Genomic DNA, 57,671 nt, shown 5'->3' with positions numbered 1-57,671 from the left:
CGCGGGTTCAGCCCGCTCGCGCCCGACGCCGCCGTCGCGGCGCTCGGCCGCTGGGTGAACGCCCCCGAGGCGGCACCGGTGATCGTGGACGTCGACTGGTCCCGGTTCGTCACGGCGTTCACCGCCGCACGGCCGAGCCACCTCTTCGACCGGGTCGCCCCCGCCGTCGCCGAGGAGCCGGAGCGGCCGGAGAGCGCCGCCGCCACCGACGGGCTGCGGGCCAGGCTCGCCACGCTGCCGGCGACCGGCCAGGAGGCGCTGCTGGTCGACCTCGTCCGCGCGGAGGCGGCGGCCGTCCTCGGCCACCCCACCACCGACCAGGTGCCGGCCGGCCGGGCGTTCCGGGAGCTGGGCTTCGACTCCCTCGCCGCCGTGCAGCTGCGCGACCGGCTGGGCCGGGTCACCGGCCTGACCCTGCCGTCGACGGTGGTCTTCGACCACCCGTCGGCGGCGGAACTGGCCCGCTTCCTGCGTACCGAAATCGTCATCGGCGCGGACGGCGGACCGGTCACCGGCGGCGTGGCCTCGGCCCGGCCGCCGGCGGACGAGCCGATCGCGATCGTCTCCATGGCCTGCCGCTTCCCCGGCGGGGTGTCCTCGCCGCAGGAGCTGTGGCGGCTGCTGGCCGACGGCGTGGACGCCGTGACGCCGATGCCCACCGACCGGGGCTGGGACCTCGACGCCCTGTTCGACAGCGACCCGGAGCGGGTCGGCACCAGCTACACGCGCAGCGGCGGCTTCCTGCGGGACGTGGCCGGCTTCGACGCCGCGTTCTTCGGGATCAACCCGCGCGAGGCCCTCGCCATGGACCCGCAGCAGCGGCTGCTGCTGCACACCACCTGGGAGGTCTTCGAACGCGCCGGCATCGACCCGCACCGGGTCCGTGGCTCCGCCACCGGCGTCTTCATGGGCACCAACGGGCAGGACTACGCCACGCTGCTGCTGGGCGCCCGCTCCCAGGTGGAGGGCTACCAGGCGACCGGCAACGGCGCGTCGGTGGTCTCCGGCCGCCTGGCGTACTCGTTCGGGCTGCACGGCCCGGCGGTCACCGTCGACACGGCCTGCTCGTCGTCGCTGGTGGCGCTGCACCTGGCCGCGCAGGCCCTGCGCAGCGGCGAGTGCGACCTCGCCCTCGCCGGCGGCGTGACGGTGATGTCGACCCCGGGCGCGTTCCTGGAGTTCTCCCGGCAGCGCGGCCTCGCCGCCGACGGGCGGGTCAAGGCGTTCGCCGAGGCCGCCGACGGCACCGGCTGGGGCGAGGGCGTCGGCGTCCTGCTGCTCCAGCGGCTCTCCGACGCCCAGCGCGACGGCAACCGGATCCTCGCCGTCGTACGGGGCAGCGCCGTCAACCAGGACGGCGCGAGCAACGGCCTCACCGCGCCGAACGGGCCCGCGCAGCAGCGGGTCATCCGGCACGCGCTGGACAACGCCGGCCTCACCCCGGGCGACGTGGACGTCGTCGAGGCGCACGGCACCGGCACCACGCTCGGCGACCCGATCGAGGCGCAGGCGCTGCTGGCGACGTACGGCAGGGAACGCTCCGCCGACCGGCCGCTGTGGCTCGGGTCGGTGAAGTCGAACATCGGCCACACCCAGGCCGCGGCGGGCGCCGCCAGCCTGATCAAGATGGTGCTGGCCCTGCAACACGAGGTGCTGCCGGCGACCCTGCACGTCGACGCGCCGACCCCGCACGTCGACTGGTCCTCCGGCACGCTGGCGCTGCTCACCGAGGCACGACCGTGGACCACCACGGACGGGCCGCGCCGGGCCGGCGTCTCCTCGTTCGGGATCAGCGGCACCAACGCGCACGTGATCATCGAAGAGGCCCCGCAGCGGCCGGCACCGGTCGCCGCCGACGGGGAAGGGCCCGAGGCGACCGTCGGGCACGACGACGCGCGACGCGACCACCGCGCCGTGGCCCTGCCGTGGCCGGTCTCCGCCGCCGACCTGCCCGCGCTGCGCGAACAGGCCGGCCGGCTGGCCGACCGGGTCGCGACGGACGAGGACCCCGCCGACCTGGTCGCCTGGGCGCTCGCCGACGGTCGGGCCCACCTCGGCCGGCGGGCCACCGTGGTCGCCGCCGACCGGGAGACCCGGCTGGCCGCGCTACGGGCGCTGGCCGGCGGCGAGGACCACCCCGCGCTGGTCACCGCCCGGCGGCACGGCGGCGGCCTCGCCGTCCAGTTCTCCGGCCAGGGCGCCCAGCGCCCCGGCGCCGGCCGGCAGCTGTACGACACGTTCGGAGTCTTCGCGGCGGCCCTCGACGAGGTCTGCGCGGCGCTGGACCACCAGCTGCCGCAGCCGCTGAAGCCGGTGCTGTTCGCGGCCGAGGGCAGCGCCGAGGCCGCGCTGCTCGACGAGACGGTGTTCACCCAGGCGGGGCTGTTCGCGCTGGAGGTGGCCCTGTTCCGGCTGGTCGAGTCGTTCGGGGTGGTGCCCGGGCACGTCGCCGGGCACTCCATCGGCGAGATCACCGCCGCGCACGTCGCCGGGGTGCTGTCCCTCGCGGACGCCGCCACGCTGGTGGCCGCCCGGGGCCGGCTCATGCAGGCCCTGCCCGCCGGGGGCGGGATGCTCGCCGTCGCCGCCGACGAGGCGGCCGTGGTCGAGTCCCTCGCGGGGCTGACCGACCGGGTCGGCGTCGCCGCCGTCAACGGTCCCACCGCCGTGGTGCTCGCCGGGGCCCTCGACACCCTCGACGGGCTGGAGCGGACCTGGCGGGAGCGCGGGGTGCGCACCCGCCGGCTGCGGGTCAGCCACGCGTTCCACAGCCCGCTGATGGAGCCGATGCTGGCCGAGTTCCGCGCCGTCCTCGACGGGCTGACGTTCGGCGCGCCGCTGCTGCCCATCGTGTCGAACCTGACCGGGCGGCTCGCCGGGCCCGACGAGATCCGTACGCCCGACTACTGGGTGCGTCACGTCCGGGAGGCCGTCCGGTACGCCGACGGGATCGCCGCGCTGCGCGACGCGGGCGTCGACACCTTCCTGGAGCTCGGCCCGCAGGCGGTGCTGACCGCGATGACCGCCGGCCTGCTGCCCGGCGACGACGACGGGACGGCCGTGGCGGCGCTGCGCGCCGGCGTCGACGAGCCGGCCGCCCTGCTCGCCGCGCTGGCCGTCGTGGACGGCACCGGGCGGGACGTCGACTGGGCGGCGGTCCTCGCCGTGCTGGCCGGCCCCCGTCCGGATGCCCGCCGGCTGCCCGAGCTGCCCACGTACGCGTTCCGGCCGCAGCGCTACTGGCCGACCCTCGACGCGGTGCCGACGCCGACCGCCGACCCGGTCGACGACGCGTTCTGGCGGGCCGTCACCGACGGCGACCTGGGCCGCCTCGGCCTCGACCCGGACCAGCCGATGCGCGAGCTGCTGCCGGAACTGGAGTCGTGGCGGCGCCGCCAGCACCTCGACGGCGCCCTGGCCGGCTGGCGGTACCGGGTCACCTGGGAGCGCCGGGCGCTGACCGTCACCGACCCCGGCACGTGGCTGGTGGTGGCCCCGCCGCACCAGGTCACCGACCGGGTGCTCGCCGCCCTCACGGCCAACGCCGCCACGGTGCACCTGCTGACCGTCGACCCGGCCACGGCCACCCGGGACGGCCTGGCCGCCGACCTCGACCGGCTCGCCGCCGCGCACCAGCCGACGGCGCTGCTCTCCCTGCTGGCGCTGGACGAGGCGCCGCACCCGGAGCAGACCGCGCTGCCGACCGGTCTGGCGGCGAACCTGCTGCTCGTGCAGGCGCACACCCGCCGTTCCGGCCCGCCCGTGCCGCTGTGGCTGGCCACCACCGGCGCCGTCGCCGTCGACGACGAACCGGTCGTGCACCCGACGCAGGCCACCACGTGGGGCCTCGGCCTCGTCGCCGCGCTGGAGCACCCCCGGCACGTCGGCGGAGTCGTCGACCTGCCGGCGGGCCCGGCCGAGGCGGCGTACGCGGCCCTGGCCGCAGCCCTGGTCAACGTCGACGGGGAGGACCAGCTCGCCGTCCGGGAGGCCGGCGTGCACGCCCGACGCCTGGTCCGCGACACCGGGCGGCCGGCGACGGGCAGCGGGTACCGGCCGAACGGCACCGTCCTGCTCACCGGCGGGACCGGCGCCCTCGCCCGGCACACCACGGACTGGCTGGGCCGCCAGGGCGCGGAGGTGCTCCCGCTGGCGGAGCCGGCGACGGGCAAGCTCGGTGACCTGATGGAGCAGCTCGCCGCCGAGAGCCGGCCGGTGACGGCGCTCGTGCACGTGCCGGCGGAGACCGGGTCGGTGCCGCTGGCCGAGCTGACCCTCGGCGGCCTCGCCGCCGACCTGGCCGCGACCGTCGGCGACGTCCCGAGGTACGCCGACGAGCTGGCCCACCGGCCGCTCGACGCGTTCGTGCTGTGCACCTCCACCACGGGGGTGTGGGGCGCGGGCGGCCGGGCCGGCCAGTCCGCCGGCGACGCGCTGCTGCACGCGCTCGCGGCGAACCGGCGGCACGGCGGACTGGCGGCGACCGCCGTGGCGTGGGGCCCGTGGAGCGACGACCCCGAGTCGCCCGAGCTGGCGCAGCTGCGCCGGCGGGGCCTGCCGGGCCTGCCCCCGGAGCTGGCCGTCGAGGCGTTCGGGCAGGCGTTGCGCGCGGAGGCGGAACTCGTGGTCGCCGACGTGCGCTGGGACCGGTTCGTGCCGACGTTCGCGTCGATGCGGCCGTGCCCGCTGCTGACCGGGGTCCCCGAGGCGGGCGCGGCGATGCCCGCCGAAGACGACCGCCAGCCGGCGGACGACGAGGCGGCGACCGCGCTGCGGGAGCGGCTGCGCCCGCTGAGCCCCGGCGAACGGGAGGGCGTCCTCGTCGAACTCGTGGGCAACCTGGCGGCGGCCGTGCTCGGCCACCCCGGGGGCGGAGGGCTGGAGCCCGACCGGGCGTTCCGCGAGGTCGGCTTCGACTCGATGACGGCCGTGGAGCTGCGCAACCGGCTCCGCGCCGCCACCGGCGTCCAGCTGCCAGCCGGCGTGGTGTTCGACTACCCGACGCCCGCGGCGCTCGCCCGGCACCTGCGCGACCAGCTCGTCGAGGACGGCGCCGCCGCGGCCGCGCCGCTGCTCGCCGAGCTGGAGCGGCTCGACGGCGTCTTCGCGGCCGACGCGCCGGACCGGCTGACCCGGCAGAAGCTGCTGGTGCAGTTGCAGGCGTTCGTCGCCCGGTGGGGCGACGAGCGTGGTCCCGTCGAGGAGAAGCCGGCCGCGCACACCCTCGATGACGCCACCGACGCCGAGATCTTCGATTTCATCCACCGCGAGCTGGGTGGCCCCGGCGGCAATTTGCCGGGCATCTAGAAATGGTGTCGTACGGCCGTTGTCGACGGTTGTGACACCTGCGGCCGGGCGGGCCTGGACACCCGCCCGGCCGCACCCCGCGAGGGTGCCGCGCCGGACCGCTCGCAGGGCGGGTCGGCCCAGCCTGCGCCCCCGCCGCCTAGGGGCACCCGTAGGGGCACGCTAGGGGTTGTGACCGCCGTCCGGCGACAATTACCTTTCGTCCGGCGCGTAAGACCTGGTGGGGACTGAAACGCTTATTGTCTGGCAATTCGTGGTCGGCTGAATGGGCTTAGATCTTCGCGGCTTGTGGCGTCTGTGGACGGTATTGGGTCGCCTGTTTCTTTCCGGCCCGAAGAGGTGGCGTCAATGGCGACTGAAGATACGCTCCGGGAGTACCTGAAATGGGTGACGGCGGACCTTCACCAGACCAGGAGGAAGCTCGGCGAGCTTGAGGCGGCCAACCGGGAGCCGATCGCCATCGTCGGCATGGCCTGCCGGTTCCCGGGCGGGGTGGGCTCGCCCGAGGAGCTGTGGGAGCTCGTCGACTCCCGCCGCGACGCCTTCTCCGCGTTCCCCGCCGACCGCGGCTGGGACCTGGCGCGGCTGTTCCACCCGGACCCCGACCACCCCGGCACGTCGTACGTCGCCGAGGGCGGCTTCATCGACTCCGCCACCGAGTTCGACGCCGCGTTCTTCGGCATCTCGCCGCGCGAGGCGCTCGCCATGGACCCGCAGCAGCGGCTGCTGCTGGAGGCCGCCTGGGAGGCGTTCGAGCACGCCGGGCTCGACCCCTCGGCGCTGCGCGGCCACCAGGTGGGGGTGTTCGCCAGCACCACCGGCCAGGACTACGTGGGCCTGCTCCAGCAGCCGCCGCCCGGCACCGAGGGCTACATCCTCACCGGCACCGCGGCCAGCGTCGTGTCCGGCCGGATCTCGTACGCCCTCGGCATCGAGGGCCCCGCCGTCACCGTCGACACCGCCTGCTCGTCGTCGCTTGTCGCCCTGCACCTGGCCTGCCAGGCGCTGCGGCAGGGGGAGTGCACCCTGGCGCTCGCCGGCGGGGCCACCGTCATGTCCACCCCGTCCGCCTTCATCGGCTTCAGCCGCCAGCGGGGCCTGGCCATGGACGGCCGGGTCAAGTCGTTCGCCGCCGCCGCCGACGGCACCGCCTGGGGCGAGGGCGTCGGCCTGCTGCTCGTCGAGCGGCTCTCCGACGCGCGGCGCAACGGCCACCCCGTCCTCGCGGTCGTACGCGGCAGCGCGGTCAACCAGGACGGCGCGAGCAACGGGCTGACCGCCCCCAACGGCCCCTCCCAGCAGCGGGTCGTGCTCCAGGCGCTGGCCAGCGCCCGGCTCGCCCCGGAGCAGGTCGACGTCGTGGAGGCGCACGGCACCGGCACCACCCTCGGCGACCCCATCGAGGCCCAGGCGCTGCTGTCGACGTACGGGCAGGGCCGGCAGCCGGACCGGCCGCTCTGGCTCGGCTCGGTCAAGTCGAACATCGGGCACACCCAGGCCGCCGCCGGCGTCGCCGGGGTGATCAAGATGGTGATGGCGCTGCGGCACGAGACCGTGCCGGCGACGCTGCACGTCGACGAGCCCACCCCCAACGTGGACTGGACGGCCGGCGCGGTGTCGCTGGCGACCGAGCCGCAGCCGTGGCCCGCCGGGGAGCAGCCCCGCCGCGCGGGCATCTCCTCCTTCGGCATGAGCGGCACCAACGCCCACGTGATCATCGAGGAGGCGCCCGCCGCCGACCCGGCCGCGGCGGACGCCCCGGACGGCGCCGCCGCCGCGACCGACGCGGTCGCCGTGCCGGCCGCCGCCGACACCGCCTGCGTCGACGGGGCCGGCCTCGTGCCGGTGCTGCTCTCCGCCCGTGACGCCGAGTCCCTGGCCGCGCAGGCGACCCGCTGGGCCGACTGGCTCGACGGGCGCCCCGAGCTGCGGCTGACCGACGTCGGCTGGTCGTCGGCGCGTACCCGGGCCAGCCTCGAGCACCGGGCCGTGCTGCTCGCCGCCGACCGCGCCGGCCTGGCCGACGGCCTGCGCGCGCTCGCCACCGGCGGCGACGCCCCGGGCCTGGTCACCGGCGCCGGCCCGCGCGGCGGCAAGCTCGCGTTCCTCTTCTCCGGGCAGGGCGCGCAGCGCAGCGGCATGGGCCGCGAGCTGGCCGCCGCGTTCCCCGTCTTCGGCCGGGCGCTCGCCGAGGTCTGCGCCGAGCTGGACCGGCACCTGCCCCGCCCGCTCGCCCCGGTGCTCTTCGCGCCCGAGGGCGACGAGGCCGCCGGGCTGCTCAACCAGACCCTCTACACCCAGGCCGGCCTGTTCGCCGTCGAGGTCGCGCTGTTCCGGCTCCTGGAGAGCTGGGGGATCGTCCCGGACGTCCTGCTCGGCCACTCGATCGGCGAGCTCTCCGCCGCGCACGCGGCCGGCGTGCTGTCGCTGCCCGACGCCGCCACCCTCGTCGCCGCCCGGGGCCGGCTGATGCAGGCCCTGCCGGCCGGCGGCGCGATGCTGGCCGTCCAGCTCCCCGCCGACGCCGTCCGGGCCGCCCTGACCGGCGTCGAGGACCGGGTCGCCGTGGCCGCCGTCAACGGGCCCACCGCCGTGGTCGTCTCCGGCGCGGCCGACGCCGTCGAGGAACTCGAACGCCGCTGGGCCGACCAGGGCGTACGCACCAGGCCGCTGCGCGTCAGCCACGCCTTCCACAGCCCGCTGATGGAACCCATGCTCGCCGAATTCGCCGCCGTGGTGCGTGGGCTGGAACTGCACCCGCCGACGCTGCCGATCGTGTCGAACCTGACCGGCACGGTCGCCGACCCCGACGAGATCCGCACCGCCGAGTACTGGGTGCGGCACGTGCGGGAGGCCGTCCGGTTCGCCGACGGCGTCGACCAGCTGCGCGCCCTCGGTGTGCGTACGTTCCTGGAGGTCGGCCCCAGCGGCGTGCTCACCGCGCTGGCCCGCGACGTCCTGACCGCCGCCGGCGCCGACGACGACACCGCCGCCGTGGCGCTGCTGCGCCGCGACCGCCCCGAGCCCGCCTCCGCCCTCACCGCCCTCGCCGAGCTGCACGTCGGCGGGGTCGAGGTCGGCTGGGCGGAGCTGTTCGCCGGCGCCGACACCGCGCGGGTGCCCCTGCCCGCGTACGCCTTCCGCCGGCAGCGCTTCTGGCCCGAGCCGCCGCCCGCCGCCCCCGACACCGTGGCGGCGGACGGCGACGACGAGTTCTGGACCGCCCTGGAGCAGGCGGACGCCGACACCCTGCGCGGCGAGCTGGGCGACGACGAGGAGCAGGTGCAGGCGCTGCTGCCGGCCCTGCCCGTGCTCACCTCCTGGCGCCGCTCCCGGCGGGAACGCTCCCTCGTGGACGGCTGGTCGTACCAGGTGACCTGGCAGCCCGTGCCGGTCGAGGACGGCGACGGCCCGGCGGGCCGCTGGCTGGTCGTGCTGCCGGCCGACGACGCGCCGGCGTGGGCCGACGGCCTGGCCGGGCTCTTCGGCGACGACGAGCCGCTGGTGCTGCGCGTCGGCGCGGCGGACCTCGACCGCGCGGCGCTCGCCGCCCGGCTGCGGGACCTCCTCGACGGCCGGCCGGTCGACGGCGTGCTCGCCGTGGTCGCCGGCCAGGACCGGCTGCTGGCCGAGCACCCCGGCGTGACCCTCGCCGCGGCCAGCACCCTCGCCCTGGTCCAGGCGATGACCGACCTGGACCTGGTGGCGCCGCTGTGGTGCGTCACCAGCGGCGCGGTCGCGGCGGCCCCGGGCGACCGGGTCGCGCACCCGCTGCAGACCGAGGTCTGGGGCCTCGGCCGCGCGGCGGCCGTCGAGCAGCCGCACCGCTGGGGCGGCCTGGTCGACCTGCCGGCCACCGTCGACGACGCCACCACCCGTCGGCTCGCCGCCGTGCTGGCCGGTCACGTCGGCGAGGACCAGGTGGCCGTCCGGCCCGGCGGGACCTGGGCCCGCCGGCTCACCCCGGCCCCGCCCGCGGCGGACGAGCCCTCCGCCGGCGACTGGTGCTCCGGCACCGTCCTGGTCACCGGCGGCACCGGCGCCCTCGGCGGCCACGTCACCCGCTGGCTGCTCGGCCGCGGCGCCGGGCGGGTGGTCCTGGCCAGCCGCCGGGGCACCGCCGCCCCGGGCGTGGCGGACCTGCTCGACCGGTACGGCGCCGACGGGCGGGTCACCGTCGCCACCTGCGACGTCACCGACCGGAGCTCCGTGGCGGAGCTGGTGGACGCGCTGCCCGACCTGACGGCGGTCGTGCACGCCGCCGGCACCGACCAGCTCACCCCGCTGACCGACACCACCCTCGACGAGTTCTCCCACGTCGTCGCGGGCAAGGTGCTCGGCGCCCTGCACCTCGACGCCTGCCTCGCCGAGCGCGACCTCGGCGCGTTCGTCATGTTCTCCTCCATCTCCGGCGTGTGGGGCAGCGCCGGGCAGTGCGCCTACGGTGCCGGCAACTCCCTGCTGGACGCCCTGGCCGTCAACCGGCGCGACCGGGGCCTGCCGGCCACCGCCGTCTCCTGGACGGCCTGGGGCGGCGAACACGGCATGGCCGCCGAGAACGTGGCCACCGAGCAGCTCAACCGGATGGGCCTGCCGCCGATCGACCCGGAGAAGGCGCTCGTCGCCCTCGACCGGGCGCTGCGCCGCCCGACGCCCTGCGTGACCGTCGCCGACGTCGACTGGAGCCGGTTCCACCCCGCGTTCACCGTGGCCCGGCCCAGCCCGTTCCTGGGCGGCGTGCCGCAGGTGCGGGCGCTCGTCGCGCAGGAGGAGGAGGCCGCCGCGCCCACGGGCGGGGTCGCCGCGCCGCTGCGCCACCTCGCGGCGCTGCCGGCGGCGGAGCAGGAGCGGGAGCTGCTGCGGCTGGTCAACGAGCAGACCGCAGCGGTGCTGGGCCACGCCACCCCCGACGAGCTGCGTGGCCGCCCGTTCAAGGACCTCGGCTTCGACTCGCTGACCGCCGTGGACTTCCGGGGACGACTGAACACGGCCACCGGCCTGCGGCTGCCCACCACGCTGGTCTTCGACTACCCCACCCCCGCCGAGCTGGCCGCGCACCTGCGCGAGCTGGTCTCCGGCGCCGCCCCGGCCGACGCCCCGCAGACCGTCGTCGTCGACGCCGACGAGCCCGTCGCGATCGTCGGGATGGCCTGCCGCTACCCCGGCGGCGTCGACGGGCCGGAGACGTTCTGGCGGCTGGTCGCCGACGGGGTGGACGCCATCTCGCCGTTCCCCACCGACCGGGGCTGGGAGATCCCCGAGCCGGCGGAGGGAACGCATCCCCCGGCGGGCGGCTTCCTCTACGACGTGGCGGACTTCGACCCCGCCTTCTTCGAGATCTCGCCCCGCGAGGCCCTCGCCATGGACCCGCAGCAGCGGCTCGCCCTCGAGACGTCCTGGGAGGCGCTGGAGCGGGCCGGGGTGGACCCGGCGACGCTGCGCGGCACCCGCACGGGCGTCTTCGTGGGCGCCTCCACCTCCGGCTACGGCACCGGGCTGACCGAGGTCCCCGAGGGCGTCGAGGGCTACCTGATGACCGGCGCCGCGCACAGCGTGATCTCCGGCCGGGTCGCGTACGCCCTCGGGCTGGAGGGACCCGCCGTCACCGTCGACACGGCCTGCTCGTCGTCGCTGGTGGCGCTGCACCTCGCCGGGGCGGCGCTGCGGCGCGGCGAGTGCGACCTGGCGCTGGCCGGCGGCGTGGCCGTGATGGCCACCCCCACGGCGTTCCAGGAGTTCTCCCGCCAGGGCGGCCTCGCCTCCGACGGGCGGTGCAAGTCCTTCGCCGCCACGGCGGACGGCACCGGTTGGTCCGAGGGCGTCGGCATGCTGCTCGTGCAGCGGCTCTCCGACGCCCGGCGGCAGGGCCGGCGCATCCTCGCCGTCGTACGCGGCTCCGCCGTGAACTCCGACGGCGCGTCGAACGGCCTGACCGCCCCCAACGGTCCCTCCCAGCAGCGGGTGATCCGGCAGGCGCTCGCCAGCGCCCGGCTGGCGGTCACCGACGTGGACGTCGTCGAGGCCCACGGCACCGGCACCGTCCTCGGCGACCCGATCGAGGCCCAGGCGCTGCTGGCGACGTACGGGCAGGACCGGGGCGACGCCGGCCCGCTGCTGCTGGGCTCGGTCAAGTCGAACATGGGCCACGCGCAGGCCGCCGCCGGCGTGGCCGGCGTGATCAAGATGGTGCTGGCGATGCGGGAGGGCACCGTACCGGCGACGCTGCACGTGGACGAGCCGTCGCCGCACATCGACTGGTCGGCCGGCGACGTGGAGCTGGTGACCCGGTCCCGGCCGTGGCCGGCGGTCGACCGGCCCCGCCGCGCGGCGGTCTCCTCGTTCGGCATCTCCGGCACCAACGCCCACGTGGTCGTCGAGCTGCCCACCGACTCGCCCGCCGACGCCGAGGCGGCCGACGCCCCGACGCCGCCGGCCGCCGGCGCGGAGGCGCGGGAACGCGCCGCCGGGCTGGTCGCCGCCGACGTGGTGGTGTGGCCGGTCTCGGCCCGCTCGACCTCGGCGCTGGCCGCGCAGGCGTCCCGGCTGGCCCGGCACCTGCGGGCCCACCCCGGCCTCGCCCCGGCGGCGGTCGGCTGGTCCCTCGCCGCGACCCGCTCGGCGTTCGACAGGCGTGCCGCGGTGCTCGGCGCGACCCCCGGCGAGCTGCTGGCCGGCCTGGACGCGCTCGCCGCCGGCACCCCCGCCGGCAACGTGCTGACCGGCACCGTCGCCAACCACGGCGCCGGCCCGGTGTTCGTCTTCCCGGGCGCCACCCCGGCGGGCGCGGCGGCCGGACTCGTGGGCCGCTGCCCGGTCTTCGACGACGCCCTCGCCGAGTGCCGGCAGGCCCTCGCCCCCTGGGTCGACGTCGACCCGGCCGCCCTGCTGACCGGCGCGGACGCCTCCTGGGGCGAGCGGCCGGAGCTGGCCCGGCCCGTGCTGTTCGCCGTCGGGGTGGCGCTCGCCGCCGTCTGGCGGCACGCCGGGCTCACCCCGGCCGCGGTCGTCGGCGACGGCGACGGCGAGGTCGTGGCCGCCCACGTGGCGGGCCTGCTGTCCCTGTCCGACGCCGCCCGGACGGTGGCGCTGCGGGCCCGGGCCGCCGCCGGCGAGCTGGACCCCGACGGCCTCCGCGTCGCCCTGGCGGGGCTCGCCCCGCAGCCCGGGACCGCCCGGCTGGCCTCCACCGTCACCGGGGACTGGGCCGACGCGGCCACCCTCGGCGCCGACCACTGGGCCGACCCGGCCACCCTCGGCACCGGCCAGCGGGCCGGTGGGGCTGGGGGACCGGAGCGGCTCGACGCCGCCCTGCGCGCCGCCGTCGCGGGCGGACACGTGACCTTCGTGGAGATCTCGCCGGAGCCGGCGCTGACCGACCGGGTCGCCGCCGTCCTCGACGCGACCGGCGTCACCGGCCACGTCCTGGAGACCCTCGCCGGGTCGGACGACGCCGCCACCCGGCTGCTGACCGGCCTCGCCACCGCGCACACCCTCGGCCTGACGGTGGACCACCGCCGGCTGCTGCCCGAGGCCGAGCCCGTCGACCTGCCCACGTACGCCTTCGACCGGAACCGCTACTGGCTGGAGCGCACCGGCGCGCACCGCTCGGTCCTGCCCGCCGTGGGCCTCGACGTGGTCGACCACCCGCTGCTCAGCGCGGTGGCCGACCTGCCCGGCGACGAGGGGCTGCTGTTCACCGGCCGGATCACCCTCGCCACCCACCCCTGGCTGGCCGACCACGCCGTGCTCGGCACGGTGCTGCTGCCGGGGACGGCCCTGGTGGAGCTGGCGTCCTGGACCGGCCGGCAGGCCGGCGCGGCGACCGTCGCCGAGCTGAACCTGGAGGCGCCGCTGGCGATCCCCACCGAGGGCGGAATCGACCTGCGGGTCCGCGTCGGCGCGCCGGACGAGACCGGACACCGGCCCGTCGCCATCCACACCCGGCGCGACGACGACACCGGACCCGACGGTTCCCGCACCTGGCAGCGGCACGCCTCCGGCCAGCTCGCCGACACCGTCGACCCGGAGCCCGCTCCGGCCGCCGTGTGGCCGCCCGCCGACGCCGAGCCGATCGCCCTCGACGGGCTCTACGCCCGGCTCGCCGCCCAGGGCTACCACTACGGCCCGGCCTTCCGGGCGCTGCGCGCCGCCTGGCGGTCGGGCCCGGACATCCTCGCCGAGGTCGCCCTGGACGCCGACGCGTCCACCGACACCACGGCCTTCTCGGTGCACCCGGCCCTGATGGACGCGGCGCTGCACGCCATCGGCGCCAGCGCCACGGCAGGCGCCACCGACGCCACGGCCGGCGACCCCGCCGGTGGCGCGTCGGGCACCGAAGGCGGCCCCGACATCCGCCCGGGCCTGCCGTTCACCTGGTCGGGCGTGACCATCCGGCCCACCCGCGCCCGCGAGCTGCGGATCCGGCTGCGCGCCACCGACGCCTCATCCGTGGCCCTGACCATCACCGACACCGGCGCCACCCCGGTCGCCTCCGTCGACGGTCTGGTCCTGCGGCCCATCTCCGGCGAGCAGCTCAGCGCCGCCCGCCGGTCGGCCAGCCGGTCCCTGCACCGCCTCGACTGGGTCGCCCCCGCCACCGGCCGCGCCGACGGCACCTCCCGGCTCGTCGCCCTCGGCGACGACTGGCCCGGCGCCGACCGGCACCCGGACCTCTCCGCGCTGGTCGCCGAGGTGCGCGCCGGCGGTCCGGTGCCCGACGCGGTGCTGGTGACCTGCGCCGGACCGGCCGCCGACGAGCCGCACCCGGCCGCCCAGGCGCACCGCGTCGCCCACCGCATGCTCGCGCTGGCCCAGCAGTGGCTCGCCGAGGAGTCCCTCACCGCCGCCCGGCTGGTGGTGGCCACCCGCGGCGCGGTCCGGGTCGACCCGGACGAGCGGATCGCCGACGTGCCGGCCGCCACCGCCTGGGGCCTGCTGCGTTCCGCCCAGTCGGAGAACCCCGACCGGATCGTGCTCCTCGACGTCGACGACGACGCCTCGGCCGCCGCGCTGCTGCCGGCGGCCCTGGCCACCGGCGAACCCCAGCTCGCGGTACGCGCCGGCCAGCTCCGGGTGCCCCGGCTGACCCGGCTCGGACCGCCCCCGGCCGAGGCGCCCGGCCCCGACCTGGCCGCCGGCACCGTCCTGGTGACCGGGGCGACCGGCCTGCTCGGGCGGCTCGTGGCGCGACGGCTCGTGACCCGGCACGACGTACGGCACCTGCTGCTGGTCAGCCGCAGCGGGGCGGATGCCCCGGGCGTCGCCGCGCTGGTCGACGAGCTGGCCGGACTGGGCGCCACCGCCCGGGTGGTCGGCTGCGACGTCACCGACCGCGACGCGCTCGCCCTGCTGGTCGACCAACTCCCCGCCGACCTGCCGCTGACCGGCGTGGTGCACGCGGCCGGGGTGCTCGACGACGGCGTCCTGCCCGCGCTCACCCCGGACCGCTTCGACACCGTGCTGCGCCCCAAGGTCGACGCGGCCTGGCACCTGCACGAGCTGACCGAGAAGCTGGACCTGGCCGCGTTCGTGCTCTTTTCCTCGGCGGCTGGCCTCTTCGGCGGCCCCGGGCAGGCCAACCACGCGGCCGCGAACTGCTTCCTCGACGCCCTCGCCCAGCACCGGCGCGACCGGGGACTCCCGGCGCTCTCGCTGGCCTGGGGCCCGTGGGTCAACGACACCGGCGACGGCCAGACCGGGCACGTCGACGAGGCCCGGATGAACCGGGGCGGCTTCGTCCCGCTCGGCGCCGACGAGGGCATGGACCTGTTCAGCGAGGCGCTGCGCTTCGCCGAGCCGGTGGTCGTACCGGTCAACCTGGACCTCGCCCTGATCGGCCGGCACGGGCCGGCGGCGGTGCCGCCGGTGCTGCGGTCGCTGGTCCGGCCGGCGACGAGCGGCGCGGTACGGGCCGCCGAACGCGATCCGGCCGAGGCGCTGCGGGAGACCCTCGCCGCCACGGCGGAGGCCGACCGCGACCAGGTGCTCTCCGACCTGGTCCGCACCCACGCCGCCGCGGTCCTCGGCTACGCGTCGATCCGCTCGATCGACGTCGAGCGCGGCTTCGTCGAGCTGGGCTTCGACTCGCTGACCGCCGTCGAGTTCCGCAACCGGCTCAACGCGGCCACCGGGCTGCGGCTGCCGTCCACGCTGATCTACGACCGGCCGACCACAGCCGCGCTCGTCGAGTACCTGCGGGGTGCGTTGCTGGCGGAGCGGAGCACGTCCGCGCTGACGGTGCTCGGCGAGCTGAACAAGCTGGAGCACGCCATGCGGGCGGTGGCCTCGGCCGACACCGACCGGGCCGCCGTCGGCGCCCGGCTGCGTGAACTGCTCTCCCTGTGGACCTACACCGAGTCCGGTGCGGACTCCGCCGCCGACGAGGGCGCCAGCCTCGAGTCGGCCTCCGCCGAGGAGATCTTCAGCCTGCTGGACGAAGAGTTCGGCTCGGCCTGATCCGGCATGTCGCACACCTCGAACCCCGATACGGAGTGGCCCGATGCCCACTGAGGCAGAGTTCCTCGACTACCTCCGGCGTGCGACTGCCGACCTGCGCGACGCGCGTCGGCGGGTGCGCGAGGTGGAGGCCAAGGACCGCGAGCCGATGGCCGTCATCGGCATGGCGTGCCGGTTCCCGGGCGGCGTGTCCAGCCCGGCGGAGCTGTGGGACCTCGTCGACCGGGGCGGCGACGGGGTGGGCGACTTCCCGGCCGACCGGGGCTGGGACCTGGAGCGGCTCTTCAACGTCGACCCGGACAACCCGGGCACGTCGACAAGCAGCCAGGGTGGCTTCCTCTACGACGCGCCGCAGTTCGACCCGGGCTTCTTCGGCATCAGCCCCCGCGAGGCCCTGGCGATGGACCCCCACCAGCGGCTGCTGCTGGAGATCTCCTGGGAGGCGTTCGAGCACGCCGGCATCGACCCGCAGCGGCTGCGCGGCAGCCGGACCGGCGTCTTCGCGGGGGTGATGTACCACGACTACGCGTCGCGGGTGCTGGACCTGCCCGACGGCGTCGAGGGCTACATCGGCACCGGCAACTCCGGCAGCGTGGTGTCCGGACGGGTGGCGTACACCTTCGGGCTCGAGGGCCCGGCGGTCACGGTGGACACGGCGTGCTCGTCGTCGCTGGTCGCCGTGCACCTCGCGACGCAGGCGCTGCGCCAGCGCGACTGCGACTTCGCGCTCGCCGGCGGCGTGACGGTGATGTCCACCCCGGGCACCTTCGCCGACTTCTCCCGCCAGCGGGGCCTGGCCTCGGACGGCCGGTGCAAGTCGTTCGCCGCCGCCGCCGACGGCACCGGCTGGTCCGAGGGCGTCGGCGTGCTGCTGTTGCAGCGGCTCTCCGACGCCCGCCGTGACGGCCGGCGCATCCTCGCCGTGGTCCGGGGCAGCGCCGTCAACCAGGACGGCGCCAGCAGCGGGCTCACCGCCCCCAACGGCCCGTCGCAGGAGCGGGTGATCCGGCAGGCCCTCGCGAACGCCCGGCTGTCCCCGGCCGACGTCGACGTGGTCGAGGCGCACGGCACCGGCACCACCCTCGGCGACCCGATCGAGGCGCAGGCGCTGCTGGCCACGTACGGGCAGGACCGGGGCGAGGGTGGACCGCTCTGGCTGGGTTCGGTCAAGTCGAACCTGGGCCACACCCAGGCCGCCGCGGGCGCCGCCGGACTGATCAAGATGATCGAGGCGATCCGGCACCGGACCATGCCCGCCACCCTGCACGTCGACGAGCCGTCCCCGCACATCGACTGGTCCGCCGGGCAGGTGTCGCTGCTGACCGAGGCACGCCCGTGGTCGGCCACCGACCGGCCGCGCCGGGCCGCCGTGTCGTCGTTCGGCATCAGCGGTACGAACGCGCACGTCATCCTGGAGGAGGCGCCCGTCGACGACGCCCCGTCCACGGACGAGGCCCCGTCCGCCGCCGACGCGCCGGTGGCGCTCCCGCTCGCCCCGGTGTTCCTCTCCGCCCGTACGCCCGAGGCGCTCGCCGGGCAGGCCGGCCGCTGGGCCGACCACCTCGCCCGCGTCGACTCCCCGCGCCCGGTCGACGTCGCGGCCTCCTCGGTCAACCGCGCGGGGCTCGAACACCGCGCGGTCGTCCTGGCCGGCGACGCGGACGACCTGCTCGCCGGGCTGCGGGCCCTCGCCGCCGGCGAGCCGACCGGCACCGTCACCACCGGCGCGTCGGCCCCGCGCGGCCGGGTGGCCTTCCTCTTCTCCGGCCAGGGCGCGCAGCGCGCCGGCATGGGTCGCGAGCTGTACGCGGCCTTCCCGGTCTTCGCCGCCGCCCTCGACGAGGCGTGCGGGCACCTCGACCCGCTGCTGCCGCGCCCGCTGCGCGAGGTGCTGTTCGCCGGGGCGGGCACGCCCGACGCGGAACTGCTGGACCAGACGGTCTTCACCCAGGCGGGGCTGTTCGCCGTCGAGGTGGCGCTGTTCCGGCTCGTCGAGTCGTTCGGTGTCGCGCCGGACCTGGTGGCCGGGCACTCCATCGGCGAGATCGCGGCGGCGCACGTCGCGGGCGTGCTCTCCCTGGCCGACGCGTGCGCGCTGGTCGCCGCGCGGGGCAGGCTCATGCAGGCCCTGCCGGCGGGCGGCGGCATGCTCGCCGTGGCGGCCGACGAGGCCGCGGTTGCCGCCTCCCTCGCCGGGCTGACCGGCCGGCTGGACGTGGCCGCCGTGAACGGCCCCGCCGCCGTGGTGGTGGCGGGCGACGTCGAGGCCCTCGACGAGGTGCAGCGGGTGTGGTCCGAGCGGGGCGTGCAGACCCGCCGGCTGCGGGTCAGCCACGCCTTCCACAGCGCCCGGATGGACCCGATGCTGGCCGAGTTCGCGGCCGTCGCCGAGGGGCTGACGTTCCGGCCGCCGACGATCCCGGTGGTGTCGAACCTGACCGGCCGCGTCGCCGACGCCGACCAGCTCTGCGACCCGGGCTACTGGGTGCGCCACGTACGCGGCACCGTGCGCTTCGCCGACGCCGTCGACTGCCTGCGCGCCGAGGAGGTCGACACCTACCTGGAGGTGGGGCCGAACGGCGTCCTGACCGCCATGGCGCAGAACTGCCTCGCCGAGCGCGCGGAGGACGACACCGCGCCCCTGCTGGCCCCGGTGTCGCGCCACGACCGGCCCGAGCCGCAGGCCCTCCTGGAGGCCCTCGCGCTGCTGCACGTGCACGGCGTGACCGTCGGCTGGGCCGACCTGCTCGACCGGGCCGGCGGCCGGCACCTGGACCTGCCGACGTACGCCTTCCAGCACCAGCGCTACTGGCTGGAGCCGGCGGGCCGGTGGACGGACGTCTCCGGGGCCGGCCTCGGGGCGGCCGGGCACCCGCTGCTCGGCGCGGCCGTCTCCGTGGCCGGCGAGGACATGGTGGTGCTGACCGGCCGCCTGTCCACGTCGACGCACGCCTGGCTCGCCGACCACTCCGTCTCCGGCGTGGTGATCGTGCCGGGCGCCGCCCTGGTGGAGTTGGCCGTGCGGGCGGGCGACGAGGTGGGCGCGTCGCGGGTGCGGGAGCTGACCGTGGCCGCGCCGCTGGTGCTGCCGTCGGCGGGTGCGGTGCGGGTGCAGGTGCGCGTCGGCGCGGCCGACGAGGCGGGCACCCGGTCGGTGACCGTGCACTCCCAGCCGGAGGAGGCCGTCGACCCGGAGTGGGTCCGGCACGCGGAGGGTGTGCTGGAGCCGGCGACGGCCGACGAGCCGGGCGTGGGGGAGTGGCCGCCGGCCGGCGCGTCCGAGGTGGACGTGGCGGGCTGGTATCCGGCGCTGGCCGAGCGCGGCCTGGCGTACGGGCCGGTGTTCCGGGGGCTGCGCCGGGTGTGGACGACCGGCGGCGACGAGGTGTTCGCCGAGGTGGCGTTGCCGGACGAGGTGGCGGGCGACGCCGCCGGCTTCGGCGTGCACCCGGCGCTGCTGGACGCCGCCCTGCACCCGATCGGGCTGCTGCCCGGTGCGGAGGGCTCGGGCGGGCCGCGGGTGCCGTTCGCGTTCGAGGGTGTGCAGGTGCACGCCTCGGGCGCGCGGGTGCTGCGGGTGCGGCTGACGCGCGCGGGCTCGGCGGTGCGCCTGGTCGCGTGCGACGAGTCGGGCGCGGCCGTGGTGTCGGTGGACTCCCTGGCACTGCGGGAACTGACCGGGGTGTCGTCGTCCCCGGACGCGTCGTCCCGGTCGCTGTTCGAGGTCGCCTGGCAGGCCCAGGAGGTCACCCCGGCCGGCGAGGTCTCCGGGTGGGCGCTGGTGGGCTCGCCCGCCGCCGCCGACCTGCCGTCGTACGCCGACGTCGATGCGGTGACCGCGACGGCCGCCGGGCCGTCGGGCGTGACGCCGCGCCTGCTGCTGGTGCCGGCGGGCAGCCTGCGCCGATCCGACCACGCCGGGACGGAGACCCGCCCGGTCCACGGCGAGGACGCCGACCTGTTGGCGGACGCCGCCGACAACGTCCCCGACGCGGTACGCGCGGCGACCACGGCCGTGCTGGCGACCGTCCGGTCCTGGCTGGCGGCCGACGCGCTGTCGGAGTCGCGGCTGGTGGTGGTGACCCGGGGCGCGGTGTCGGTGGGTGCCGACGACCGGGTGTCGGACCTGGGCGGTGCGGCGGTGTGGGGTCTGCTGCGTTCGGCGCAGTCGGAGCACCCGGGTCGCATCGTCCTCGCCGACGTCGACGGTGACGTGGATGCCGGGCTGTTGGGTGTGCTGGCCACGGTGGCTGACGAGCCGGTGGCGTTCGGTGGTCAGGTCGCGGTGCGTGCGGGTGGGGTGTTCGTGCCGCGTCTGGTGCGCGCGGTCGCCTCGTCGGCGCAGGCGCCGGTGGTGGGTGACGGTGCGGTGCTGGTGACCGGTGGTACGGGTGCGCTGGGTGCGCTGGTGGCGGAGCACCTGGTGTCGGTGCACGGCGTGCGGTCGCTGGTGCTGGTGTCGCGGCGCGGTCCGGAGGCCGCGGGTGCGGGCGAGCTGTCGGAGCGGCTGTCCGCGCTGGGCGCGTCGGTGCGGATTGCCGCCTGCGACGTGACCGACCGGGACCAGGTCGGCGCTTTGGTTGCCGAGGTCGCCGCCGAGGGTCGGCTGGCGGGTGTCGTGCACACCGCCGGTGTCCTGGACGACGGGATCGTGGAGGGACTGACCGCCGAGCGGCTGGCCGGGGTCCTGGCGCCGAAGGTGTCGGCGGGTTGGTTCCTGCACGAGGCGACGGCGTCGCTGGATCTGGACCTGTTCGTGGTGTTCTCGTCGGTGGCGGGGGTGCTCGGCTCGCCGGGTCAGTCGGCGTACGCGGCGGGTAACGCGTTCCTCGACGGGCTTGCGGTGTACCGGCGGCAGTTGGGTCTGCCGGCGGTCAGTCTCGCGTGGGGCATGTGGGACACCCCCGGCATGGGCGCGTCCCTCGACGAGGCGGACCGGGCGCGATCGACCCGGGGCGGCGTCACCGCGATGAGCGCCGAGACCGGGCTGCGGCTGTTCGACGCCGCCCTGACCGCCGAGCGGCCGGCCCTGGTACCGGCCGTGATCGACCTGGCCGCCCTCCGGGCCGCGGCCGGCGCCGGCCTGGTGCCGCCGATGCTCCGTAACCTGGTCGGTACGACCACGACCCGCCGCCAGGCGGGACAGGGCACCACCTGGGCGACCCGCGTCAGCGGCCTCGCCGCCGACGAGGCGCGGGCCCAGATCGACGTGCTGGTACGCGGCCTCGTCGCGCAGGTGCTCGGGCACGGTGGCGCGGAGGCCGTGCCGGCCGACCGGGCGTTCCGGGAGCTCGGCTTCGACTCGCTGACCGCCGTCGACCTGCGTAACCGCGTCAACGCGGCCACCGGCCTCCGGCTGCCCTCGACGCTGGTGTTCGACTACCCGACGCCCCAGGCGCTCGCCGCCCACGTGCACGCCGAGCTGGCCGGCGCCGCCGGCGGCACCGCCGCTCCAGGCGCGCGGACCACCACCCGGGTCGACGAGCCGCTCGCCATCGTCGGGATGGCCTGCCGCTACCCCGGCGGCGTCGAGACGCCCGACCAGTTTTGGGCGCTGCTGGCCGCCGGCGGCGAGGGCATCGGGGAGTTCCCCACCGACCGGGGCTGGGACCTGGAAAGCCTGTTCGACCCCGACCCCGACCACCCCGGCACGTCGTACACGCGCCACGGCGGTTTCCTCTACGGCGCCGGCGAGTTCGACCCGGGCTTCTTCGGCATCTCGCCGCGCGAAGCCCTGGCGATGGACCCGCAGCAGCGGCTGCTGCTGGAGGCGTCGTGGGAGTCGTTCGAGTCGGCCGGTCTCGATCCGCAGCGGTTGCGGGGCAGCCGGACGGGTGTCTTCGCCGGCGTCATGTACCACGACTACGCGTCGCAGCTCATGGAGCTGGCCGACGAGGTCGAGGGCTACGTCGGCACCGGCAACTCGGGCAGCGTCCTGTCCGGTCGGGTGGCGTACACGTTCGGCCTGGAGGGCCCGGCCGTCACCGTCGACACCGCCTGTTCGTCCAGCCTCGTCGCGCTGCATCTCGCCGCGCAGGCGTTGCGTTCAGGTGAGTGCGATCTGGCGCTGGCCGGCGGCGTGACCGTCATGGCCACGCCCGGCACGTTCATCGAGTTCTCCCGGCAGCGTGGGCTGTCGCAGGACGGCCGCTGCAAGTCGTTCGCCGCCTCGGCCGACGGCACCGGCTGGTCCGAGGGCGTGGGTGTCCTGCTCGTGCAGCGGCTCTCCGACGCCCAGCGGGAAGGCCGGCGCATCCACGCCGTGCTGCGGGGCACGGCCGTGAACCAGGACGGCGCGTCCAACGGGCTGACGGCCCCGAACGGCCCGTCGCAGCAGCGCGTGATCCGGCAGGCCCTGGCGAATGCTCGCCTGACCCCGGCCGACGTGGACGCCGTCGAGGCGCACGGCACGGGCACGACGCTGGGTGACCCGATCGAGGCGCAGGCTCTGCTGGCGACGTACGGGCAGGAGCGTCCGGGGGACCGGCCGTTGTTGTTGGGGTCGGTGAAGTCGAACATCGGGCACACGCAGGCGGCTGCCGGTGTGGCCGGTGTGATCAAGATGGTCATGGCGATGCGGCACGGTCTGGTGCCGGCGACGCTGCACGTGGACGAAGCGTCGCCGCACGTGGACTGGACGGCCGGGGCGGTGGCTCTCGCGACCGAGCCCACGCCGTGGCCGCAGGTGGATCGGCCGCGTCGGGCGGCGGTGTCGTCGTTCGGGATCTCCGGCACGAACGCGCACGTGATCATCGAGCAGCCGCCCGCCGAGCCGGTCGACGCACGCGCCGCCGACCGTCCGCGCGCCGGCGTCGTACCCCTGGTGCTCTCCGCCGTGGACGCCCCGGCGCTGCGCGACCAGGCGGCCCGGCTGGGCGCGCACCTCGCGGCGCACCCGGAGCTGGAACCGGCCGACGTCGCGCACGCCCTGGCGACCACCCGGGCGGCGTTCGGGCACCGCGCCGTCGTCCTCGGCCGCGACACCGTCGGCCTGACGCGGGCCCTGGAGTCGCTCCGCCTCGGCGAGGCCACCCCCGCCACGGTCACCGGCACCGCGCTGCGCGGCGGCGACCCGGTCCTCGTCTTCCCCGGCCACGGCGACCCGTGGCCCGCCACGGCCGTCGAACTGCTGGACCGGTCGCCGGAGTTCGCCGCCGCGATCGCCGCCTGCGAGGCGGCCCTCGCACCCCACGTGGACTGGTCGCTCACCGCCGTGCTGCGCGGCGCCGACGGCGCCCCACCCGCGACGGACCCCCGGGTGACGCACCCCGTCCGGTGGGCCGTGGCGGTCTCGCTGGCCCGCTGGTGGCGCTCGCTGGGCGTCCGGCCCGCCGCCGTGCTCGGGCACGCCCACGGCGAGGTCGCGGCCGCCTGCGTGGCCGGCGCGCTGTCGCTGGAGGACGCGGCGAGGACGATCGCCCTCGGCAGCCGGGCCGACGCCGACCGGGACGCGCTGGCCGGGACCACCCTCGGGCCGGCCGAGGTGCCGCTGTACTCGGCGGCGACCGGCGGACGGGTCGACACCGACGGCCTCGACGCCGCCCGCTGGTACGGGGGGCTGGCCGACGGCGTCGACGTCGACCCGGTCGTGCGCGCCCTGCTCGACGAGGGCCACCAGGTCCTCGTCGAGGCCGCCACCGGGCCCGTGCTCGCCGCCCGGATGGGAGAGACCGCGCAGGCCGCCGACGCCGTCGTGGTGGCCGCCGCCGACACCGACGCCGGCGGTTGGCCCCGGATGCTGACCGTCCTCGCCGGGCTGCACGTGCACGGCGTGCCCGTGGACTGGACGGCCGTCCTGGGCGCCCGCACCGGCCCGCCGGTGGAGCTGCCGACGTACGCCTTCCAGCGCCAGCGGTACTGGCCGCAGGCGCAGGTCACGACCGGCCCCGCCCCCGCCGGCCAGGACGAGGCGGACCGGCACTTCTGGGAGGCCGTGGAACGCGCCGACCCACAGGCGTTGGCCGCCGCCATGCGGATCGACGAGACGGCGGCCCGGTCCCTCGACCCCGCGCTGCCGCTGCTCTCCTCGTGGCGCCGACGCCGCCGCGACGAGTCCACCGTGGACTCGTGGCGCTACCGGGTGAGCTGGAAGCCGGTGACCGTCGCGCCGGAGGCCACCCTGTCCGGCGCCTGGCTGCTGCTGGTGCCGGCGGACGGCGCCGCGCACCCCCTGGTCGACGGCGTCGCCCGGGCCCTCACCGAGGGCGGGGCCGAGGTGGTCCGGATCGACGTGCCGGAGACGGACCGGCAGGCGCTGGCCGAGCGGCTGGCGCGTACCGGCGCCGTCGCCGGCGTGCTCTCCCTGCTCGGCCTGGACGACGTCGCGCACCCGACCCACCCGGTGGTGCCGGCGGGCCTCGCCGGCACGTACGCCCTGGTCCAGGCCCTCGGCGACGCCGGTGTCACCGCCCCCCTGTGGTGCGCCACCACCGGCGCGGTCTCCACCGGCCGGGCCGACCCGCTCGACCGCCCCCGCCAGGCGATGCTCTGGGGCCTCGGCCGGGTGGTCGCCCTCGAACACCCGGACCGCTGGGGCGGCCTCGTCGACCTGCCCACCGAGCTGGACGCCCGGGACCGGGGCCGCCTCGTGGCGGTGCTGGCCGGCGTCGACGCCGAGGACCAGCTGGCGCTGCGCCCCTCCGGGGTGTTCGCCCGGCGACTGGTCCGGGCCCGCGCCGAGCGCACCGCGACAGGGGACTGGCGTCCCGCGAGCGGCGCCGTCCTGGTCACCGGCGGCCTCGGGTCGATCGGGGCCCAGGTGGCGCGCTGGCTGGCCCGCGAGGGCGTCGGCGAGCTGGTGCTGACCGGCCGCCAGGGCCCCGCCACGCCCGGCGCCGACGAACTGGCGGACGAACTGCGGGCCGCCGGCGCCACCGTCACCGTGGCCGCCTGCGACGTCGCCGACCCCGCCGCCGTGCGGGCCCTCGTCGAGCGGCTCGCCGGGCAGGGCACCCGCATCGGGGCCGTGTTCCACACCGCCGGCGTCGCCCACGCCGCACCGGTCGCGGCCACCGACGTGGCCGACCTCGCCGACGCCCTGCGGGCCAAGGTGGCCGGCGCGGTCAACCTCGACGAGGTGTGCGGCGACGAACTGTCGGCGTTCGTGCTCTTCTCCTCCGGCGCGGGCGTCTGGGGCGGCGGGCACCAGGGCGGCTACGCCGCGGCCAACGCCTTCCTCGACGCGCTCGCCGAGGACCGGCGCCGGCGCGGCCGGGCCGCCACCGCCATCGCCTGGGGCGCCTGGGACGGCGGCGGCATGGTCGACGCCGAGGGCGCCGCCGACCAGATGTTCCGCTCGGGCGTCCGGGCCATGCGCCCCGACCTCGCGGTCTCCGTCCTGGCCGAGGCGCTCGACCACGGCGACACCACGCTCACCGTGGCGGACATCGCCTGGGACCGGTTCCTCCAGACCTACACGCTGGCCCGCCCCCGGCCGCTGATCGCCGACGTCCCCGAGGTGGCCCGGCTGCTCGCCGCCGGGCAGCGCGACGGCGACACGCCCGACGCGGCCTCGCCGCTGCGCGGCCGGCTGGCCGGACTCGCCGCACCGGAACGGCGCCGCGTCCTGCTCGACCTCGTACGGGTCCACGCGGCGGCGGTGCTGCGCCTGTCCTCGCCGCAGGCGTTGGCGGCGGACCGGTCGTTCCGGGAGATCGGCTTCGACTCGCTCAGCGCCGTCGAGATGCGCAACCGGCTCGCCGAGGCGGTGGGGCTGAACCTGCCGGCGACCCTGGTCTTCGACCGCCCGACGCCCGACGCCCTCGCCGAGCACCTGGCGACCCGGCTCACCGGCGACGACACCCCGGCGGCCGAGCCCGTGCGGGCCGCCACCGCGCTGGACGAGCCGATCGCCATCGTCTCGATGAGCTGCCGCTACCCCGGCGGCGTCGCCGGCCCCGAGGACCTGTGGCGACTCGTCGCCGAGGGGCGCGACGGCATCGCGGAGTTCCCGGCCGACCGGGGCTGGGACCTGGCGGCGATCTACGACCCCGATCCCGACCGTCCCGGCACCTCGTACGTGCGGGAGGGCGGCTTCCTCACCGACGCCGCCGGCTTCGACGCCGCCCTGTTCGGCATCTCCCCGCGCGAGGCGATGGTGATGGACCCGCAGCAGCGGGTGCTGCTGGAGAGCGCCTGGGAGCTGTTCGAGCGGTCCGGCACCGCGCCGGCCGACATGCGGGAGACCAACACCGGCGTCTTCGTCGGCACCAACGGCCAGGACTACGCGACGCTGCTGATGGCCGCCCGGGTCGAGACCGAGGGCTACCAGGCCACCGGCAACGTCGCCGCCGTCATCAGCGGTCGGCTGGCGTACCACTTCGGGTTGCAGGGCCCGGCTGTCAGCGTCGACACCGCCTGCTCGTCGTCGCTGGTGGCGCTGCACCTGGCCTGCCAGTCCCTGCGGCAGGGCGAGTGCGATGTCGCCGTCGCCGGCGGCGTGACGGTGATGGCCACCCCCGGGCCGTTCCTGGAGTTCGCCCGGCAGCGGGGGCTGGCCCTCGACGGCCGGTGCAAGTCGTTCGCCGGGGCCGCCGACGGCACCGGCTGGGGCGAGGGCGTCGGCCTGGTGATGTTGCAGCGGCTCTCCGACGCCCAGCGCGACGGTAGGCGGATCCTCGCCGTCGTGCGCGGCTCGGCGATGAACCAGGACGGCGCCAGCAACGGGCTGACCGCCCCCAACGGGCCGGCCCAGGAGCGGGTGATCAGCCAGGCGCTGGCCAACGCGCGGCTGACCGCCGCCGACGTGGACGCCGTCGACGGGCACGGCACCGGCACCCGCCTCGGCGACCCCATCGAGGCGCAGGCGCTGCTGGCCACGTACGGGCGGGACCGGCCCGCCGACCGGCCGCTGCTGCTCGGCTCGGTCAAGTCGAACATCGGCCACACCCAGGCCGCCGCCGGCGTCTCCGGCGTGATCAAGATGGTGATGGCGCTCCAGCACGACCTGCTGCCGCCCACCCTGCACGTGGACGAGCCCTCGCCGCACGTGGACTGGTCGGCGGGCGCGGTCGCGCTGCTGACCGAGGCGCGGCCGTGGCCGGAGGCGGACCGGCCGCGCCGGGCCGGCGTGTCGTCGTTCGGGGTCAGCGGCACCAACGTGCACGTCATCCTCGAACAGGCGCCCGCCGCCGCGCCGGCCGACACCGGGACGCCCCGGCCGGCCGACGGACCGCCGGTGCTGCCCTGGGTCGTCTCGGCCGACACCGCCGGCAGCCTGCGGGCCCAGGCGGCCCGACTGGCCGACTGGCTGCCGGGCACCGCGACGCCCGCCGCCGACGTGGCCCGGGGACTGGCCACCGGACGCTCCCCGCTGCGGCACCGCGCGGTGCTGCTCGCCGCGGACGCCGACGCGGCCCTCGCCGGCCTGCGGGCACTCGCCGCCGGCGAGGAGCACCCGGGACTCACCCGGGGCGTCGCCGAGCCCGGCGGCGCGCTGGCGGCGCTCTTCTCCGGCCAGGGCGCCCAGCACGCCGGGATGGGCCGTCGCCTGTACGAGACGTTCCCGGTCTTCGCCGCGACGGTCGACGAGGCGTGCCAGCACCTGGACGCGTACCTGCCGCGGCCGCTGCGCACCGTGCTCTTCGCCGAGCCCGGCACCGCCGAGGCCGACCTGCTCGACCAGACGGCCTTCACCCAGGCCGGGCTCTTCGCCGTCGAGGTGGCGCTGTTCCGGCTGCTCGAACACTGGGGGATCCGGCCCGACTTCGTGGCCGGGCACTCCGTCGGGGAGATCAGCGCGGCCCACGTGGCCGGGGTGCTCGACCTGCCCGACGCCTGCGCGCTCGTCGGCAACCGGGGCCGGCTGATGCAGGCCCTGCCCGCCGGCGGCGGGATGCTCGCCGTCGCCGCGCCCGAGGTCGACGTGCTGCGGGCGCTGGACGGCACGTCGGGCCAGGTCGCCGTCGCCGCCGTGAACGGGCCGGCCGCCGTCGTCGTCGCCGGGGCGCAGGACGCGCTGACCGCTCTGGCCGACCACTTCGCCGGCCTCGGCGTGCGTACGAAGCGGCTGCGGGTCAGCCACGCCTTCCACAGCCCGCTGATGGAGCCGATGCTCGCCGACTTCGCGGCCGTGGCGGCGAGTCTGTCGTACGCCCCGCCGACGGTGCCGCTGGTGTCGAACCTGACCGGCGCGGTCATCGACGCCGAGCAGCTCTGCACCCCCGACTACTGGGTCCGGCACGTCCGCGAGGCGGTCCGCTTCGCCGACACCGTCACCCACCTGCACGCCCACGGGGTGACCCGGTTCCTGGAGATCGGGCCGGACACCGTGCTGACCGCCCTGACCGCCGACGCGCTGCCGGCGGACGCCCCGGTCGTGGTGACCGGCGTGCAGCGGCCCGGCCAGGACGAGGTGGCCACCCTGCTCGGCGCGGTGGCCCGACTGCACTGCCACGGCGTGGCCGTCCGCTGGTCGCGGCTGCTGCCCGGCGCCGGTCCCGTGGACCTGCCCACGTACGCGTTCGACCACCAGCGGTTCTGGCCGACCCTCGACACGGCACCGGCGCACGCCTCCGCCGCCGCGCACGACGACGTCGACTCGGCGTTCTGGCGGGCCGTGGCGTCGGGCGACGGCGACGCGCTCGCCGGGCGGCTCGGCCTCGACGCGGACCGGCCGCTGCGCGAACTGCTGCCGGACCTGGACCGGTGGAGGCGCCAGCAGCAGGAGGACACCCTCGCCGGCGGCTGGCGCTACCGGGTCACCTGGCGTCCGCAGGCCCTCGCCCCGGGTGCCGTCGACGGCACGTGGACCCTGGTCCACAGCGGCACGGACCAGCCGGTCGTCGACCGGCTCGCCGAGCTCGTCACCGCCCGGGGCGGCACCGTGCGGCAGCTCGCCGTCGACCCGGCCACGACCGACCGCACGGCGCTCGCCGCGCAGCTGGCCGGTGCCGCGCCGACCCGGATCGTGTCGCTGCTCGCCCTCGACGAGCGACCGCAGCCCGACCACCCCGCCGTGCCGCTGGGCCTGACCGCGAACCTCGCCCTGGTGCAGGCGGTCACGGACGCCCTGCCCCCGGTGCCGCTGTGGCTGCTCACCCGGCAGGCCGTCGCCACCGCCGACGGCGACCCCGTCGTCCGCCCCGCCCAGGCCACCACCTGGGGCCTCGGCCTGGTGACCGCGCTGGAACACCCCCGGCACTGGGGGGGCCTGCTGGACCTGCCCGAGACCCTGACCCCGGCCGCCGCCGAGCACGTCCTGGCGGCGCTCACCGCCGCCGGGCACGAGGACCAGCTCGCGGTGCGCGACTCCGGCACGTACCTGCGCCGGCTGGCCCGCGCGCCCCGCGCCGAGGCGGCGGCCGACTGGCAGGCGCCGGGCACCGTCCTGGTCACCGGCGGCACCGGCGCGGTCGGCCGGTACGCCGCGGCCTGGTTCGCCCGGCACGGCGCGCGGCGACTGCTGCTGGTCAGCCGACGCGGCGCGGCGGCCCCCGGCGCGGACGAGGCGGTGACGGAACTTGCCGCGCTGGGCGCCGAGGCCCGGGTGCTGGCCTGCGACCTGGCCGACCGGGACGCGGTCGCCGAGCTGGTCCGTGGCCTGCGCACCGACGGCGAGACCGTGCACGCGGTGGTGCACGCCGCCGGCGTGGGCCGGCTCAACCCGGTCGCCGCGGTCACCGGGGCGGAACTCGCCGACGTCGTCTCCGGCAAGATCGCCGGCGCCCGGCACCTGGACGAGTTCCTCGACCCGGAGCCGCTCGACCTGGTCGTGCACTTCTCCTCCATCGCCGCCGTCTGGGGCGTCGGCGACCACGGCGCGTACGCCGCCGGCAACGCCTTCCTGGACGCCTGGGCGCAGTCCCGGCCGGCCGGGGGTCCCCGGCACCTCTCGGTGAACTGGGGGCCGTGGGCCGGCGGCGGCATGGTGACCGACGCGCACGCGGCGGCCATGAGCCGGCGCGGGGTGTCCCTGCTGGACCGGGAACCGGCGATGGCCGCCCTGCGCGCCGGCCTCGACGGCGACGACACCGCCCTCACCGTCGCCGACATCGACTGGGACCGCTTCGCGCCGGTGTTCGCCTCCGCCCGGCCCCGGCCGCTGATCAGCGAGATCGCCGAGGTGGCCGCCCAGGCCGCGGCGGCGCGGGCCGACGCCGAGGACGGCGACCAGGTCGCCGGCGAGCTGCGCAAGCGGCTCGGCGAGCTGTCGCAGGCCGAACAGGCGCGGCTGCTGGTGGACCTCATCCGCACCGCCGCCGGCGAGGTCATCGGCCACGACAGCCCGTACGCCGTCGAGGCCGGCCGGCCCTTCCGGGACCTCGGCTTCGACTCGCTCACCGCCGTGGAGCTGCGGGGCCGGCTGGCCCGCTCGACCGGGCTGAGCCTGCCCAGCTCGGTGGTGTTCGACTACCCGACGCCGCAGGCGCTGGCCGAGCACCTGCGGGCCGAACTGCTCAGCGAGGCCTCGGTGGAGGCCCTGCCGACGCTGGCGGAGCTGGACCAGTTGGAGAGCGCCCTCGCGCTGCGCGACCCGGACGACATCGGCCGGGTGCGGATCACGATGCGGCTGCACAGCCTGCTCGAACGGCTCGGCACCGCCGAGGAACGCCGGGAGGAGACCGCCGAGGTCGCCGACCGGCTGCGGGTGGCCAGCAACCAGGAGCTGTTCGACCTCATCGACCAGGACCTCGGGCTCTCCTGAGCCGCCCGGGGACCTGTGGTGTCACGAGAAAGCGAGATGTCATGGCGGACGAAGAGCGGCTGCGCGAATACCTGACGCGGGTCGTCGCCGAACTTCAGCAGACCCGCCAACGGCTGCGCGAGGTCACCGCCGAGGAGTCCGAGCCGGTGGCGATCGTGGCGATGAGCTGCCGCTACCCGGGCGGCATCAGCTCGCCTGAACAGCTGTGGGAGTTCGTCTCGTCCGGCGGGGACGCCATCGGCGACTTCCCCACCGACCGGGGCTGGGACCTGGAGCGGCTCTACCACGCCGACCCGGACAACGCCGGCACCTCGTACACCACCTCCGGCGGGTTCCTGCACGACGCGGGGCGCTTCGACGCCGCCCTGTTCGGCATCTCGCCGCGCGAGGCGGTCGCCATGGACCCGCAGCAGCGGCTGCTGCTGGAGACCACCTGGGAGCTGTTCGAGCGGGCCGGCATCGCCCCGCTGTCGCTGCGCGGCAGCCGCTCCGGCGTCTTCGTCGGCACCTCCGGGCAGGACTACGCCGCCGTGCTGCACCGGGCCCCCGGCGTCGAGGGCTACGTGCTGACCGGCACCGCCGCCAGCGTGGTCTCCGGCCGGCTGGCGTACACGTTCGGCCTCGAAGGCCCGTCGGTCACCGTGGACACCGCCTGCTCGTCGGCGTCGGTCGCCATCCACCTCGCCTGCCAGGCGCTGCGCCAACGCGAGTGCGGCCTCGCCCTGGCCGGCGGCGCGACCGTGCTGGCCACCCCCGGCCCGTTCGTCGAGTTCTCCCGGCAGCGCGGCCTCGCCGCCGACGGCCGGTGCAAGTCCTTCGCCGCGTCCGCCGACGGCACCGGCTGGTCCGAGGGCGTCGGCATGCTGCTGCTGGAACGGCTCAGCGACGCCCGCCGCAACGGCCACCCGGTGCTCGGCATCATCCGCAGCTCGGCGGTCAACTCCGACGGCGCGTCCAACGGCCTCACCGCCCCCAACGGCCCGTCCCAGCAGCGGGTCATCCGGCAGGCCCTGGCCGGCGCGAAGCTCACCCCCGACCTGGTCGACGTGGTCGAGGCGCACGGCACCGGCACCACCCTCGGCGACCCGATCGAGGCCCAGGCCCTGCTCGCCACGTACGGCCGGGAGCGCGGCGACGCCGCGCCGCTGCTGCTCGGCTCCATCAAGTCCAACATCGGCCACACCCAGGCCGCCGCCGGCATCGCCGGAGTCATCAAGATGGTGGAGGCGATGCGGCACGGCGTCGTGCCGGCCACCCTGCACGTCGACGAGCCCACCCCGCACGTGGACTGGGCCACCGGCGCGGTCACCCTGGTCACCGAGGCCACGCCGTGGCCGGCCGTGGACCGGCCGCGCCGCGCCGCCGTCTCCTCCTTCGGCATGAGCGGCACCAACACCCACCTCATCCTCGAACAGCCCGAGCCGGCCCGCGCCGAGGCCGACCAGCCGGAGCCGCCCGCGCCCGCGCCGGTGCTGCTCACCGGCCGCACCCGCGCCGCGCTGCGCCACCAGGCCGAGCGCTGGTCGCGGTACGTCGCCGACGACCCGGACGTGCGCCCGGCCGACGTCGCCTGGACCTCGGTGGTCTCCCGCTCGCCCCTGGAACACCGGGCGGTCGTCCTCGCCGACGACCGCGAGGGCCTGCTCGCCGCCCTGCACGCCCTCGCCGACGACCGGCCCGCCCCCGGCCTGGTCACCGGTGCCGCCGCCGAACGCGGCGGGGTCGCGTTCCTCTTCTCCGGCCAGGGCGCGCAGCGCGCCGGCGCCGGCCGGGAGCTGTACGGGACGTACCCTGTGTTCGCCGAGGCCCTCGACGAGGTCTGCGCCCACCTCGACCACCGGCTGCCCCGGCCGCTGAAGCCGCTGCTGCACGCCGAACCCGGCACCGACGAGGCGGCGCTGCTCGACCAGACCGTCTTCACCCAGGCCGCGCTCTTCGCCGTGGAGGTGGCGCTGCACCGGCTGCTCGGCTCCTGGGGGCTGGCCCCGGACATGGTCGCCGGGCACTCCGTCGGCGAGCTGACCGCCGCCCACGTCGCCGGCGTGCTCACCCTCGACGACGCCTGCGCCCTCGTCGCCGCCCGGGGCCGGCTCATGCAGGCCCTGCCCGCCGGCGGCGCGATGCTCGCCGTCGCCGCCGACGAGGCCCGGGTCGCCGAGTCGATCGCCGCGCTGACCGACCGGGTCGCCGTCGCGGCCGTCAACGCCCCCGGCGCCGTCGTCGTCTCCGGCGACGGCGCGGCCATCGACGAGCTGGCCGACCTCTGGACCGGCCGGGGGGTGAAGGTGCGGCGGCTGCGGGTCAGCCACGCCTTCCACAGCCCGCTGATGGAGCCGATGCTCGCCGAGTTCGCCGCCGTCGCCGCCGGCCTCGACCTGCGCGCCCCCACCCTGCCGGTGGTGTCCAACCTGACCGGCGAGCTGGCCGACCCGGCGCAGCTCACCGACCCGAACTACTGGGTGCGCCACGTCCGGGAGGCGGTCCGCTTCGCCGACGGCGTACGCACCCTGCGCGCCCACGGCGTCGGCACCTTCGTGGAGGTCGGCCCCGACGCCGTCCTCACCGCCGGCATCCAGGAGACCCTCGCCGAGGCCGGCGACGCCGCCCCCGCCGTGGTGGTGCCGGTGCTGCGGCGGGACCGCCCGGACCGTCGCGCCCTGCTCGCCGCCCTCGCCCAGCTCCACGTCGCCGGCACCCCGGTGCGCTGGGCGGACCTCCTCGCCGACCGGCCCGGCCGGCTCGTCGGCCTGCCCACCTACCCGTTCGAGCGGCAGCACTACTGGGTGCCGGCCGAGGCGTCCGCCGACGACACCACGACGGGCGGGGCCGGCGCGCTCGACCGGCGGTTCTGGGCGGCCGTCGAACGCGCCGACCTCGACGCGCTGCGCGACACCCTCGCCGTCACCGACACCGCCGCCGCCGAGTCGCTGCGTACCCTGTTGCCCGTCCTCGCCGACTGGCGGCGGCAGCGGCAGGAACACTCGGTGCTCGACGGCTGGCGGTACCGGGCCGACTGGCAGGTGACCGGAGAACCCGCCCCCGCCCGGCTGGCCGGCACCTGGCTGCTGGCGCTGCCCGCCGGCGGCGCCGACGACCCGGCAGTGCAGACCGTCCGGGCCGCGCTGACCGGCGCCGGTGCCGACGTGCTGCCGCTGACCGTGGAGCCGGACGCCGACCGGGCCGGCCTCGCGGCGTCCCTCGCCGGCACCGACCCCGCCGGCGTCGTCTCCCTGCTCGCCGCCGAGCCGCCCGCCGCCGACAGCACCGTCCTGCCCGGCCTGGCCGCCACCCTCGCGCTCGTGCAGGCGCTCGGCGACGCCGGCCTGGCCGCGCCGCTGTGGCTGGTCACCCGGGGCGCGGTCGCCGCCGCCTCGTACGACCGGCTCACCGACCCGGCGCAGGCCGCCATCTGGGGCCTCGGCCGGGTGGTCGGCGTCGAGGCCCCGCACCGCTGGGGCGGCCTGGTCGACCTGCCGCCGGAGCCCGACGACCGGGCCGCCACCCGGCTCGCCGCGATCCTCACGGGATCGACCGGCGAGGACCAGCTCGCGGTACGCGGCCCCGGCGTCTTCGCCCGCCGCCTCGTGCGCGCCGCCCTCGGCGACCGCCCGCCGGCGCGCCGGTTCACGCCCACCGGCACCGCCCTGATCACCGGCGGCACCGGCGGACTCGGCGCCCGCGCCGCCCGCTGGCTCGCCGCCGCCGGAGCCGAGCACGTCGTGCTGGTCAGCCGGCGCGGACCCGACGCCCCCGGCGCCGCCGAGCTGGAGGCCGAGCTGACCGGCCTCGGGGCCCGGGTCACCGTCGCCGCCTGCGACATCGCCGACCGGGCCGCCCTCGCCGACCTGCTCGACCGGGTCGAGGCCGACGGCCCGCCCGTGCGCACCGTCCTGCACGCCGCTGGCATCGCGCAGGCCACCCCGCTGGCGGAGGTCACCCCCGCCGAGCTGGCCGAGGTGACCGTCGGCAAGACCGCCGGCGCCGCCCACCTCGCCGACCTCCTCGCCGACCGGGAACTGGACGCCTTCGTCGTCTACTCGTCCATCGCCGCCACCTGGGGTAGCGGCGGGCAGGCCGGGTACGCGGCCGGCAACGCCTACCTCGACGCGCTGGTGCAGCGGCGGCGGGCCGAGGGCCGGGCCGGCACCGCCATCGCCTGGGGACCGTGGTCCGACGGCGGCATGCACGCGGCGGACGCCGAGCGCAACCTGCGCCGCCGGGGCCTGCCCGCCATGGACCCGACCGTCGCCATGGGCGCGTTGCAGCAGGCCCTCGACCACGACGACGTCACCGTGACGGTGGCCGACGTGGACTGGGCCCGGTTCGCCCCCGCGTACGCCTCCGCCCGCCGCCGGCCACTGCTGGAGGGCGTACCGGAGGCGCGGGCCGCCCTCGACGGCGGCGTCGCGGTCGACGACGGCGACGAGGGCCCGGCGGCGACCCTGCGCCGGCGGCTCGCCGGGCTGGCCCCGGCCCGCCGCGAGGAGGCCGTCGCCGACCTGGTCCGGGAACTCGCCGCCGACGTGCTCGGCCACGACGGCGGGGCCGCGGCCATCCCGGCGACCACCGCGTTCCGGGACCTCGGCTTCGACTCGCTGACCGCGGTGGAGCTGCGCAACCGGCTCGTCGCCGCCACCGGGCAGGCGCTGCCCACCACCCTGGTCTTCGACCACCCGACCCCGGTCGTGCTGGCCCGGCTCCTGCTCACCGGCCTCTTCGGCGCCGACGCCGACGCCGGGCCGGCCCCCGTCGCCGCCCCGGCCGCCGTCGACGACGACGAACCGGTGGCCATCGTCGCCATGGCCTGCCGCTACCCCGGGGGCGTCGACGACCCCGAGCGGCTGTGGCGCCTCGTCGCGGACGGCGTGGACGCCATCGGCGACTTCCCGACCGACCGGGGCTGGGACCTCGACCGGCTCTACGACCCCGACCCGGCCAACCCCGGCACCACCTACACCGACAAGGGCGGCTTCCTCGACGGTGCGGCGGAGTTCGATCCGGGCTTCTTCGGGATCTCGCCGCGCGAGGCGGCGGCGATGGACCCGCAGCAGCGGTTGCTGCTGGAGGTCTCGTGGGAGGCGGTCGAGCGGGCAGGGGTTGAGCCTGGGGTCCTACGGGGTTCGCGAACAGGGGTGTTCGTGGGCACGAATGGTCAGGACTATGGGGCCCTGCTCATGGCTGCGGGGGAGCAGGCCGAAGGGTTCGGGGCCACAGGCAACGCCGCGAGTGTGGTGTCGGGTCGGGTGGCGTACGCGTTGGGGTTGGAGGGGCCGGCGGTGTCGGTGGACACGGCGTGTTCGTCGTCGTTGGTGGCGTTGCACCTGGCGGTGCAGTCGCTGCGGCGCGGCGAGTGCGACCTCGCCCTCGCCGGCGGCGTCACGGTCATGGCCACCCCCGGCACCTTCTTCGAGTTCTCGCGGCAGCGTGGGCTGGCCGCCGACGGCCGGTGCAAGGCGTTCGCGGCGGCTGCGGACGGCACGGGCTGGGGCGAGGGCGTGGGCATGCTGCTGGTCGAGCGGCTGTCGGACGCCCGGCGCAACGGCCACGAGGTGCTGGCGATCGTGCGGGGCAGCGCCGTCAACCAGGACGGTGCCTCCAACGGGTTGACGGCGCCGAACGGCCCGTCGCAGCAGCGGGTGATCCGCCAGGCCCTCGCGGGTGCCGGGCTGGGCACCGCCGACGTGGACGTGGTCGAGGCGCACGGCACCGGCACGACGCTTGGCGACCCGATCGAGGCGCAGGCGCTGCTGGCCACGTACGGGCAGGGCCGCGAGGGGCACGAGCCGCTGCTGCTCGGCTCGGTCAAGTCGAACCTCGGGCACACCCAGGCCGCCTCGGGCGTGGCGGGTGTGATCAAGATGGTGCTGGCGATGCGGGAGGGCGTGGTCCCCGCGACGCTGCACGTGGACGAGCCGTCCCCGCACATCGACTGGTCCGCCGGGGCCGTCGAGTTGGCGATCGAGTCGCGGCCGTGGCCGGCGGTGGACCGGGCGCGTCGGGCGGCGGTGTCGTCGTTCGGCATGTCCGGCACCAACGCCCACGTGATCATCGAGCAGGCCGACGAGCCGCAGGCCGTCGCCCCCGCCGTGGCCGGCCCCGGACTGGTGGCGTCGGGCGTCGTGGTGTGGCCGGTGTCGGCGCGGTCGAAGGCCGCCCTGGCGGGCCAGGCGGCCCGGCTGGCACAGTACGTGCGCGAGCGCGCCGAGGTCGATCCGGCGGCGGTGGGCTGGTCCCTGGCGACGACCCGGTCGGTGTTCGACCAGCGGGCAGCCGTGGTCGGTGCCACCTCCGCGGAGCTGCTGGCGGGGCTGGACGCCCTCGCGTCCGGGACGCCGGCCGGCACCGTCGTCACGGCGACGGCGTCCGGCCACGGTGCGGGCCCGGTGTTCGTGTTCCCGGGTCAGGGTGCGCAGTCGGCGCGGATGGCGGCCGGTCTCGTCGGTCGTACGCCGGTGTTCGACGCGCGGCTTGCGGAGTGCCAGCGGGCCCTCGCCCCGTATCTGGACGTGGACCTCGTGTCGGTGTTGACCGGCGACGACGAGTCGTGGTTGGCGCGGGTCGAGGTCGTGCAGCCGGTGCTGTGGGCCGTCGGCATGGCCCTGGCAGCGGTGTGGCAGCACGCCGGGGTGACCCCGGCCGCGGTGGTCGGCCACTCGCAGGGCGAGATCGGTGCGGCGTGCGTGGCCGGGATCCTGTCCCTGGAGGACGCGGCGAAGGCCGTGGCGTTGCGGTCGCGGGCGCTGACGGTGCTGCGGGGCACCGGCACGATGGCGTCGGTCGATCTCTCCGCTGAGGCGGTCGCCGAGCGGCTCGGGGAGTTCCCCGGCGTGGGTGTGGCGGCGGTGAACGGCCCGTCCACGGTGGTGGTGTCGGGTCCGCCGCAGCCGGTTGCCGACCTGGTCGAGGCGTGCCAGGCCGACGGGGTGCGGGCCCGGTTGATCCCCGTGGACTACGCGTCGCACTCGGCCGCCGTGCAGGACGTCGCCGAGCAGTTGCGTGCCGACCTGGCCGACGTGACCCCGCGACAGGGCCACACCCGACTCGTCTCCACGCTGACGGGGGACTGGGTGGACCCGGCGTCGATGACAGCCGGCTACTGGTACGACAACCTGCGGCAGACCGTGCAGTTCGACGCGGCCGTGCGCGTCGCGGTCGCCGGCGGGCACACCACGTTCGTGGAGATCTCCCCGCATCCGGTGTTGACGATGCCGGTGACGGCGATCCTGGACGACGCGGGCGCGAGCGGGCACACGCTGGGCAGCCTGCGTCGGGGGGACGACGACGCGACGCGGCTGCTGACCAACCTCGCCACCGCCCACACGATCGGCCTGCCCGTCGACCTGACGGCCGTGCTGGCCCGCACCGACGCCGTCGCGCTGCCCACGTACGCCTTCGCGCACGGACGCTTCTGGCTGGACGCCCCCGCGCACCGGGTGCGCGACGTCGGCTCCGCCGGCCTCCAGGACACCGACCACCCGCTGCTCAGCGCGGCCGTACCCGTCGCCGACGACCAGACGGTGGTGCTGACCGGGCGGCTGTCGGTGCGTACCCACCCGTGGCTCGCCGACCACGCCGTCGGCGGGGCGGTGATCGTCCCCGGCACGGGGCTGGTCGACATGGTGGTCCGGGCCGGCGACGAGGTCGACGCCGGCCAGGTCGGCGACCTGACGCTGATCAACCCGCTGGTGCTCCCGCCGGCCGGCGCGGTCCAGGTGCAGGTACGCGTGGGCCCGCCCGGCGACGCCGGCGAGCGGAGCGTCACCGTGCACTCCCGCCCCGAGGAGGACGCCGACGCCGAGTGGACCCGGCACGCCGAGGGCCTGCTGCTGCCGCACCTGCCCGCCCCGACCGCCGTACCGGGGCAGTGGCCGCCGGCCGACGCCGTCGAGGTCGACGCCGACCTGGACGCCTGGTACGCGCAGATGGCCGAGGGCGGCCTCGGCTACGGCCCCGCCTTCCGTGGCCTGCGCCGGGTGTGGCGCGGCGACGGCGAGGTCTACGCCGAGGTGGCCCTGCCCGAGGAGGCGACCGCCGACGCGTCCCGCTTCGGTCTGCACCCGGCCCTGTTCGACGCGGCCCTCCAGGCCAGCGGGATCACCGCCCTGCTCGGCGACGCGGCGGACACCTCCGGGGCGGGCTGGATGCCGTTCGCCTTCCGCTCGGTCGCCCTGCACGCCCACGGCGCCACCCGGCTGCGGGCGCGGCTGCGGTCGCTCGGCCCGGACACCGTCGCGGTCACCCTCGCCGACACCGCCGGCCAGCCGGTGGCCACCGTCGAGTCGCTGACGTTCCGCCCGGTCGCCGCGGGCCGGGCCGACGAGGCCGCCGCCCTGCGCCGCACGTCGGTGTTCCACCTGGACTGGACGCCGCTGCCGGGCACCGACGCGGCGGCCGGGGAGGCCCGCTGGGCGCTGCTCGGCGACGACACCCTCGGCCTCGCCGGGGCGCTCGCCGCCGCCGGGCACCCGGTGCGGGCGCACGCCGACCTGGCAACGCTGGTCGCGGCGGTCGAGGAGTCCGGGGACGTACCCGATGTGGTGCTGGACCTGCGCTCCGGCGCGGAGACGGACCCGCAGCGGGCCGGCGCGGCCGCCCACGACGCGGCCCGCGACGCGCTCGCGCTGGTGCAGCAGTGGTTGGGCGAGCCCCGGCTGGAGCGGTCCCGGCTGGTGCTGCACACCCGGGGCGCGGTCGGCGCGGCCCCGGGCGAGGCCCCGCGCGACCTGGCCCGGGCGAGCCTGTGGGGGCTGGTGCGCTCCGCGCAGTCCGAGCACCCCGGCCGGTTCACGCTGCTCGACACCGACGACGCCGCCGCCTCCCTGGCGGCCGTCCCGGCGGCCGTCGCCTCCGGCGAGCCGCAGCTCGCGCTGCGCGACGGCGTGTCGCTGGTGCCCCGGCTGGCCCGGGCCCGCGACGCCGGGGTGCTGCCGCTGCCCGCCGACGAGGTGCCGTGGCGCCTCGACGTCACCGAGAAGGGCACGCTGGAGAACCTGGCCCTGCTGCCCGCCCCCGAGGTTTCCGGGGAGCTGCCGGCGGGCCACGTCCTGGTGGGGATGCGCGCCTCCGGGCTGAACTTCCGCGACGTGGTGCTGGCCCTCGGCATGGTCCCCGACCAGGAGGTGCTGGGCAACGAGGGCGCCGGTGTGGTGCTCGGCGTGGGGCCGGGGGTCACCGACCTCGCCCCCGGCGACCGGGTGATGGGCATCTTCTCCGGCTCGTTCTCCTCGGCGGCGGTCACCGACCGCCGGCTGCTCACCCGCATCCCCGACGGCTGGTCCTACACCGACGCCGCCGCCGTGCCCGTGGTCTTCCTGACCGCCTGGTACGGCCTGGTGGAGCTGGCCCGGCTGCGCGCCGGGGAGTCCGTGCTCGTCCACGCGGCGGCCGGCGGCGTCGGCATGGCCGCCGTGCAGATCGCCCGCCACCTCGGCGCGGAGGTCTACGGCACGGCCAGCCCCGGCAAGTGGCCGGCGCTGCGCGCCACCGGCTTCGACGACGCGCACCTCGCCTCCTCCCGTAGCCTCGACTTCGCCGACGAGTTCGCCCACCGCACCGGCGGGCGGGGCGTCGACGTGGTGCTCAACGCGCTCAGCGGCGAGTACGTCGACGCGTCGCTGCGGCTGCTCGCCGACGGCGGCCGGTTCGTCGAGATGGGCAAGACCGACAAGCGGGACCCGCAGCGGGTCGCCGCCGACCACCCGGGGGTCAGCTACCAGGTCTTCGACCTCATCGAGGCCGGCCCGGCGAAGATCGGCGCGATGCTGGCCGAGCTGATGGCGCTCTTCGCCGCCGGTGCGCTGCGGCCCCTGCCCCGGCGCACCTGGGACGTCCGGCGCGCCCCCGAGGCGTTCCGCTTCCTCAGCCAGGCCCGGCACGTCGGCAAGCTCGCCCTGAGCGTCCCGCAGGCGCCGCGGCTCGACGGCACGGTCCTGGTCTCCGGGGCGACCGGCACCCTCGGCGCGCTGCTCTGCCGGCACCTGGTCACCGCGCACGACGCCCGGCAGCTGCTGCTGGTCAGCCGACGCGGCCCGGACGCCGAGGGCGCCGACGAGCTGCTCGCCGACCTCAAGGCGCTCGGCGCGGACGTGTCGATCGTCGCCGCCGACCTGGCCGACCCGGACGCCGTGGCGGACGTGCTCTCCATGGTGGACCGGCGGCACCCGCTGCGCGCCGTCGTGCACGCCGCCGGCGTCCTCGACGACGCCACCGTCGAGTCGCTCACCCCGGACCGCCTCGACGCGGTGCTGCGGCCCAAGGCCGACGTGGCCTGGAACCTGCACCGGGCGACCCTCGGCCACGAGCTGAGCGCGTTCGTGCTCTTCTCCGCCGCCGCCGGCGTGTTCGGCGGCCCCGGCCAGGGCAACTACGCCGCCGGCAACGCGTTCCTCGACGCCCTCGCCGAGCACCGGCGGGCCCTCGGCCTGCCGGCGGTCGCGCTGGCCTGGGGCCGCTGGGCGCAGGCCAGCGGCATGACCGGGCACCTCGACTCGGCCGACATCCGCCGGCTCGACCGGGGCGGCATGGCGGCGCTCTCCAACGAGGAGGGCCTCGCCCTGTTCGACGCGGCCTGGCGCTCCGAGCGGGCGACGCTGATGCCCGCCAAGATCATCACCGGGGTGGCCGCGCCCGGTGCGCCCGTGCATCCGCTGCTGGCGAACCTGGTGCGCGCCGCCGGCCGCCGGGCCGCGGCCGGCGAGGCCGCCGACGGGCAGGCGTACGCGGAGACGCTGCGCGCCCTGCCCGCCGACAAGCGGGTACGCGCCCTGCGCGACCTGGTGCTGGCGCACGTGGCGGTCGTCCTCGGCCACGGCGACCCGGCCGGCATCGAACCGACCCGGGCGTTCCGGGAACTCGGCTTCGATTCGCTCACCGCCGTCGAGCTGCGCAACCGGCTCGGCGCGGCCACCGGGCTGCGGCTGCCGGCGACGCTGGTCTTCGACAACCCGACGCCCGAGGCACTCGCCACCCACCTGGCCGGTCAGTTCGCCCCGGCGACCCCGGCGGGCGAGGCGTCGACGGCCGGCCGGGAACTGGACCGGCTGGAGGCGGCGCTCGTCGGGCTCGACCCCACCGACGACGAGTTCCGCAAGATCACCGACCGGCTGCACGGCCTGCTGGGCCGGCTGACCGAACGGCAGGCGGACGCGGACGGTGACGACGACCTGGAGTCGGCCACCGCCGAGAACATCTTCGACCTGATCGACCGCGAGCTGGAGACGTCGTGACCACCAGCCGCAACGACATCAGCCGCAACGACATCGGCATGCCGAGTGAGGTAGGTCCACGGTGAGCAACGAGGACGAGAAGTACGTCGAGTACCTGAAGCGTACGACCTCGGAGCTGCGGCGTACCCGGCGGCGGCTGCGCGAGCTGGAGACCCGGGACTCCGAGCCCATCGCCATCGTCGCGATGAGCTGCCGCTACCCGGGCGGGGTCGACAGTCCCGAGGCGCTGTGGCAGCTCGTGCACGACGGCGGCGACGGGATCGGGCCGTTCCCCGCCGACCGGGGCTGGGACCTGGAGAACCTCTTCCACCCCGACCCCGACCACCCGGGCACCAGCTACGTGCGCGAGGGCGGCTTCGTCTACGCCGCCGCCGACTTCGACGCCGACCTGTTCGGCATCTCGCCCCGCGAGGCCGTCGCCATGGACCCGCAGCAGCGGCTGCTGCTGGAGACCTCCTGGGAGGCGTTCGAGCGGGCCGGGCTGCCACTGCCGGCGGTACGGGGCAGCCGTACCGGCGTCTTCGTCGGGGCGTCCTCGCACGGCTACGACGGCATGATGGCGCAGGCCGAGAACGGCGAGGGGCACCTGCTCACCGGCAACGCCACGAGCGTCATCTCCGGCCGCGTCGCGTACACCCTCGGGCTGGAGGGGCCGGCGGTCACCGTCGACACCGCCTGCTCGTCCTCGCTGGTCGCCGTGCACCTGGCCGCCCAGGCACTGCGCAACGGCGACTGCGAGCTGGCCCTGGCCGGCGGCGTGACGGTGATGCCCACCCCGGCGGTCTTCGTCGGCTTCAGCCGGCAGCGCGGCCTCGCCGCCGACGGCCGGTGCAAGGCGTTCGCCGCCGGCGCGGACGGCACCTCGTGGTCCGAGGGCATCGGCATGCTGCTGCTCACCCGGCTCTCCGACGCGCAGCGGCACGGCTACCCGGTGCTGGCCGTGGTGCGGGGCAGCGCGGTCAACCAGGACGGCGCGTCCAACGGGCTCAGCGCCCCGCACGGCCCGTCCCAGGTCCGCGTGATCCGCCAGGCCCTCGCCAACGCCCGGCTCACGCCCGAGCAGGTGGACGTGGTCGAGGCGCACGGCACCGGCACCCGGCTCGGCGACCCGATCGAGGCGCAGGCCCTGCTCACCACGTACGGGCAGGACCGCGACGAGGCCGCGCCGCTGCTGCTCGGGTCGGTCAAGTCGAACATCGGGCACACCCAGGCCGCCGCCGGTGTCGCCGGTGTCATCAAGATGGTGATGGCGATGCGGCACGGCGTCGTGCCGCCGACCCTGCACGTCGACGAGCCGTCCCCGCACATCGACTGGACCGCCGGGGCGGTCACCCTCGCCACCGCCGCCACGCCGTGGCCGGCCGTGGACCGGCCGCGCCGGGCCGCCGTGTCGTCGTTCGGGGTCTCCGGCACCAACGCGCACACCATCATCGAGCAGGCCCCGGCTCCCGCTGAGGTCGAGGCCGAGACCGAGGCCGAGCCGACCGCGCCGGCGGCCCGCACCGTGGCCCCCGTGCTGCTCTCCGCCCGCTCCGACGCCGCGCTCGCCGCGCAGGCCGGCCGCTGGGCCGCCCGCCTCGCCGCCGACGACACCCTGCGCCCACTCGACGTGGCCTTCTCGTCGGTCACCTCCCGCTCCACCCTGGACCGGCGCGCCGTCGTCTCGGCGACCGGCCGCGACGACCTGCTCGCGGGGCTGCGCGCCCTCGCCGCCGGGGAACCGGCCGGCACCGTCGTGCTCGGCGCCGGGTCGCCGCGCGGCCAGCTCGCGGTGCTCTTCTCCGGCCAGGGCGCGCAGCGCGCCGGCATGGGCCGGGAGCTGTACGCCGAGTTCCCCGTCTTCGCCGCCGCCCTCGACGAGGTGTGCGGGTACCTGGACCGGGCCCTGCCGCGCCCCCTGCGCGAGGTGCTCTTCGCCGCCGAGGGCTCGGCCGACGCCGAACTGCTGGACCGGACGGTGTTCACGCAGGCCGGCCTGTTCGCCGTCGAGGTGGCGCTGTTCCGCCTCGTCGAGTCGTTCGGCATCGCCCCCGACCTGGTCGCCGGCCACTCGATCGGCGAGGTCACGGCCGCGCACGTGGCCGGGGTGCTGTCGCTGGAGCACGCGTGCGCGCTGGTGGCGGCGCGGGGCCGGTTGATGGAGGCGCTGCCCACCGGCGGTGGGATGCTGGCCGTCGCGGCCACCGAGGTCGACGTCCTCGCCACGCTGGACGGCCTGGCCGACGTGGGGATCGCGGCGGTGAACGGGCCGACGTCGGTCGTGGTCTCCGGTGCCGTCGAGGCCTTGGACGAGGTGGAGCGGGTCTGGCGGGAGCGGGGCGTACGCACGCGCCGGCTCACGGTCAGCCACGCGTTCCACAGCCCGCTGATGGAGCCGATGCTCGCCAGGTTCCGCGCGGTGCTCGACAAGCTCACCTTCGCCGCGCCGGCGCTGCCGGTCGTGTCGAACGTGACCGGCGGGCTCGCCGACGCCGACGAGATCCGCACCGCCGACTACTGGGTGCGCCACGTGCGGGAGGCCGTCCGCTTCGCCGACGGGGTCGCCGCGCTGCGCGCCGCCGGGGCGGACACGTTCCTGGAGATCGGGCCGCGCAGCGTACTGACCGCGATGGTCGGCGACGCCCTGCCGGACGGGGACGGCGTGCTCGCCGTGCCGGCGCAGCGCGGGGACCGGCCCGAGGCGCACGGGCTGCTGGCCGGGCTTGCCGAGCTGCACGTGCGCGGGGTGGCCGTGGACTGGCAGCCGTGGTTCGCCGACACCGGCGCGCGGCGGGTGGACCTGCCCACGTACGCGTTCCAGCACCAGCGCTACTGGCCCGAGATCGGCGGCACCGCCGGAGCGACCGCGCCGACCGACAGCGCCGAGGGGGACTTCTGGGCGGCCGTGGAGCGCGGCGACCTGACCGGGGTCGCCGCCCACCTGGCCGTGCAGGACGACCCCGCGGCGGTCGAGGCCCTCGCCCCGGCCGTACCCGTGCTGTCGTCGTGGCGACGGGCCCGGCAGCGCGACGCCGTGGTGGACGGCTGGACGTACCGGGTCGAGTGGGAGCCCGTCCGCCCCGCCGCCGCGCCGGCGCTGACCGGCCGCTGGCTGGTCGTCACCGCCGACGCCGACGACGCCGGGGTGGCCGGCACGCTGACCGGCGCCGGCGCCCACGTCGACACCCTCACCGTCGCCCCGGGCGTCGACCGCGCCGAGCTGACCGGCCTGCTGCGCGGCCACGGCGACCAGGGCTGGGCCGGCGTGCTCTGCGTGCTGCCCGCGGCCGACCGGGCGCTGCCGGACGCCCCGGCCGTCTCCGTCGGCGCCGCGCTGCTGCTCACCCTCACCCAGGCGCTCGCCGACGCCGGCCTGCCCGGCCGGCTCTGGTGCCTCACCCGGGGCGCCGTCCGCGTCGGCGGCGACACCCCCGCCGACCCGTGGCCCGCCCTGGCCTGGGGCCTGGGCCGGGTCGTCGCCCTCGAACAGCCGGACCGCTGGGGCGGCCTGGTCGACCTGCCCGCCCGCGCCGACCGGACCGCCGCCGACGCGCTGCTCGCCGTCCTCGCCGACGCCGGCCACGACCAGGTGGCGATCCGCCCGCAGGGCATCCTCGGCCGGCGGCTGGTGCCGGCCGCGCCGCCCGCCGGGTCGGGTTGGCGGCCCGCCGGGACGGTGCTGGTGACCGGCGGTACGGGTGCCCTCGGTCGGCACGTGGCCCGCTGGTTGCTGGCCAACGGGGCGGCCGAGGTGGTCCTCGCCTCGCGGCGGGGTCCGGCCGCGCCGGGCGCGGCCGGGCTGGTCGACGAGCTGGGCGCGGTGCGGGTCGTGGCGTGCGACGTCACCGACCGGGCTGCGGTCGACGCCCTCGTGGCGGACCTGCCCGGGCTGACCGCCGTCGTGCACACCGCCGGCGTGGTCGACGACGGCGTCCTCGACGGGCTCGACCTGACCCGGATGCAGGCCGTCCTCGACGGCAAGGTCCGCGCCGCCCGCGTGCTGCACGAGGCCACCGCCCACCGCGACCTCGACGCGTTCGTGCTCTTCTCCTCCCTCGCCGGGGTCATCGGCAGCGCCGGACAGGGCAACTACGCGGCGGCCAACGCCTACCTCGACGCGTTCGCGGCCTGGCGACGCGAGCAGGGCCTGCCTGCCACCGCCATCGCCTGGGGTGCCTGGGCCGAGGACGGCATGGCCGCCGCCCTGACCGCCCGGCTCGCCCGGGGCGGGGTCGACGCGCTCCCCGCCGCCGAGGCCGTCACCGCCCTCGGCCGGCTGGTCAACACCGCCGAGCCGGCCGTCACCGTCGCCGACGTCGACTGGGGACGCCTCGCCGCCTCCTGGGGCCGTCCGACGCCACTGATCGCCGCCCTGCCCGGCGTGCCCGCCGTGCCCACCGGCCCCGCCCGCGCCGTGGTGGTCGGCCGGTCCCTGCCGCAGCTCGCCGACCTCGTACGCACCCAGGCCGCCGTCGTGCTCGGCTACCCGGCCGGCCAGCCGCTGCCCGAGCGCACCTTCCGCGACCTCGGCTTCGACTCGCTCACCGCCGTCGAGCTGCGCAACCGGCTCACCGCCGAGACCGGCATGACCCTGCCCGCCACGCTGGTCTTCGACCACCCCACGGTCGCCGAACTCGCCGCGCACCTGCACGGCCTCACCGCCGGGCACACCACCGGCGAGGTGGTCGCCGACGGCACCGGCCGCGACCGCGAGCCGATCGCCATCGTCGCGATGAGCTGCCGCTTCCCCGGCGGCGTCACCTCGCCGGAGCAGCTCTGGGACCTGCTGGCCACCGGCACCGACGCGCTGAGCCTCATGCCCGGCGAGCGCGGCTGGAACCTCGCCGAGCTGTACCACCCCGACCCCGAGCACCTCGGCACCAGCTACGTCCGCGAGGGCGGCTTCGTCGCCGGGGCCGGCGAGTTCGACCCGGCGTTCTTCGGCATCAGCCCCCGCGAGGCCCTCGCCATGGACCCGCAGCAGCGGCTGCTGCTGGAGGCCACCTGGGAGGCGTTCGAGCGGGCCCGGATCGACCCGACCGCCCTGCGCGGCAGCCGCACCGGCGTGTACGTCGGCACCAACGGCCAGGACTACGGCTCGCTGCTGATGGCCGCCGGGGACGTCGACGAGAACTACCTCGCCACCGGCACCTCCGCCAGCGTCATCTCCGGCCGGCTGGCGTACACCTTCGGGCTGCACGGCCCGGCCGTCACTGTCGACACCGCCTGCTCGTCGTCGCTTGTCGCGATGCACCTGGCCGCGCAGGCGCTCCGGACGGGCGAGTGCGACCTCGCCCTGGCCGGCGGCGCCACCGTGATGGCCACCCCCGGCATCTTCGTCGGCTTCTCCCGCCAGCGCGGCCTCGCCGCCGACGGCCGGTGCAAGCCGTTCGCCGGGGCCGCCGACGGCACCGGCTGGGGCGAGGGCGTCGGCCTGCTGGTGCTCCAGCGCCTCTCCGACGCCCGCCGCGACGGCAACCCGGTCCTCGCCGTGCTGCGCGGCAGCGCCGTCAACCAGGACGGCGCCTCCAACGGCCTCACCGCCCCCAACGGCCCCGCCCAGCAGCGGGTGATCCGGCAGGCCCTCGCCAACGCCGGGCTCACCGCCGACCAGGTGGACGCCGTCGAGGCGCACGGCACCGGCACCACCCTCGGCGACCCGATCGAGGCGCAGGCGCTCATCGCCACCTACGGCCAGGACCGGCCCGCCGACCGGCCACTCTGGCTCGGCTCGATCAAGTCGAACATCGGGCACACCCAGGCCGCCGCCGGCGTCGCCGGGGTGATGAAGATGGTCCTGGCCATGCGGCACGGGGTGCTGCCGCCCACCCTGCACGTGGACGAGCCCACCCCGCACGTCGACTGGAGCGCCGGCAGCGTCGAGCTGCTCACCTCCGCCCGCCCGTGGGAGCCGGCCGACGGCGTACGCCGCGCCGCCGTCTCCTCGTTCGGCATCAGCGGCACCAACGTGCACACCATCCTCGAACAGGCCCCCGCCGACGAGCCGGAGCCCGAGCCCGAGCCGGCGGCCGACGGGCCGACCGGGGAGCTGCCCTGGGTGCTCTCCGGGCGCACCGTCGACGCCCTCACCGCCCGCACGCGGGACCTGCTCGACCACCTCGACACCGTCGACGACGGCGTCCTCGCCGACGTCGGCTGGTCGCTGGCCGCCACCCGCGCCGCCCACGACCACCGGGCCGTCGTCTTCGCCGCCGACCGCGACGACCTTGCCGCGTCCCTCGACGCGCTCGCCGCCGGCCGGCCCACCCCGCAGACCGTCACCCGCGCCCCCGGCACGCCGGGCGAGGTCGCCTTCGTCTTCCCGGGCCAGGGCTCCCAGTGGGTCGGGATGGCCGCCGAACTGCTCGACACCGCCCCGGTCTTCGCGGAGAAGTTCGCCGCCTGCGCCGAGGCGCTGCGTCCGTACGTCGACTGGTCGCCGACCGACGTGGTGCGCGGCGCGCCCGACGCCCCGTCGCTGGAGCGCGTCGACGTCGTGCAGCCCACCCTGTTCGCGGTAAGCGTCTCGCTCGCCGCGCTCTGGGAGTCGTACGGGGTGCGCCCCTCCGCCGTCGTCGGCCACTCGCAGGGCGAGATCGCCGCCGCGCACGTCGCCGGCGGCCTCACCCTGGACGACGCGGCGGCCGTGGTGGCCCTGCGCAGCCGCATCATCGCCGGCATCGCCGGGGACGGCGGCATGGTCTCGGTCGCCACCACCGCCGACGAGGCCACCGCGACGATCACCCGCTGGGCCGGCCGGGTCGCCCTGGCCGCCGTCAACGGACCCACCTCCGTCGTGGTCTCCGGCGACAGCGCCGCCCTCGACGAGCTGGTCGCCCACTACGAGTCCCGCGAGGTGCGGGTGCGTCGCGTCCCCGTGGACTACGCCTCCCACTCCGCCCACGTCGAGCAGCTGCGCGAGCAGCTCCTGGAACTGCTCGCCGGGCTGCGGCCCCGCACCGGCGAGGTCCGGTTCCGCTCCACCGTCGAGGGGGACTGGCTCGACACCGCCGCCCTCGACGCCGACTACTGGTACCGCAACCTGCGCCAGACCGTCCGCTTCGACGACGCGGTGCGCAGCCTCGTCGCCGCCGGCTACCAGACCTTCGTCGAGGTCAGCGCCCACCCGGTGCTGACCATGGCCGTGCAGGAGAGCGTCGAGCTGGCCGCCGCCGACCCGGACGCGGTCACCGTCACCGGCAGCCTGCGCCGGGGCGAGGGTGGCCTCGGCCGCTTCCTGCGCGCCCTGGCCGAGGTCTGGACCGGGGGTACGGCGGTGGACTGGCGGCCCGCGTTCACCGGCCTCGCCGGACGCCGCCTCGACCTGCCCACGTACCCGTTCCAGCGGCAGCTCTTCTGGCCGCAGCCGTCCGCCGCGCCCGCCCCGGCCGCCGGCGCCGCCGGCCCGGCGCAGGACGACGAGGTCGACGCCCGGTTCTGGGCGGCCGTCGAGGCGGAGGACCTGGCCGCGCTCACCGCCGAACTCGCCACCGCGACCGAGTCGGAGCCCGTCCCGGACGCCGCGTTCGCGGACGTGCTGCCGGTCCTCGCCGCCTGGCGCCGCCGGCACCGCGACCAGGCCACCGTGGACTCCTGGCGGTACCGGGACAGCTGGACGCCGATCGCGGCCGACGCCGCCGGCGAGCCCGCCGTCACCGGCACCTGGTGGCTGCTCACCGGCCCCGACGACACCGGCGCTGCCGAGGCCGCCTTCTGCGCCGAGGCGTTGCGGCGGCACGGTGGCACCGTCGTACCGCTGGAGCTGGACGCCGACCGCACGGACCGCGCGGCGCTCGCCGCCCGGCTGCGCGACCTCGCCGACGGTGGCACGCCCGCCGGGATCCTGTCGCTGCTGCCGCTCGACGAGACGCCCGCCCCGGCGCACCCGTCGGTGCCGGTCGGCTTCGCCGGCACCGTGACCCTGGTGCAGGCGCTCGGCGACGCCGGCGTCCGCGCGCCGCTGTGGTGCCTCACCCGGGGTGCCGTGGCCACCGGCCCGGCCGACCCGCTGCCGCACCCGCTCCAGCAGCTCACCTGGGGCTTCGGCCGGGTCGCCGCGCTCGAGCACCCGGACCGCTGGGGCGGCCTCGTCGACCTCCCCGACGAGCTCGACGACGCGGCCGGCCGCCGGCTGGTCCGCGTCCTCGCCGGCGCCGACGGCGAGGACCAGGTCGCGCTGCGGTGGGCCGGCGCGTTCGGCCGGCGACTGTTGCACGCCCCGCTCGGCGACGCCCCCGCCCCGCGCTCCTGGCGGCCCTCCGGCACCGCCCTGGTCACCGGCGGCACCGGCGCGCTCGGCGGACACATGGCCCGCTGGCTCGCCGCCAACGGCGCCGCGCACCTGGTGCTGGTCAGCCGGCGCGGCCGGCAGGCCGAGGGCATCGCCGACCTCGAGGCCGAACTGGTCGCACTGGGCGCCCGGGTCACCGTCGCCGCCTGCGACGCCGCCGACCGGTCGGCGCTCGCCGCCGTCCTCGCCGACCTGCCGCCCGAGCACCCGCTGACCACCGTCGTGCACACCGCCGCCGTGCTCGACGACTCGGTGATCAACTCGCTGACCCTGGAGCAGGTCGACTACGCGCTCAGCGCGAAGGTCACCACCGCGCTGAACCTGCACGAGCTGACCCGCGAGCTGGACCTCGACGCGTTCATCCTGTTCTCCTCGATGGCCGGCACCGTCGGCAGCTCCGGCGTGGGCAACTACGCCCCCGGCAACGCGTTCCTCAACGCCCTCGCCGAGCACCGGCGGGCCCTCGGCCTGCCCGCCACCTCCATCGGCTGGGGCGCCTGGGGCGGCGGCGGCATGGCCGACGGCGAGTTCGGCCAGATGCTGCACCGCCACGGCGCACCCGAGATGCCCCCGCGGCTCGCCGTCGCGGCCCTGCACCAGGCCGTCGAGCACGACGAGACCTTCCTGACCATCTCGAACATCGCCTGGGACCGGTTCTTCGTCGCGTTCACCGCCACCCGGCCCGGTCCGCTGATCTCGGAGATCCCCGAGGCGCAGCGGTTGCAGGCCACCAAGGGCCTCGCCGAGACGAAGGAGACCGACGAGGCCGGTCCCGCCGGCGCGTTCACCCGGATGAGCGCCGCCGAGCGCCAGCAGGCGCTGCTCGACCTGGTCCGCGACCAGGCGGCCATGGTCCTCAAGTACGCCGACGGCCAGGCCGTCGACCCGCACCACGCGTTCCGGGACCTCGGCTTCGACTCGGTGACGGCGGTGGAGCTGCGCAACCGGCTGGCCACCGCCACCTCGCTGCGGCTGCCGGTGACCCTGGTCTTCGACTACCCGTCGCCGACCGCGCTCGCCCGGCACCTGCACGAGGAGCTGGGCGGCGAGGCCGCCGTGGCCGTCGAGGCCGCCCCGGTGACGCTCAGCGACGACGAGCCGGTGGCCATCGTCGCCATGTCCTGCCGCTTCCCCGGCGGGGCGAACGACCCGGAGCGGTTCTGGCAGATGCTGCACGCCGGCCGTGACGCCGTGTCCGACCTACCCGGCGATCGGGGTTGGGACGTCGAGAAGCTCTACGACCCCGACCCCTATTCCACCGGCACCTCCTACGTCCGCAGTGGCGCCTTCCTCTACGAGGCGGCGGAGTTTGATGCCGGTTTCTTCGGGATTTCCCCCCGCGAGGCGTTGGCCATGGATCCGCAGCAGCGGTTGCTGCTGGAGGTTTCGTGGGAGGCGGTCGAGCGGGCAGGGGTTGAGCCTGGGGTCCTTCGGGGTTCGCGAACAGGGGTGTTCGTGGGCACGAATGGTCAGGACTATGGGGCCCTGCTGATGGTGGCGGGGGACGAGGTGGAGGGCTTCGCGGGCACGGGCAACGCCGCGAGTGTGGTGTCGGGTCGGGTGGCGTACGCGTTGGGGTTGGAGGGGCCGGCGGTGTCGGTGGACACGGCGTGTTCGTCGTCGTTGGTGGCGTTGCACCTGGCGGTGCAGTCGCTGCGGCGCGGCGAGTGCGACCTCGCCCTCGCCGGCGGCGTGACCGTGATGTCGACCCCCGGGCTGTTCGTGGAGTTCTCCCGGCAGCGCGGCCTGGCCGCCGACGGCCGGTGCAAGGCGTTCGCCGCGGGCGCGGACGGCACCGGCTGGGGCGAGGGCGTCGGCATGCTGCTCGTCGAGCGGCTGTCGGACGCCCGGCGCAACGGCCACGAGGTGCTGGCGATCGTGCGGGGCAGCGCCGTCAACCAGGACGGTGCCTCCAACGGTCTGACCGCCCCGAACGGCCCCTCGCAGCAGCGGGTGATCCGGCAGGCCCTCGCGTCGGCGCGGCTCTCCACGGCCGACGTGGACGTGGTCGAGGCGCACGGTACGGGCACGACGCTTGGCGACCCGATCGAGGCGCAGGCCCTGCTGGCCACGTACGGGCAGGAGCGCGACGCGCCGCTGCTGCTCGGCTCGGTCAAGTCGAACATCGGCCACACCCAGGCCGCCGCCGGCGTCGCCGGCGTGATCAAGATGGTGCTGGCGATGCGCGAGGGCGTGGTCCCCGCGACGCTGCACGTGGACGAGCCGTCCCCGCACATCGACTGGAACTCCGGGGCCGTCGAGTTGGCGATCGAGTCGCGGCCGTGGCCGGCCGTGGGCCGGGCGCGCCGGTCGGCGGTGTCCTCGTTCGGCATCTCCGGCACCAACGCCCACGTCATCATCGAACTGCCCGAGGACCTCCCCGCCGAGAGCGTGGAGCCCGACGGCGAGGCCGCCGAGGGTCGCAGCCCGGGGCTCGTGGCCTCCGACGTCGTCGTCTGGACGGTGTCGGGGCGGTCGAAGGGCGCGCTGGCCGGTCAGGCCGCCCGCCTGGCCCAGCACGTCCGCGCGCACGCCGACCTCGATGCGGCGGCGGTGGGCTGGTCCCTCGCCGCCACCCGGTCGACGTTCGACCAGCGGGCCGCCGTCGTCGGGGCCACCGTGGCCGAGCTGCTGGCGGGGCTCGACGCCCTGTCCGCCGGCGCGCCGGCGGGGAACCTCGTCACGGGTACGGCCTCCGGAACCGGTGCGGTGTTCGTGTTCCCGGGCCAGGGTGCGCAGTCGGCGCGGATGGCGGCCGGTCTGGTGGGTCGTACGCCGGTGTTCGACGCGCGGCTTGCGGAGTGCCAGCGGGCCCTCGCCCCGTTTCTGGACGTGGACCTCGTGTCGGTGTTGACCGGTGACGACGAGTCGTGGTTGGCGCGGGTCGAGGTCGTGCAGCCGGTGCTGTGGGCCGTCGGCATGGCCCTGGCAGCGGTGTGGCAGCACGCCGGGGTGACCCCGGCTGCGGTGGTCGGCCACTCGCAGGGCGAGATCGGTGCGGCGTGCGTGGCCGGGATCCTGTCCCTGGAGGACGCGGCGAAGGCCGTGGCGTTGCGGTCGCGGGCGCTGACGGTGCTGCGGGGCACCGGCACGATGGCGTCGGTCGATCTCTCCGCTGAGGCGGTCGCCGAGCGGCTGCCGGCGTTCCCGGGTGTCGGGGTGGCGGCCGTCAACGGCCCGTCCACCGTCGTGGTGTCGGGTCCGCCGCAGCCGGTCGCCGACCTGGTGGAGTCCTGCCAGGCCGACGGGGTGCGGGCGCGGTTGATCCCGGTGGACTACGCGTCGCATTCGGCGGCGGTGCAGGAGGTCGCCGAGCAGTTGCGCGCCGACCTGGCCGACGTGACTCCGCGACAGGGCCACGTCCGGCTCGTCTCCACGCTGACGGGGGACTGGGTGGACCCGTCCTCGATGACGGCTGGCTACTGGTACGACAACCTGCGGCAGACCGTCCAGTTCGAGGCCGCCGTGCGGGTGGCCGTCGAGGCGGGTCACACCACGTTCGTCGAGATCTCCCCGCATCCGGTGCTGACGATGCCGGTGACGGCGATCCTGGACGACGCGGGCGCGAGCGGGCACACGCTGGGCAGCCTGCGTCGGGGTGACGACGACGCGACGCGGCTGCTGACGAACCTCGCCACCGCCCACACGATCGGCCTGCCCGTCGACCTGGGCACGGTCCTCGCCGGGACCGACGTCGTGGCGCTGCCCACGTACGCCTTCGACCGCAGCCGCTTCTGGCCGACCGCGGTGACCGGGCAGGGCGACACCGAGGAGACCCCGAGCGGCGTCGACTCCGCGTTCTGGGCGGCCGTCGAACGCGAGGACCTGGCCGCGCTCGCGGAACTCACCGAGCAGGAGGCGGCGGAGTCCCTGGAACGGCTGGGCGCGGCGCTGCCGGTGCTCGCCTCCTGGCGCCGGCAGCAGCGCAACCGGTCCGGCCTCGACGACCTGCGGTACCGCAGCGTCTGGCAGCCGTACACCGGGACGCCGGTCAGCTTCCTGCCCGGCGCCTGGTGGGTCGTCGCCGACGAGCGGCACCCGGAGGAGGGCGAGGCCGCGGTGGTCGAGCTGACCCGCCGGGGCGCCGACGTCCGACTGGTGCTGGTGCCGGAGAACCTGACCGACCGGGCCGCCCTCACCGCGCACCTGAGCGGTGCCGTCCGCACCCCCGACGGCGTACCGGCTCCGGTGGACGGGGTGCTGTCGCTGCTCGCCCTCGCCGACGGCGCGGTCGACGACACCCAGCCGGTGCCGCCCTTCCTCGCCCGCTCGCTGGCGCTGATCCAGACGCTCGGGGACCTCGACGTCGCCGCGCCGCTGTGGTGCGTCACCCGGGGCGCCGCCGGCACCACCCGCAGCGGCGCGCCCGGCCGGCCGGAGCAGTCGCTGCTCTGGGGCCTCGGCCGGGTCGTGGCCCTCGAACACCCCGAGCGGTGGGGCGGCATGGTCGACGTGCCGGCCACCCTGGACGACCACGGCTGGGACCTGCTCTGCGCCGCGCTCGCCGGCCTCGACGGCGAGGACCAGCTCGCGGTCGACGGCGCCACCATCCTCGTCCGCCGGCTGGTGCGGGCGCCCGGCGGTGAGGCGGCCACCGACGAGGCCGGCTACCCGGGCACGACCCTGGTCACCGGCGGCACCGGCGCGCTCGGCGCGGAGGTGGCCCGCTGGCTGGCCGCCCGGGGCGCCGAGCACCTGATGCTGGTCAGCCGCCGCGGCGCGGACGCCCCCGGCGTCGCCGAACTCGTCAGCGAGCTGACCGCGGCGGGCACCCGGGTGACCGTCGCGGCCTGCGACGTGGCCGACCGGGCGGCGCTGGCGAAGCTGCTCGACGAGGTACCCGCCGACGCGCCGCTGACCAGCGTGGTGCACGCGGCCGGCGTCCTGGAGGACGGGGTGCTCGACGGGCTCACCGCCGACCGCCTCGCCACCGTCCTGCGGCCCAAGGTGCTCGGCGCCCTGCACCTGCACGAGCTGACCGTCGGGCGGGAACTGCGCGCGTTCGTGCTGTTCTCCGCGCTGGCCGGTCAGCTCGGCGCCGCCGGTCAGGGCAGCTACGCCGCCGCCAACGCCTACCTCGACGCCCTCGCCGAGCAGCGGCACTGGCAGGGCCTGCCGGCCACCTCGGTCGCCTGGGGCCCCTGGGCGGCCGGCGGGATGGCCGCCACCGACCAGGCCGTGGAGGAGCGCCGCCGCCGCACCGGCGTCGCGCGCCTCGACACGGAAGCCGCGCTCACGGCGCTCGCGCAGTGCGTCGCGCGGGGCGAGCCGGCGACGATGGTGGCCGGCATCGACTGGGCCCGCTACGTGCCCGGGTTCGTCGCCGTGCGGCCCAGCCCGCTCATCGCGGGCGTGGCCGAGGCGCGCCGGGCCGTCGCCGAGCGGGCCGAGGACACCGGCGTCTCCGCGGAGTCCCTGGCCGCACTGCTCGCCGGGCAGACCGACGCCGAACGACGCAAGACCCTGCTGGAGCTGGTACGCGGGCAGGCCGCCGCGGTGCTCGGCCACGCCTCGATGGACGCCGTCGAGCCGGACCGGGCGTTCCGCGAACTCGGCTTCGACTCGCTGACCGCCGTGGAGCTGCGCAACCGGCTCACCGCGGCGACCGGCGTCCGGCTGCCCGCCACGGTCGTCTTCGACTACCCGACCGCCGCAGGGCTGGCCGAGTACGTGCGGGCCGCGATCGTCGACGGCGGCGTGGTCGGGGTCGCACCGGTCTTCGGTGAGCTGGACAGGTTGGAAGCGGCGCTCTCCGGCTCGGCGCCGGACCGCAGCGCCCGAATTCGGATCACCGAGCGGCTGCGGGCGCTGCTGGCCTCCCTCAACGAGGCCGACGCGCCGGCGGACGGCGACACCGTCGCCGAGAAGCTCCAGGACGCGACGCCGGACGAGGTCTTCGACTTCATCGACCGCGAGCTGGGGATGTCCTGACGTGATCGCTGCTGCGACGACGGGTCAACACAAGGAGTGCGCGGTCCATGGCTGACGAGGCGAAGCTTCTCGACTACCTCAAGCGGGTCACCGCTGACCTGCACCAGGTGCGCCAGCGCCTGCGCGAGGTGGAGGCCGGTGAACAGGAACCGGTCGCCATCGTCTCCATGAGCTGCCGCTTCCCCGGCGGGGTGCGGTCGCCCGAGGACCTGTGGGAGGTCGTCGCGTCCGGCCGGGACGTGGTCTCCGACTTCCCGGAGGACCGCGGCTGGGACCTCGGGTCGCTCTACGACAGCGACCCCGAGCAGAGCGGCACGTCGTACACGCGGCAGGGCGGCTTCGTCCACGACCTGGCCGACTTCGACCCGGGCTTCTTCGCGATCTCCCCCCGGGAGGCGCTGGCGATGGACCCGCAGCAGCGCTGGCTGCTGGAGACCTCGTGGGAGGCCCTGGAGCGGGCCGGCATCGACCCGCACTCGCTGAAGGGCAGCCGCACCGGCGTCTTCGCCGGCAGCACCGGCCAGGACTACGGCACCGTGCTGATGGGCGCCGCGCAGGGCCTCGAAGGGCACCTGATGACCGGCAACGCCGGCAGCGTGGTGTCCGGCCGGATCGCCTACACCTTCGGGCTGGAGGGGCCGGCGGTCACCATCGACACCGCCTGCTCGTCGTCCCTGGTCGCCCTGCACCTCGCGGGCCAGGCGCTGCGGCAGCGGGAGTGCACCCTGGCCATCGTCGCCGGGGTCACCGCCATGTGCACCCCGGCCGCCTTCGTCGAGTTCTCCCGGCAGCGCGGCCTCGCCGCCGACGGCCGGTGCAAGGCGTTCGCCGCCGCCGCCGACGGGACCGGCTGGTCCGAGGGCGTCGGCGTCCTGGTGCTGGAGCGGCTGTCGGACGCGCAGCGCAACGGCCACCCGATCCTCGCCGTGGTGCGGGGCAGCGCGGTCAACCAGGACGGCGCCTCCAACGGCCTGAGCGCCCCGAACGGGCCGTCGCAGCAGCGGGTGATCCAGCAGGCCCTGGCCAACGCCGGCCTCGCCGCCGGCGGCGTGGACGTGGTGGAGGCGCACGGCACCGGCACCCGGCTCGGCGACCCGATCGAGGCGCAGGCGCTGCTCGCCACGTACGGGCAGGACCGGGGGGACTCGGCACCGCTGCTGCTCGGGTCGGTCAAGTCGAACATCGGTCACGCCCAGGCCGCCGCCGGTGTCGCCGGTGTGATCAAGATGGTCATGGCGATGCGGCACGGCGTCGTCCCGCCCACCCTGCACGTGGACGAGCCGACGCCCGAGGTCGACTGGTCGGCCGGCGAGGTGTCGCTGGTGACCGAGGCGACGCCGTGGCCGGCGGTGGGCCGCCCGCGCCGCTCGGCGGTCTCCTCGTTCGGGGTGTCCGGCACCAACGCGCACACCATCCTGGAGCAGGCCCCGGCACCCCAGCAGCCCCCGTCGGCCGTCGCCGCGCCGGTGGTCGAGCGGCCGGTCGTGCCGGTGCCGGTGTCGGCCCGGGACGCGGCCGGCCTCGCCGCGCAGGCGGGCCGCTGGGCGGCCCGGATCGCCGCCGACGAGACCCTGCGCCCCCTGGACGTGGCATTCTCGTCGGTCACCTCCCGCTCCACCCTGGACCACCGGGCCGTGGTCTCCGCGACCGGCCGCGACGACCTGCTGGCCGGGCTGCGCGCCCTCGCCGCCGGGGAGCCGTCCGGCGCGGTCGTCACGGGCCAGGCCGGCGGCCGGGGATCGCTGGCGGTGCTCTTCTCCGGCCAGGGCGCGCAGCGCGCCGGCATGGGTCGGGAGCTGTACGCCGAGTTCCCGGTCTTCGCCGCCGCCCTCGACGAGGT

At 76.8% G+C, this 57,671-nt stretch carries 5 protein-coding genes and 1 pseudogene (1 of these 6 running past the window's edge); all 6 read left to right on the top strand.

Annotation, left to right across the window (positions count from 1 at the left end; genetic code table 11):
* A pseudogene (locus AB0B83_RS14565) lies at nucleotides 1-5,307 on the top strand (type I polyketide synthase) (its annotated part extends 6,804 nt beyond the left edge of the window); the annotation flags it as partial.
* A gap of 348 nt (nucleotides 5,308-5,655) precedes the next feature.
* A complete protein-coding gene (locus tag AB0B83_RS14560; protein ID WP_357578600.1) occupies nucleotides 5,656-15,762 on the top strand; it encodes a type I polyketide synthase in 10,107 nt (3,368 codons plus the stop codon).
* A 43-nt stretch (nucleotides 15,763-15,805) separates the two neighbouring features.
* Nucleotides 15,806-30,406 (top strand): type I polyketide synthase, encoded by a 14,601-nt coding sequence (locus AB0B83_RS14555; RefSeq protein ID WP_357578599.1) that lies wholly within the window; start codon nucleotides 15,806-15,808, stop codon nucleotides 30,404-30,406.
* 41 nt (nucleotides 30,407-30,447) lie between these two features.
* A complete protein-coding gene (locus AB0B83_RS14550; RefSeq protein ID WP_357578598.1) occupies nucleotides 30,448-41,631 on the top strand; it encodes a type I polyketide synthase in 11,184 nt (3,727 codons plus the stop codon).
* Between the two features lie 61 nt (nucleotides 41,632-41,692).
* Entirely contained in the window at nucleotides 41,693-55,831 is a 14,139-nt protein-coding gene (locus AB0B83_RS14545; protein WP_357578597.1) for a type I polyketide synthase, read from the top strand.
* Between the two features lie 47 nt (nucleotides 55,832-55,878).
* A partial coding sequence (locus AB0B83_RS14540; RefSeq protein ID WP_357578596.1) for a type I polyketide synthase occupies nucleotides 55,879-57,671 on the top strand: 1,793 nt, incomplete at its 3' end.

Source organism: Micromonospora sp. NPDC049060 (genome assembly GCF_040649055.1).
In the GTDB taxonomy this organism is placed as follows: domain Bacteria; phylum Actinomycetota; class Actinomycetes; order Mycobacteriales; family Micromonosporaceae; genus Micromonospora; species Micromonospora reichwaldensis.
This window is presented reverse-complemented; position numbering and strand designations above follow the sequence as displayed.

Bases quoted from the DNA above. Each gene is read 5' to 3' on its own strand.
- AB0B83_RS14560 (WP_357578600.1), top strand. From the start codon at position 5,656: ATGGCGACTGAAGATACGCTCCGGGAGTACCTGAAATGGGTGACGGCG.
- AB0B83_RS14555 (WP_357578599.1), top strand. From the start codon at position 15,806: ATGCCCACTGAGGCAGAGTTCCTCGACTACCTCCGGCGTGCGACTGCC.
- AB0B83_RS14550 (WP_357578598.1), top strand. From the start codon at position 30,448: ATGGCGGACGAAGAGCGGCTGCGCGAATACCTGACGCGGGTCGTCGCC.